Raw genomic sequence first — 54,854 nt, 5'->3', positions numbered from 1 at the left:
TAAGTGCATAGGCACTTTAATTATTTGATCTGTCTACTTGACACGGAGCAGCGCCTCACAAGGCTTTTTTGATTGATCTCATATCTGACTAGGCGTTAAAATTTCCATCATCATCTAAGAATGTATTTAATACTTCCTCGACCATGTCCCATTCGGCGTCATCTTCAATTGGTTCTAATTCGCCTTCACTACCGTCGTCTTGGTTTTGGTAAGCATAAGCTTGAATATCAACCTGTTCGTCGTTTTCAGCGCTTGCTGGGTACAGCAAGATATATGACTTACCATAATCGTCTGAATCAAATGTAAAGAGAACTTTGTAAAGCTCTTCGTTTCCTTGATCATCCACCAACGTAATAAAATCATCGTTTTGTGCTTGTTCACTCATTTAAAATTCCTCACAATTCTTGCGTTAGTTTACCATGTCGGTCCAAATAGTTTTGCAAAATCAGGCTGGCGGCCAGTTTGTCGATAACCTTCTTACGTTTTCGGCGTGACGTATCTGCCTCTTCTACTAGCATTCGCTGTGCTTCAACGGTTGTCAGTCGTTCATCCTGATAGTCAATTGGTAAGCCAAATTCCTTGGTTAACAATTCACCATAGTGCTGCGCGGCGACCACCCGGGGACCTTCCGTATTATTCATATTTTTGGGTAGTCCTAAGACAAACCCGCCAACTTGATGTTGCTGAACTAGTTCAGCAACACGTTCAATCCCGAACACCTCGTTGTCTTCATCAATTCGAATAATCTCAAGTGCCTGTGCAGTCCAACCTAATGGATCACTCAGTGCGATCCCAACCGTTTTCGACCCAACGTCCAAACCCATTAATCGCATTAACTACTCCTCGTTCGTCTTTAAATATGATCGTACTAATTCTTCAATAATCTCATCACGTTCATGCTTACGAATCAAATTACGGGCATCGTTTAAACGCGGAATATAGGCTGGGTCACCAGATAACAAGTACCCTACAATCTGATTAATCGGATTGTATCCCTTCTCTTCCAAAGCTTGATACACAGTATTCAACGTATCGTGAACATCCTTTTGATTATTATCACTAAAATCAAAAAACATTGTTTTATCAGTTGCCAATTAGTACACCCCCAGTATTACAATTCTATCCAACTTAATTTTACTAGAAGCGCGCTCAAAGTACAATCAATCTAACCGTGATGTAATTGATTCGTAACAGTCAACCAAGCTTAATTATTGGTTAAGGTAGTCCAATGCTAACTGAAGCGCCTTTTCTATCCCAGCTGGGTTCTTACCACCGGCCTGAGCAAGATTAGGCCGGCCACCACCGCCACCACCGATCGCGGGGGCAATCGCCTTGATGAGGTCTCCAGCTTTAACGCCTGCCTTCACCTTGTCATCACTCACCGCAACCAATAAGTTGACCTTATCACCGGCAGTAGTTGCAAGTACCAGTACATCTGACAAGGCTTTTTGACGCCAAGAATCTGCCAACTGTCGTAATTGTTGCATTCCAGGTACCTTGACAGCGGAAGCAATCAGGGTTCCTTGCTTTGTCTCTTGAACATGACCAAAGACATCGCTCGCTTGTTGTGCCGTTAATTTACTCTGTAGCGCTTCATTTTGCTGTTCCAACGTCTTGATTTGCTCTAATAACAATTCAACTTTATGTGGTACTTCTTTTTCTTGTGGCGCTTTAAGTAAGCCCGCGGTCTGTGCAAGTAATTGTTCCTTACCATGCAACAGATCAAAAGCATCACTTGCTGTCACGGCTTCGATCCGCCGAACACCGGCGCCTACACCACCTTCGGAAACAATTTTGAAGAGGCCAATTTCATTTGTATTCTTGACGTGATCACCACCACAAAATTCAGTGTTGAAATCACCAATTTTAACGACTCGGACTCGATCACCGTATTTTTCACTGAAAAGGGCAATCGCTCCCATTTCCTTAGCTGAATTAAGGTCGGTTTCCACCGTTTCAATTTGGATTTCACGCCAAATTTGTTCGTTAACCATCTGTTCAACCTTTTTAAGGTCTTTGTCGGTTACAGATCCAAAGTGGTTAAAATCAAATCGCAAGTAGTGTTGTTCCACCAGTGATCCTGCTTGCTGGGTATGACCACCCAACACATTACGGAGTGCTTGATCCAGTAAATGAGTGGCCGTGTGATTCTTTTCAATTTTTAAGTGACGCGCACGGTCAACCACTAATTTATAGCGAGCACCCTGTTTCAATGCCTTTTCCAATTTAATTGAGTGTAAATTCTGACCATTTGGTGCGTGTTGGACGTCCACAATACGTCCAACCACTTCGCCGTGATTATCAATCATTTCACCCGTGTCAGCAACTTGACCACCCATTTCGGCGTAAAATGGCGTTCGATCAAAGATCACTTCGGCTAATTCATCACCCGGCTGGGCATCGGTTGCAATTGCGGCCCCCTGAGCCAGTGCCAATACCTTGGCATCATCCACCACCAAGTTTTGGTACCCAACATACTCGCTATCTTCTTTAAAGTCGGTCCAGAGATCGCTTTGAACCCCCATCGACTTCGCCGAACTACGCGCATTACGCGCACGGGTTTGTTGTTTCTTCATTTTAGCTTGGAAACCATCTTCATCGACTGTGAGGCCGGCATCAGCCGCATATTCACGTGTTAATTCAACGGGAAATCCGTAGGTATCGTAAAGTTTAAAGGCCGTTGGTCCATCAAGCTGTCCGCTCTTAGCTTCCTTAGCAGTAGCAATGACTTGATTTAATAAGGCTAATCCATCATTCAAAGTGGCATTAAACCGTTCCTCTTCAGACTTAATGACTGAAGCAATATAGTCCGCATTCTTGCCAACTTCTGGATAGTATGACGCCATAATTTTACCTACCGTCGGGACCATTTCATATAAGAAAGCATGGTTAATTCCAAGCTTTTTACCATTCACAACTGCCCGTCGAATGAGTCGACGAATGACATAGCCACGTCCCACGTTCGACGGTAACGCACCATCCCCAATGGCAAATGTGATTGCCCGGATATGATCTGCAATCACCTTAAACGAAACATCATCCGCATCATTTTGTCCATATTGTTTACGATCACTAAAGGATTCAGTTTGTTTAATCAGTGGTAAGAACAGATCAGTTTCAAAGTTCGTTTTGGCGTGTTGAAAAATCGAAACCATTCGTTCTAATCCCATCCCCGTATCAATGTTCTTATGGGGCAACGGTTCGTAGGTATCTTCTGGCGTGTGGTTAAACTGCGAGAAGACGATGTTCCAAACTTCAAGGTACCGTTCATTTTCACCACCAGGATAATTTTCTGGATCGTCTTCGCTAATATTGTTCATCTCTTGTCCACGATCGTAAAAAATTTCTGAATCGGGTCCTGAAGGTCCCTGACCGATATCCCAAAAGTTATCTTCATCTTCGTAAATATGACTGTCTTGTACACCTAATGATTCCCAAATTTTACGTGTCTCTTGATCCTTTGGATAAACCGTAATGTACAATTTTTCAGGATCCAGACCAAACCACTGATCGCTAGTGAGTAATTCCCAGGCCCACGGAATAACTTCTTTCTTAAAGTAATCACCGACAGAAAAGTTCCCCAGCATTTCAAACAGTGTATGGTGCCGTGCGGTCTTTCCAACGTTTTCAATATCATTAGTACGGATACTCTTTTGCGAACTCGTCAGACGGGGGTTCTCAGGAACGACTGACCCATCAAAATACTTCTTCATCGTTGCCACACCCGAGTTAATCCATAATAGTGTCGGATCATCGACGGGGACCAATGACGCACTTGGTTCAATCTTATGACCATGTTCCGCAAAGAAATCTAAAAACATCTGGCGAATTTCACTACTTGTTAATTCTTTCATCGTTTTCCCTTACTTTCCTTAATAAAGTAATAAAATCCACCATTGCTAGCAAAGACGCCTTACGACGCGGTACCACTTTGCTTGCAACGATGGATTTCGTTTACCTCTTAATCTCGATAATGCTGAGCCGCATGTATTGATGTGTTTTTTGAACACCTTCAGGGAGCATTAACCTATGAGTCTCGTTTTTCACAGCGACCAAAACGTTTCTGAAAGTCATCATAAGTCAACATGTCCTGAACAAACCATAGGTATTATAGCCGAAGCCCGAAATCAAGTCAACGGTTGGTCTTCTTCTTAGCTCGGCGCGCTTGGCGCATCTCGTGTCGTTTTGCTAGTTTCCGATCTTGGTGTTCCTTTTCAGAAATCGCTCCTTTGATCTTCTTCTTGTAACCTGGTTTAACCTTCTTCTTCGTCTTTTTGACGAAGCCCTTCAATGTCGGATCAAGTTCTGATTGCTTTTGTTTCCGGTGATCACGTCGATTACGATGATAAGTATCAACGATTTCACCATTTTTAATTTCCTTTGGCTTGAACTCAATTCCCATTTTTTCAAGTTGAGAAACCTGAACATCGTTATCCGGTTCGTAAAGGGTAACTGCCGTCCCCTTCATCTGATTTCGACCTGTCCGTCCAACTCGGTGGATAAAGAACTCCAGGTCTGTAGGAATATCATCGTTAATGACAACGGACACACCCTCGATATCAATCCCCCGGGCCGCTAAGTCGGTGGCCACTACAAATTGAAAATCAAGATTATGTACCTGACGCATGACCCGTTTGCGTTCCCGTGGCGCCATTCCTCCATGGATCATCGCAACTTTTAAGTTGTGTTTTTGCAGGTAATCGACAATCTCTTCTACCCGAGTTTTGGTATTTGCAAAAACTAACGCCAAGTAGGGCTCACCCATTGTCAATAATTGATAAATTAGATGATTTTTACTTTTTCCCTTAGTTGATAACAACCAGTTATCAACATTAGGACTAATCACCGAAGTTACTGGAATTTCTTCGACGACTGGGTTTTGCATGTACTTCTTCAAAAATGGCCGTAGTTTTTCGGGAATCGTCGCTGAAAAGACCAGCATCTGGACATCACTCGGCAAACTACCGGCGATCCGATCAACCTGATCCAAGAAGCCCATATCCAGCGTCATATCAGCCTCGTCGACCACGAAATGCTGTGCTGAGTGAACATCTAGTGCCTGTTCCTTGATTAGATCCATAATGCGCCCCGGCGTCCCAATCACGATACTAGGTTGTTGCCGTTTTAATTGTTCAATTTGGCGCTTTTTATCCGTTCCGCCAACATAGTTATGCACAATAATTTGTTCAGGTGCTGTCTTCACCAACTGTTTGGTTGCCTCATAAATTTGGTACGCGAGTTCCCGACTAGGCGTCGCAATGACGACTTGAACATGATGTTGTTGCGGATTAATCCCATTCACTAGGGGTAGTAAGAAAGCATGGGTTTTACCACTTCCCGTTTGAGATTGGCCAACAACACTCTTTCCTTCCTGAACAAGTGGAATTATTTTTTCCTGCACGGGTGTTGGTTCGGTAAACTGAATCGCCTTCAGTGCCTCCCCAATAAACGGTTGAAACTTAAAACTTTCAAAGGTTGCCGTCATTCATTTTCTCCTTTTTCTGCTTGGGTCAATTGATCTAGTTCTTGAATAATTTGTTGAATTTCTGCTTCATCCTTAGCCTTAGCCCCACTCGCTAATGGATGCCCACCACCATCATGGTGCTTAGCGACTTCATTAATCGGCACTGTCTTAGAGCGCAAACGAACACGATAAGTCCCATCATCTTGTTGTACAAAGATGGCCCATAGGTCGACATCTTTAATTCGACCTGGTAGCGGTACGACACCTGAGGTTCCTGCTTCCTTCAATTCAAACTGATCCAAAACATCCTTTGTCAGTTTTAAATAGGCCGCACCATGGTCTAAAATCGTCAAATGTTCGTAGACATACGCGGATAACCGGGCAACCGGCAAACTAAGCTCATCTTCATGGCGGCCAATCGCAGCACCGTTCGCTCCCAATGCCATTAGCGCTGCAGCAACGTTTAGCGTATGTGGCGTTGTTGCTGGGTACAAGTAACGGCCAGTATCACCAATAATTCCGGCTAATAATGCATGTGCTGCTGGTTGTGGCAACGTCAGTTGATCTTCAAAGCGTTGATAAAAATCATAAACTAATTCCGACGAACTTGACGCCTCAGGAACCACCCACATAATGTCACCATATGGTTCGTCATTGGGATGATGATCAATTTTAATGAGTTTAGCGCCCTGATCAAAACGACGGTCATCAATTCGCGGCGCATTGGCTGTATCCACTACAATCACAAGTGCATCATCAAACTCTGCATTGTCGATTTCATCCATGGTGCCGATCCAATCGAATCCCGGAATATGCTTACCAACAGCATAAATGGTTTTATATGGAAATGACGCTTTTAGAATTTCTGCTAAACCAGTTTGAGAGCCGATCGCATCTGGATCAGGTCGTTGGTGCCGGTGAATAATAATCTTAGAATACTTTTTAATCTGGGTAAAAATTTCATCTAACTCGTTCATTGGTATTAAGTGTCCCTTCTTCATTAAAGTAGAACCGGTACTAAATCGTTCCTAAGTATACAGGTTATTCAAAAGACTTTCAAACGTTGATCTAATTGGTATTATCACGATTTATCATTACGCCAAAGAGGTAATGTCAGATTTTCAAATTCCAATGCCACTAGATTAGTGACCGTGATGCCAAGTAATCGAATGGGCTGCTCACCACGATTAAGTTGTTCTTGAAGCGTCAACGCGGCTTGGTACAATACCTCTGGATCGTTTTCAAAGTACTCCACCTGCGTTAACCGCTTCGTCAGAGTCGTGAAATCTTGATAACGGACCTTCAGGACCACAGTTTGACCATGCTTTTGATGTTTCGTAAGCGTCTGTGCGACCAATCGTGCTAAATACCTCAATTGCTGATCAATTTCACTATCGGCAATCAAAACATGATTATAGGTTCGTTCCTTACCAATTGACTTTCGATCTCGCTGATATGCCACCGGTCGATCATCAATCCCACGAACGCGGCGATATAGCTGGTACCCCAATTTGCCAAATGCCTGCATTAACCCATTTTCACTCTGATCATAAAGATCTTGTCCGTTCATAATATTCAATTCGTGCATTTTCGGCACTGTCTTTTTCCCAACGCCCCGAAATTTCTCAATTGGTAACCGCATTAAAAAATCGTGGACATCATCTGGCATCACGATTGTAACCCCCACCGGCTTGCAATAATCTGATGCTAATTTTGCCAGAAACTTATTGTACGAAATTCCGGTAGAACACGTTAATTGAACCTCATCATAAATTTGGGCCTGTAATTCATGGGCCAACTGCACCGCACTACTAATTCCAAGTTTATTATCCGTCACATCTAGGTACGCTTCATCGAGTGCCACCGATTCAATCTTGTCCGTGTATCGATGAAAAATCGCGTGAATCTGATCAGAAACCTGACGATAGTGAGCAAAATCCGGTGTTTTAAATACAGCATTGGGGGCCAGTTTGAGTGCCTCCTGTGCGCTCATCGCCGAATGGACCCCTGCTTGACGTGCGACATAATTAGCTGTTGCAACCACACCATGCCCACCGTTCAAACGTGGATCGTGGGCAATCACTAACGGTTGGCGGCGCCATTGTGGGTGATCTCGCATTTCCACGGAAGCATAAAAAGCATCCATATCGATATGCACAATTTGTCGAGATGCATCCACTTTCAAAGCCGATTGCATAAACGCCTTCATCTTTTCACCTCTATTTCACCAGAATAAAAAACACACTGACTAGTTTCTTACGAAACCAACCGGTGTGTCGTTAACAAATTATTACTTAGCAGCTTCTTCGCTGTCATCAGCCACTTCGCTAGCTGCTGCTTCTTGTGAATCAGCAGTCGTTGCGTCACTGGCAACTTCTTTAGGTTCAGCCTTTGCTTCTTCGATGTCTTCAGTAGTGGTCTCACTAGTTGAAGCTTCCGCCTTAGCATCAGGACGAACAACTGTCGCGATTGCTGACAAATCAAATGTCAGATAAATTCCTTCGCAATCAAGAACAACAGTCCGATTGCTAGTATTAACTTCATCAACCGTCCCATGCAAGCGACCAATTGTAATCACTTCGTCGCCCTTCTTTAATTGGCTCACCATATCCTGGTGTTGCTTTCTTTGTCTTTGTTGTGGCCGGATCATTAAGAAGTACATAACAGCGACCATCGCAACGATAATCAAAATTCCTGAATAGTTCATTTAGATTGACACCCTTTCGAATTTACTATACTACACCATATCAAAAAATGACTTAAATTACCACTAACTTAGAAATTTCCCGCATTTTCTTTGTTAAAACCGTACTTTTCAAATACCATTTCACGAAATTCAAGCACTTGGTCATCCAAAATGGCTTGCCGCATATCATGCATCAAATGAATCAAGAAATACAAGTTATGATAACTCGTCAACCGAATGCCAAACGTTTCATTCACATGTAGTAAATGCCGAATGTAAGCTCGCGTATAGTTGCGGCAAACATAGCAATTACATTCATCATCGAGTGGTCCAAAATCATGGGTATATTGTGCGTTTTTCACAACAAGGCGTCCATGGGATGTCATGCAAGTTCCATTCCGCCCAATCCGAGTTGGCAAAACGCAATCAAACATATCGATTCCTCGCATCACACCGTCAATCAATGAATCCGCGGTTCCAACCCCCATTAGATAACGTGGTTTATTTTCTGGTAAAAATGGAGTCGTCATTTCTAGGACCCGATTCATTTCTTCCTTCGATTCACCAACCGATAATCCTCCAACAGAATAGCCGGGAAAATCCATGCTAACGAGGTCCCGAGCACTTTGTTGCCGTAACTTTTTAAACCCAGCGCCTTGCACAATTCCGAATAGCCCCTGCCAATCAGGATTCTGATGAGCCTTCAATCCCCGCTCAGCCCATCGGCTAGTTCGCTCCACAGAAGCCTTGATGTAGTCGTAAGTCTCAAAATAAGGCGGACATTCATCAAAACTCATCATAATATCTGGTCCGAGTGCATTTTCGATTTGAATGGCTTTTTCAGGCGACAAAAACATGGTTTGTCCACTAACTGGATCCTTAAATGTGACCCCGTTTTCCTTGATGTTTCGGTGCTTAGCTAGCGAGAAAACTTGGAATCCACCAGAGTCTGTTAAGATCCCCTTGTCCCAATTCATAAACTTGTGTAACCCACCAGCCTCTTCAACAAGTTTTTCACCAGGTTGAAGCCAGAGATGATACGTATTAGCCAAAATGACTCCCGCACCCATCTCATCTAACTCTTCTGGCGCAATACTTTTAACGGTGGCTTGCGTGCCGACCGGCATAAACATGGGTGTCTTAAACGTGCCATGAGGCGTAATTAATTCGCCGGCTCGCGCCCCCGTATGCTTGTCCTTTTTAATCAGCCGATACTTAATTGCTGGTTCCATATCTTCCTACCCTTCGCTTTACTTAATAAACATTGCATCTCCGAAACTAAAGAAACGATACTTTTCTTCAATCGCATGTTGGTACGCGTTCAAAATCGTATCACGGCCGGTAAACGAAGCAACCAGCATCACCAGCGTTGATTTTGGTAAATGGAAGTTTGTAATAAACGCGTCCACGACCTTCCAATCATAACCTGGCTTAATAAAGATATCGGTCCAACCAGAATCAGGTTTAATTTCACCGTCAAACTTTGATCCAATTGTCTCTAGTGTCCGGATTGAAGTCGTCCCAGTCGCAATAATCCGCCCCCCATTTGCTCGAACATCGTTAAGCGTTTGAGCCGACTGCGCATCTAGCCGATAAAATTCACTATGCATTTTATGATCTTCGATGTTTTTTTCGTCGACCGGACGAAAAGTTCCAAGTCCGACATGCAAGGTTAAATATACTAACTTAACGCCCTTTTCTTCGACCTTCTGAAGTAGTTCCTTGGTCCAATGGAGGCCGGCTGTTGGCGCAGCTGCCGATCCATTTTCTTTCGCATATACGGTTTGGTAACGTTCTGGATCATCAAGTTTTTCCTTAATGTAGGGTGGCAATGGTGTTTCTCCTAATTTCTCTAACACTTCTAGAAAAATACCGTCATAATGAAATTCGATCATACGTCCACCGTGTTCCAGTTCTTCAGTCACGGTAGCAGTCAGCTCACCGTCGCCAAACTTGATTTCCGTTCCTGGCTTAATTCGCTTAGCCGGTTTAACCAGTGTTTCCCACACATCACCTTCAGTGTTATTCAGCAACAACACTTCAACATGGCCACCCGTATCAGGCTTTACGCCGTACAAGCGGGCTGGGAGAACCCGAGAATTATTCATTACAACTGCATCCCCAGCATGTAACTGATCCAAAATATCATAGAAATGCTGATCCTGCATCTGACCAGTTTTATGATCCAAAACAAGTAAACGAGAAGCATCACGTTTCTTTATGGGGGTCTGCGCAATTAATTCATGTGGTAAATCGTAATCAAAGTCATCAACAGTTAATTCAGTCATCATTTTTCTCCTCTGAGTTCATAATAGTCTAATCCAAGGTGTTCATATGCAGCGGGTGTCGCAACCCGCCCCCGTGGTGTTCGATTTAAAAAACCAATCTGCAGCAGGTAGGGTTCATACATTTCAGCGATCGTATTCGCCTCTTCACCAATATTGGCCGCCAATGTATTAAGTCCCACCGGACCTCCCTGATAAAAATTGATAATGGTCATTAATAACTTATTATCGACTTCATCTAGGCCGCGACTATCCACCCGTAGCAGGTCTAACGCGGAAGCCACAATTGCTTGATCAATGGCCTCATGACCGCCAACCTGGGCAAAATCACGTACACGCTTCAATAATCGATTGGCAATTCGAGGTGTTCCCCGTGACCGGAGTGCCAGCTCATGAGCGCCCGCTGGCTCAATTGCCGCGTTAAATATCCGCGATGAACGCTTAACAATTTGCTCTAATTCCGTTGTTTGATAATAGTCCATATGCTCTACAATTCCAAAACGATCGCGTAACGGCGCCGATAACACCCCCGCCCGAGTCGTTGCACCGATCAAGGTAAACGGCGGTAATGGGAAATGAATGGGATGGGCTGTGGGCCCCTGACCGACCACAATATCTACAAAAAAGTCTTCCATTGCTGAATAGAGCATTTCTTCGACAATTTTTGGTAAGCGGTGAATTTCATCAATAAACAGCACGTCCCCGGGTTCCAACTCGTTCAATAATGCAACCAAATCACCTGGCTTTTCAATCGCCGGTCCACTAGTCGTTTTAATATGAACATGCATTTCGTTGGCAATCACCATCGCTAACGTCGTCTTTCCCAATCCTGGCGGCCCATACAGTAACACATGATCCAGTGCTTCTTGTCGTTCACCAGCAGCCTTAATATACACAGACAATTCATGCTTAATTTTTTGCTGACCAACGTATTCACTCAGTAAATGGGGCCGTAGTGACAGCTCAAGCGACGCTTCTTGCTCGTCGCTTGCCCGTGATGACATCACTTGATCATCATCCATGTGACCGCCTCCTCTCAATTATTTTGTGAGTAATGTCAATCCATGCCGAAGATACTCGTCGGTAGTGGTTGTCGGTAACTCCCGTAACTTTTTGGCAATCTTTTCGACTTCTTTACTCCGATACCCCAGCGCCTCTAAAGCGGCAAGGGCATCTTGTAAGGCCGGCTGATCAGTTGTTTGCGTTGCGTTGGTTTCATGGAATAAATCTGGTTGACTCAACTGCCCAATTTTATCCTTCAAATCCAATATAATTTGGCCGGCTGTTTTCTTGCCAATGCCTGGGAACTTCGTCAAATAAGCAACGTCATCCCCGGCAATTGCGTCAACCAAACCACTGTGATCGGTATTCGCTAAAATAGCAAGGGCACTTTTCGGGCCAATTCCAGAAACATTAATCAATTTTTCAAATAGTGCTTTTTCTTCTTGGTCGTAAAAACCATACAGTGCCATATCATTATCTCGAACTGCTTGGTACACAAAAATGCGCACCTTTTTTTGATCATCTTCTTGGTAACGATATGGATTAGCCGTCATTAACTTATACCCAACACCGTGCACATCTAGTACAACAAATGCTGGTGTCACAATCGTCACGAAGCCTTCAAAATACTCAAACATGGTTTTTCCTACCTTTTTTCAATATCCGTACAATTGTATCATATCTCGTTCCGACTGACCCGTTCGACCACCGGTTTCGCTAATTAAAATTCGTGTTCATCAAATTCAGCCGCATAGGGATCGTGGCTATCTTGAATCCGTTTAAACATTTTTTCTAGTTCCGTATTATCAAAATGAATCAGCACTGGCCGACCATGGGGGCAATTAAAGGGATTTTCGCACTCTGGCAGCCGTTTTAACAAAGCTTTGGCCTGTTGATCGTCCAGATGGTGATTCGCCTTAATAGCACGCTTACAACTCATCATAATGGCCGTCTTCTCCCGAAACTGTGCCACTGTCAGCCGCCCATCCTTAATAATCCAGTCAATCATCTCTCGAATTGTCGCTTCTTCTTGCCCCTGCTTGATCCAGGTGGGGTGCGAATGGACCACAAAACTATTTTGTCCAAAGGACTCTAAGTACAGGCCAACCTGTTTTAAAGTATCTAAATGATCACTAATCGTTAAGACATCTACCGTCGAATAATCCAATACAAGTGGAATAAGTAAGTTTTGCTGATCATCACTCACTTCACCAATCTTTTGGCGGTAATATTCGTAATTAATACGTTCCTGTGCTGCATGTTGATCAACAATGTATAGGCCATCACTAGCTTGCGCCAACAAGAATGTTCCATGCATCTGCCCCAAATATTGCAACTGTGGAAACCGTTCTTTTTCAGACGTGCTGGTCGGTTCGAGTTCTAATTCAGTATTAGTGCCCGCTGAAGCTTCATTGACCTGAGCTGGGCTGGCTACCACTTCTTGTGGGTAACGAGCCGTAAAGGCCTGCATTGCCGGACCGTTCAGTTCAGCACGGTGTTTAATCACAATCGGCGTGACTTCAGCAACTGCCTCATCGCCCACGGACGCCGACACTGGTGCTTGTTCATCACTATTGACGTGTTCTGACGGCGCTCCATCATTAACCGGATAGGTAATAGAAGCTTCGTTTAAATTCTTTTGTAGCGCGCTAAAATCAATGGCCGGTGCTTGATGAAAGTCTTCAAGGACATCTGGAATGAGATTTTGTTTCGCCATCTGTTGTTGGATGGCCATCGTAATGAGCCCCTCCAACTGGCTTTCCTTACTGATTCGAACTTCTTTTTTCGCTGGGTGCACGTTGACATCAATCAACACTGGGTCTAGTTCAATCAACAGTACACTCATTGGGAACCGACCAATCATCAGCTTTGAGCCATATCCCTGAATAATTGCCTTAGTAAGTTGGAAATTACGAATATAGCGTTGGTTAATAATGATCGAAATATATTGCCGAGAGGAACGAGTCACCTCGGGTAGCGATGTGAAGCCGCGAACAGAAAAGTCCGGATCCTGCGTTTCAATTGGTATCATTTTTTGTGCATTCGTATTGCCATAAATTGCAGCAATCACCTGTTGGAGGTTACCATTCCCCACCGTTCGAAGTAATTCACGCTCATTATGGGTTAACGAAAATGCGACCTCAGCGTGAGCTAATGCCAAGCGATCGACAATATCGGTAATTTGAGCTAACTCCGTCTGTGGTGATTTTAAATATTTTAACCGTGCCGGAGTATTAAAAAATAAGTCGGTGACGGTAATATCAGTTCCCGGCCGGGCCGTTGCGGGCTTCATCGTGATGGTTTCACCGCCGCGAATATGAATTTCCGTTCCCTGCTCACTGCCGGTTGCCGTTGTCATAATCACGTCTGCAACGGACGCGATACTTGGCAAAGCTTCACCCCGAAATCCGAGCGTTTTAATGCGAAAGAGGTCCTTGGGACTTTGTATTTTACTGGTCGCGTGCCGTTTAAACGCAATTGCCACATCTGCCTGATCAATTCCGTCGCCGTCGTCAATAATCCGGATTTGACCTAAACCTGCTTCGGTAACAATGATGTCGATTTGTCGACTATGGGCATCCAACGCGTTTTCAACCAATTCTTTGACGATTGAAGCTGGCCGCTCAATCACTTCACCAGCGGCAATTTGATCCGCGAGTACGTCACTTAGTTCATGGATTTGACTCACTGTGTCCTCCCTCCTAGCACTTGACTACTGTAGTTTCTGTTGCCATTCATACATTTTATTCATAACATCCATTGGGGTCATGGCCATCAAATTCAAATGTTTTAACTGCTCTAACACCTTGTTAGTCTTCGGATCAACATCGACAGGGTCAAATAAAGCCAGTTGATCGGCTTCGTGGGCATCTACCTCATAGTCTTGGGCGGGTTCCTCAGAAGATTCTGGTAGCTGCCCAACTACTGGTTGTGCAGCAACGGTTGTTGGCTTTTCTTGTGGCAGTGTAACCGCCTTTTCCTCTAGTCCCTGCAAAATATCGTTAGCACGCATCAAAAGACTGGCAGGCATACCAGCAAGTTTGGCCACATGAATCCCGTATGATTGATCTGCCGGTCCGTCTTCAACTTTGTGTAAAAATACCAGTTCTCCGTTTTTCTCCACGGCGCCCACATGAACATTCTTTAATGCCGATAATGTCTGATCTAAATCCGTTAATTCGTGGTAATGGGTTGAGAAAAGGGTTTTGGCATGTACTTTCTCGTGGACAAACTCAATAATTGCTTGCGCCAAAGCCATTCCATCATATGTGGCTGTCCCCCGACCAATTTCATCAAATAAAATCAGGCTATTTTCACTCGCATGACTCAGCGCGTTATTCGCTTCCTGCATTTCAACCATAAACGTACTTTGACCAGAAATTAGATCATCGGCGGCCCCAATTCGCGTGAAAATCTGATCAAAAATTGGTAATTGTGCCTTCTTGGCAGGTACAAAGCATCCCATCTGTGCCATCACCACCGTTAATGCTAATTGCCGCATATAGGTGCTCTTACCAGACATGTTGGGACCGGTGATCAGTAAAATCGTGGTTTGATCGTTCATGACAACATCATTAGGAACATAAGTTTGATGACCCATAAATTTTTCGACAACTGGGTGTCGTCCCTCTTCGATTTCCAAATCGTGACCACGGGTGAAACTAGGTCGCACAAAATGATAAGTTTCACTTACTACTGCAAAGCTTTGTAAAACGTCTAACTGTGCCACCTGCTTGGCTAATTGTTGTAGGCGTTCAATTGAGGCCTTCACCTGTTCTCGAATCTGGGTAAACAGCGAATATTCAAGAGCCGTAGACTTATCCTGTGCCTCAAGAATTAACGATTCCTTTTCCTTTAATTCCGGTGTTGAAAACCGTTCCGCATTCGTTAACGTCTGTTTACGTTCATAACGGTCATCGGGGAGTTTACCTAAGTTCGCCTTGGTAACCTCGATATAATAGCCAAACACATGGTTAAACCCGATTTTTAGGTTGTTGATCCCAGTAGTCTGCCGCTCTTGAGCCTCCAACTGGGCAATCCATTGCTTCCCATTCTTCATCGCATCACGGTACTCATCTAGTTGCGTATTATAATGATCCTTAATCACACCACCATCGGTGACCGAAATGGGGGACTCTTCGTCAATTGACCGATCTAATAAGTCTACAATATCATCTAACGGATCCAACGTTGTCAATAACTGGTCAAACACTGGTGAATTAAGCGACTCGAGGACGTACCGAATTTTGGGGATCTGTTGTAACGAAGTTTTTAACTGGATCAGATCACGACCATTCACACTTCCGTAAGCGACACGACCGGCTAACCGTTCAAGATCGTATACTTTCGTCAATTCATCTTGTAGGTTACTCCGTTCAAAGTAATGATCCAATAAGACCTGAACCTTATCTTGGCGTTGCTCAATTTCAGTTTCATTCAGTAACGGTCGATCCAGCCATTGTTTGAGTAGCCGACTTCCCATTGCGGTTTTAGTCTCATCGAGCAACCAAACGAGGGTTCCCTGCTTCTTACCACTACGAATATTGGTCGTTAATTCTAGATTATACTTAGAATAATGATCCATCTTCAAAAAGTATGATGGTTCATATGCCACTGCCCGTTGAAGATGAGCCAGCGTTCGCTTTTGGGTGGTCGTCAAATACGACACTAGTGATCCCACAACCTGTTTTTCCAGTTGACTGGTTAAATCTTGTGACAAATAGCTAACTTCTGCGGACTCAACAATCTCGTTTTGATGTGATACAAGAATTGACTGGGCAGCAAATCGATCCGTCAATTGTGCCGCCACAGAATCGTCGACTACAATTTCCTTGGTTCGTAAATTAATCATTTCGTTGAGCAACGAATCACTTGTGTCAAGCACGCTCGTTTTTAATTCACCGGTTGATAAATCCGCATACGCAAATCCATACTGGGTGCCTTGCTGAATTAATGCTGTCAAATAATTGTTATCTCGTGCTTGATCACCGGATAAATCCATCTGGGTTCCAGGGGTCACTAAGCGCGTCACTTCACGCTTAACCATCCCCTTCGCCAACTTGGGGTCTTCCATCTGTTCACAGATAGCAACTTTATACCCCTGATCAATTAAAATATCAACGTAGTTTTGAACCGCATGATGGGGCACCCCGCACATCGGAATAGGATGAACTGAATTTTTGTTTCGTTGTGTGAGCGTCAACTCTAGTAATTGTGATCCCTTAATCGCATCATCATTAAATAACTCATAAAAATCACCTAATCGATAAAATAAAAATGCGTCCGGATACTGATCTTTAACCGCCTGATATTGTTTCATCATTGGCGTTTCACTTGTCTTTGTTGACACTGATTTCACCTCATTAAATTAATAGTATAATTCTACCACGTTTCATTGCTTTTTATCGTCGATTCTATCTGCAGATCAACAACAAATAAGGATTGAAGGAAGTCATCAACTCCCTCCAATCCTTATTTAGCGTAATCTACTGAACGAACTTCTCGAATAACAGTTACCTTGATATGGCCTGGATATTCCAGGTCTTTTTCAATTTCCTGTTTAATATCATGTGAGAGCTCCGTTGCCTGCAAGTCTGAAATCATCTTTGGCTTAACGATCACACGGACTTCTCGTCCAGCCTGAATGGCATAACTATGATCCACACCACGATGCTTGTTCGCAATACTCTCCAATTGCTTTAATCGTTGAATATAGTTCTCAAGTGATTCACTTCTGGCACCTGGACGGGCACCCGAAATAGCATCCGATGTTGCAACAAGGACAGCGATTACAGATTCCGGTTCAACATCCCCATGATGAGACGCGATTGTATTAATCACAACCGGATTTTCTTTATACTTCGTAGTCAGTTCAACACCTAATTCAACGTGTGAACCTTCCACTTCATGATCAACTGCTTTACCGATATCGTGTAATAATCCCGCGCGCTTTGCTAATGTAACATCCTCACCAAGTTCAGCAGCCAAGATTCCTGCTAACTTGGCAACTTCAATCGAATGATCCAACACATTTTGCCCGTAACTCGTCCGATACTTCATCCGTCCGATAATTTTAATCAAATCTGGATGAATCGAATGAATTCCTAGATCAAAGACAGTTTGCTCCCCAGTTTCCCGTAATTGTTGATCCATTTCCTTTTGTGCTTTTTCAACGGCTTCTTCAATCCGTGCCGGATGAATCCGACCATCTTGAATCAACTTTTCAAGCGCAATTTTGGCAATTTCACGACGAACAGGATCAAAGCCGCTAAGTACTACTGCTTCAGGGGTATCATCAATAATCAAATCAATCCCAGTCAACGTTTCAAGCGTTCGAATATTTCGGCCTTCCCGACCGATAATCCGACCCTTCATATCATCATTGGGCAAAGTTACCACCGATACAGTCGTTTCAGAAACCATATCCGCGGCACTTCGCTGAATTGCACTGACAATCAAGTTCTTAGCCTTTTTATCCGCTACTGCAGCAGCTTCTTGTTCACTATCCCGAATCATGATTTCGCGTTCGTGTTTCAACTGTTTCTTCATTGCATCAAGAATTTCAGTTCGCGCGTCCTCTTGAGACATCTCCGCCACTCTTTCAAGTTCAGCCTGGCGTTGGTCAATCAATTCTGTTACTTGTTGTTGATCTTTTTGAATCTGCTCTTCTTGCTTGCCTAACTTATTTTCTCGCGCGCTCAGAACATTTTCGCGTTTTTCAAGGGCATTATCTTTGCGATCAAGTGTCGTTTCACGTTGTAATAATCGGTCTTCTTGCTTTTGAACTTCCGCACGTCGACCCTTTAGCTCTTCTTCAACGCTTTCACGATACTGATGACTTTCTTCTTTGGCTTCTAAAACAGCTTCTTTTTTTGCAGTCTCAGCTTCCTTTTTCGCATCAGAGATAATTCCTTCGGCACTATTGTGGGCCTGATCAAGTTGGCGTTCATAAGACGTTTTCTTGGCCATGTATCCCACAATGACTCCGACAACAATAGCGATCGCGGCGAGAATTATGCTTAGTGCATTCATTTTTTCACCTCCGCATCAACTATTAAATTGCTGTTGGTCAAATAATCTATTTAATTTAACGTGTTAATTGATTATTTACACTGTGTTAATTCTAATATTGCACGGTAAACATGTCAACTAATTGTCAAGTTTATGCGTACAAAAAAGATGGCATTTCAAATGCATGCCATCTTTTCAAAATTAATTACTCTTGAGAATCATCTAAATTTAATTCACTGGGATCAGTATTCTCTGTATCAACACTATCGTCAGCTTCCATTCCATACGCAACTCGAACTTTGTGCATAAGCTCTTCCATCTTGTCGGGATGATCAGCTAAGTATTGTTTAGCATTTTCTCGTCCCTGTCCAATCCGGTCATCACCATATGAATACCAGGCACCACTCTTATTAACCAAGTCTTTCTCAACGGCCATATCAAGTAATTCACCAGTTTTGGAAATTCCTTGCCCGTACATGATATCAAGTTCAGCACGCCGGAACGGTGGCGCAACTTTATTCTTGACGACTTTAATCTTTGTCCGGTTACCAATCACATTGGTCCCATCCTTAATCTGTTCAGCACGTCGAATTTCCAACCGAATTGTTGAGTAGAATTTAAGGGCCCGTCCACCGGGTGTTGTTTCGGGATTACCAAACATGACACCGACTTTTTCACGGATTTGGTTAATAAAAATAGCAATTGTCTTCGTTTTATTAATTGAGCCAGACAATTTCCGTAAGGCCTGTGACATCAAACGGGCTTGCAATCCAACATGCGCATCACCCATTTCGCCTTCAATTTCAGCGCGAGGCACTAAGGCCGCCACTGAATCGATTACCACGATGTCAACCGCACCACTGGAAATCAAGGCATCAGCAATTTCCAATCCCTCTTCCCCAGTATCTGGTTGCGATAATAGCAGCGCGTCGATATTAACCCCTAGCGCTTCCGCATACTGTGGATCAAGCGCATTTTCGGCATCGATATAGGCCGCAGTGCCACCTTGTTTCTGAACTTCAGCAACGGCATGCAGTGCAACCGTTGTTTTACCAGAACTTTCAGGACCATACATTTCAACGATTCGTCCCCGCGGGTAACCACCCACGCCCAGTGCATCATCAAGTGCAATTGACCCACTAGAAACAGTAGCAATTTTCATATCGGCTTGATCGCCCATTCGCATGATTGATCCCTTACCGAAGTTTTTTTCAATTTTTCTTAGGGCAGCATCTAAGGCTGCCTGTCTTGCATCAGCCAATTGTGTTCCTCCTTAAAATGGAAACTCATTCTTAATTAATAATATCAGTTCTATCCCAAAAAGCAAGCAAAAAACGAACAAAAGTTCGCTTTATTTTAGTCGTCGATACAATTCATAAAACATCTGCCACACACTTTTTTCTCGCACTGTTTGTCGATCAGCGTTGGAGACGTGCAGTTCGAATGCTTGTGTTGCTTGTCCGGTTTGAGCAATCGCCATCCACACTGTTCCTGGCAATTGACCTTCTAGTGAATCCGGACCTGCTACTCCTGTAAATGACACCCCAATGTCCGCTTTCATAAGCGCACGGCTTTTTTCCGCCATTTGTCGCGCAACTGGTTCGCTCACTACCCCATATTGTGCAATGACGTGATGCTCAATCCCCAGCAGTTGTTCCTTAACCTCATCGGCATATGTCACAAAACCCCCATGAAATACACTTGAGGCACCACTGATATTACATAACGTTGACTGAAACAAACCGGCTGTCAAACTTTCAGCAGCTGTAATCATTAGATGCTGCTGCTTTAACCGGGTCACAACCTGCTGGACGATAGATTGTTCAGCTCGGTTACCCAAGTAATACTCACTAAGTGTGGTTTGAATTTTGTTTTCCAGTTTTGTAAGCTGCGCTACAATTGCTGGACTATCCGTCGATGCAGTCAGCCGTACCTTAATGGCATGGTCCTGAGCATATGATGCAATTGAAAGCCGTGTATCAGGCACTACCATTGCCGTAATCCGGTTCATCAACTCCGACTCAGAAATTCCATAAAAAAACATATCGTGATTAACCAAATGCTGATCAAGCGCATACTTCTTTATTAGTAGTGGCCGGAGGGACTGTTCGAACATGGCCGTCATTTCATGAGGCGGTCCTGGTAAAATAACCACCGCCGCTTCAGGTGACGCTTGGTAAAAATCACCGATCGCCAAGCCATTGATGTTTGCAAGAATTTCTCCTCCCTGAAGATACTCAGCTTGTTTCTCATTACCAGCTACCATCCGTTTTTGCCGTGCTTGAAAATATGTTGTAATTCGTTGCATCTGAGCTGGATCAATTACTAACTTCGTTCCGAGTGCCTGAGCAACAGCCTGCTTCGTTTGATCATCCGCCGTCGGTCCCACACCACCGCAAACAATCACGAGTTCGTTTCGGTGAACCGCCGTATTAACCGCTGCTTCAATTCGGGGCATGTAGTCGCCTATCGTCGTTTGATAATGGGACTCAATACCAAGCTGCGCAAGTTGTTGTGCTAAGTAGGTAGCATTGGTATTTTGAATTTGTCCGAGTAAAATCTCCGTTCCGACCGTAATAATTTCCGCCTGCATTTTCATCCTCCTACATACTAAGTACGCATTTACTATTCATTTTAACGCTTAAAAATAAAAAAAGTTGAAAGTATATTCGACTTTCAACTTAACTATGGTTTATTTTAATCCGTCAGAAAATACTGATCGACCTTTAACAAAATAATCAATTCCTGAATATACTGTAAAGAACAAGCATACATACAGCATAATTTGCCCGAACGGAACATGGATCAATTCAAAGAAAACATTATTCAACAATAAGAAGATGATCGCAATAAATTGACTCACCGTTTTAATCTTACCGGGCATTTTGGCTGCCATTACTTCACCGTTAGTTTCAACAATTAATAACCGTAATCCAGTAACGGCCAACTCACGCCAAATAATAATAACGGAAACCCAAGCTGGCACAACATGCATCGATGTTAGAACGATAAATGCAGTCATTACCAGAATTTTGTCCGCCAACGGATCGGCAAACTTACCAAAATTGGTAACTAAATGATTCTTACGTGCAATAATACCATCCAAATTATCAGTAATGCAGGCTGCCACAAAAATGATCGCCGCAATCAGTTGGGTAACAGGAATTGTTACACCACCAAACGTAACGGCCCCCCAATGCAGTGGCAAGACCAGTAGTAACAGAAAGAATGGTACAATCACTAACCTTAAAGCAGTCAGTTTATTTGGTAAATTCACGAAAAAAGCCCCCTAAAAATTTTTAACACTAGTTGGACGAAGCGCTAGATGATGATGCCGTCGATGATCCATTTAAGTTTAAAGTTACCTTACGTACATTTGGATACTGACCATTCTTTGTCACATCAATCTTCTTGCCGTTCAATGTAATTGTTGTATACTTTGCATTTCCTAATGAAATGACAACTTTTTTTGCGGAACCCGCAACATTGACAGTCTGCGCACTATTAGCGGTTAATGTCTGACTAAATTGGCTCGTGCCATCCGTTGTCACCGAAATCCATGACCGTTGCGTTGGATCAAGCTTCAACTTTAACTTACCTGATTGACTGGCAGTCGTCACATCGAACACTGCAGCACTAGAACTTTGTGTTGTCGCAGTGACCTTGAGTTTACTGCTCTTCTTAGTCGTTGTTTTAGAAGAAGACGATGAGCTAGTCTTCTTACTACTGCTCTTTTGACTTGATTCACCTGAAACGGATACTGAACTACTATCGATATCGTTGTTATTAGAGCTCGATTTATGACCGTGCAGAGCCGTCATCCAAATAGCACCTAAAATAACAATAATAATCACAGCAATTACAACTGTTGGCAAATACTGACGGACCCGATCCAGTGAATCAACGCTCTTTTTCTGTCCAGCCCGTGTTTCGATCGCCTGTGACATGTGTTCAGAATATTCGCTGGATTTACTCTGAGGCAATAAATCATTATATTCCTTCAGTAACTCATCGCCGTTCAGTCCAACCGTATCAGCGTACTGCTTAATAAACGCCCGCACATAAAAATCCCCAGGTAGTTCATCAAACTTTTCATCTTCAATCGCAATTAAATACCGTCTCTGAATCTTAGTTGCTTGTTGCAAATCATCAAGCGTGTAACCCATTGAAACCCGCGCATCGCGCAATTTTTTCCCTATTTCAACTCGTGTATTTTCTTCTGACATGAACACTTTTTCTCCAATACTTTTGATCTTGTGTACGACGTCGATAGTATAGCATATTTCAGCGCTAAATTACTTAAACTTTACTTAATTCGAATGTCGTGGAACAATCTGATAAACAGAAATGCCCTGCGACTGGATAAACTCACGAGCAATGACGTATAAATCTTCAATCGTAATTGATTCCAGTACTGTAATTTCATCCAATAAATTAGTGGCCCCAAATAGTTTGCCAGCATACCGGTTCGCAATTGCTTCCGGTGAATCCAACAACGCAATCATGCGTCCCAATACAGCACGTTTAATATTATTAAACTGAGACGCGGCCGCTTCAATTTGTTGCTGAGCACTCTCTAAAATTCCAATAATTTCATCAGCAAATCGTTCAATGTGGTCAGTATCACTACTAAAGTAGGCAAAGTGGAATCCCCGCTGCATTTCAAAATTATAACTAAATGAATCATCAATAATACCGTTATTATACAATCTCAGGTAATTATCAACCGTATCATCAAACAAAATATCCAGCAATAATTCAACACCGAGGCGGTACTTAAGCCCCGCTTGACCAGCCGAAATTGGTTCTAATCCCCGGACACCCACCATTACCTTCGGCCGGGTCACATCCATTTCTAACGTCCGGAATGGAATAACATCCTGACCAGTTTCGTCGTTTAGTTCAAATTGAACCTCTGGTATCGTCACTTGATCAAAATGTTTCTGCTTCTGATTATCAGCAATCCACTCCATGGTCTCAGCAGGATCAACATTTCCAACAATAAAAAGGTTCATGTTGGCTGGTTGATAAAAGCTATCATAGGTCGAATATAGTGTGTCCGCAGTAATTTGGTCAATTGATTCCACCGTTCCCGCAATATCAATGTGCATTGGATCGTGTGGATAAAGATTTCCCAGCATTCCAAAGTAGAGGCGCCAATTAGGATCATCATCGTACATCTTAATTTCTTGTCCGATAATCCCCTTTTCTTTTTGAACCGTTTGTGATGAAAAATAGGGTTGCTCCACAAAATCCAGCAGCACATCCAAGCTTTCATGCACGTGCTGGGTCGTTGAAAATAAATAGCTCGTTTGGGTAAAGCTGGTGAAAGCATTTGAGTCAGCTCCCAATTCACCGAACAAATCAAAAGCGTCGTGATCAATTTTTTCAAACATTTTGTGTTCAAGAAAATGAGCGACACCGTCGGGAACAGTGATTAGCTCCTGCCCATTCACGGGTATAAACGTCCGATCGATTGAGCCAAAATCAACGGTTAAAATCGCATAAGTTTTATGGAAATTACGTTTAGGTAATACCTGCACTAGCAGGCCATTATCTAATTTTTGATCATAAATTGTTTCATCATACTTTGCATAATGATGCTCGTTCATTTCGTTAAATCTCCATTTAAATAGTAAATTGCCTGTAACTCAAGCAGTGATGCCACGTGCATCACTTGAGTTGCCGTAACATCCTCAATTTTTTGAACAACATCGTCAGCTGGGCGATCTAATAACGTTGAAATTAGTTGGCGCTCAGCAATATTGCCCGCAACATCCAAGCTGGCTTGAAATTGATTGATCAGGCTATCTTTCACTTCTCTAAGTAATTCCGCAGTGAATTCTCCCGCTTTAACAGCTTCAACCTGTTGCCCAATCAACACCCGGGCACGCTCATAATTAGTATTTTGAATACCGGTCTGAATTGATAACATGCCACTGAAACTATGGTACCGACTTGACGCATAGTACGCTAAGCTTTCTTTTTCACGCACATTTACAAATAATTTTGATAGCGGCGTGCCACCCAAAATCCCATTCATAACAACTGCTGCATAGTAATCTGGCTCGTTAAAATAAACTGGCAACTGATAAGCTAAATTCAACTTGGACTGGTTGATTGCCTGAATTTCATCCTTTTGAGTCACGTCCGGTCGTGCATCTTGATGATACATCATATCATGATCCGCCACTGGTCGCGGTGTGAAGTTGAATTCCTTAAACCGATCCACAACATGGCGCTCATCCACATCCCCTAAAACTACAATATTAATGCGATCTGAGGTAATCATTTGGCGATAGACTGGCACTAAATTTTCAGCATTCAATTGATCCAAATCCGCTAAACGGCCGAAGCTTGGAATCTGCATGATCGAATCATCATCAAAGTATAATTTTCGAAGCTGAGTTTCAGCATAGTACTGTTTATCATCATCAAGCGACTGAATCGCGCTTCTTAAATTAGCTCGCTGAAGATTAAACGTGGGTTCATCGAACGATTCATTATCAATCAATGGATTAAATAGCATCTCATGAATTAAATCAATGACGTTATCCAGTAACCCATCGTATGAATAGCGATCATTAATAAATCGCGCCTTCAATCGAACGGAATGCAACGTTCCTATACGCCCAACTCCAGTTCCAACGTCGGCACCGTACAATTGTGATAATTGTCGGGCAAGCGCCGTTTGCGTGGGATACTTATGCGTGCTGGTTTCTAGTAAGTCTCCCAGTAAACTTCTCGCCGTCGTATTTGCAGATGTTTGTGGGGTTCCAAAATTCACCACGATTTGATTACTCTTAAACTGTGACGTTTTAATAATGTGTAGTTCAACACCATCTGTTAGTTGAAAATACAAAGCAAATCCTCCATCTACCCTTAAAGTCATTTATGCTATCCCGTCTGTGGGAACGGATGTTACACCACCGAAAACTCATAATATAAGTCCCCAGTGGCTATTTGAACCGAAGTATCACATGTTAAATAATGATACGTTAAATCAATAAAAAATACAAACCTAATTTAAAAAATGAAAGTTTGATTAAAAAAATAGCCTGTTCTGAATTGTAACTACGTCGGGGTTTTGCTATCATGTTAGTTAACAAAAAGGAGAGAATAATTGTGAAGGTTATCAAATTCGGTGGCAGCTCATTAGCAAGTAGCCAACAGTTAAGAAAAGTGATTGAAATCGTTGAAGACGATCCCACTCGTCGGTGTGTTGTAGTATCAGCGCCTGGTAAACGTAATCCGGCTGATACCAAGGTCACAGACCTCTTGATTCGCTATGCCGATCAAGTGATCGCGGGAAGTGACTATACTAACGTTCAACAAGAAATTATTGCACGTTATCAAGAAATTGCACTGGGTTTTAATCTAACCCCCGAGGAATTTGCGCCAATTAAACGGGCCATTTTAAACCTCCCACTTAAAAAGTATCAGAATAATACATATCTAATGGCCGCATTCAAAGCACACGGTGAACGATTAAATGCCCAGCTAATTGCCCGGGTTTTCAATATCGTGGGAATTGCCGCCCAGTATTTAGATCCTAAGGATGCTGGAATGGTGGTCACAGATGTGCCTGATGATGCGCAAATTTTGCAGGAAAGCTATGCCAACATGCGTAAATGGCAAAATAATGCGCAGGTACTGGTTGTGCCAGGATTCTTTGCCTACAACGCCAACGGTGAAATTTGCACCTTCTCGCGCGGTGGTTCGGACATTACTGGTGCCGTGATGGCACGGGGCCTCAACGCCGACTTATACGAAAACTTTACCGACGTTGATGCAATCTACTCGGTTAACCCGAATATCGTTGCCCACCCACATGCGATCGCTCATATGACGTTTCGAGAAATGCGTGAACTATCATACGCCGGCTTTTCAGTATTTCATGATGAAGCTCTCATCCCCGCAATTCAAGGCGATATCGCCGTTAATGTGCGAAACACAAATCATCCTCAGGCACCGGGAACCATCATTTCAGCCCGCATAAAACCAAATAAAGACTACCCAGTCCGGGGAATTACAGCATCGAAACGTTTTTGTGGTCTTTACATCAGTAAATACTTGCTGAACAAAGAGGTGGGTTTCACTCGCAAAGTGCTTGATGTCCTCTATAAGTTCAATATCAGTTATGAGCACATGCCTTCCGGAATTGATGATATTACCATTATCATGTCGGAAGATAACCTGACACCCGAGTTGGAACAATCATTAATGGCCGAAATGCAAACTGCCATTCAACCGGATGAGATGCACATGATCCATGATTACGCAATTGTGATGGTCGTTGGTGAAGGCATGCATGATACAATTGGCATCATGGCAAAGGCAACTAAGGCCCTCGCTCAAGCTGGAATTCGACTCCAAATGATCAACCAAGGTGCCTCTGAAATTTCTATTATGTTTGGAGTGGCGCAGGATGAAGCAAATCAAGCCGTTGCCGCTTTATACAACGAATTCTTTCAACATGATTAACTAATAATCTAGTTCGACATCAAAAGGACGCCTCGGTGAGGCGTCCTTTTTTTTGATCTCATAAAATTGGTGCAAGTAACCGCGATAGTGTTTGCTTAATTTTAACCAGATGGGTTTGCTGTTGAAAATACTCCGATGTCAAAAAGCGTGATTTTTGCTGATCATGTAAAAAAATCAATTCGGTCGCATGTGCAAATTCACGGTCATACAAAAACGCATTCGCCTCAAAGTTCAACTTAAACGAGCGAATATCCATATTAGCAGATCCTATTGAAACCATCTTGCCGTCAATGACTACCATCTTAGAATGCATAAATCCATTTTCATACGTGTACACTTTTCCACCGGCATTCATCAACTCTCGCGAATAATACTCGGTTGCCCGATAAACAAACGGGTGATCCGGCCGATCGGGAATAATGAGCCGCACATCAATTCCGGCCGTCGCCGCAATTGACAAAGCTTCTAAGACGCTGACATCTGGTACAAAATAGGGAGATTCGATATAAATTGACTTTGTCGCAATCGAAATCATCTTCACGTATCCCTGCTTAATTTTCTCCCGGTCATCGTCTGGGCCACTAGAGACAATTTGCATACTCGTCGATCCATTCGAATTCGTACGAGGAAAATAGCGCTGATCAAATTTAACATGGTCACGTTTAGTAGTCGCATTCCAATCTAAAAAGAATCTACTTTGGATAGACAACACTGCGTCACCAACCACTCTCAAATGCGTATCACGCCAATATCCAAACCGTTCCTTGCGACTCAAATACTGATCACCGACGTTAAACCCACCGATATAACCCGTTTTACCATCAATAATGACCAATTTTCGGTGATCCCGAAAATTAAGCCGCAGTGTAAACGGCAAAAATTTAGAAGTTAAAAACGGCTCCACTTGACCGCCCAGCTCTACCAAATGCTTAAACAGCTTCTGTTTTGAACCATGGGATCCTAAAGTATCGTAAATTACCCGTACATGAACCCCATGACGGGCCTTCTTTTCTAGAATTCGAACAAATTCCTGCCCAATTCGATCGTTATACCACGTAAAAAATTCGATATTAATATGATGTTTCGCCCGCCGAACATCTTCAAAAATACTCTCAAATAGCTTTTCACCATCCGTATAAATCCGAACCGCATTCCGTTTCGTTAAAACGGCATTGTCAGTCTCCAGGAACAACCGAACCAACTCACGGGCCGAATTAGTCACCTGATTTGCTGGTAACAGTTCATTATCGTCATCCTTTAATTTTTGATTAGCAACGATCTGATCAATTCCCAAGGGTTCTTGTGCTTTCAAATCAAAGATGCGGCGATGTGAGAGCTTGCGTCCCGCAAATAGATACAACAAAAAGCCTAGTACTGGTAATGCTAACAATACCAGTAACCAGGCCCATGTGGCGGAAATATCGCGTTTTTCTCGAAACACAATAACAAAGGATGTAATCGTGTTAATAATGACCACAAAATCAATTAAAATCCACAAATCAAGCATCTTAGTTGCCGCCCCCATCAATTAATAGATTCAGCATAACAATAGTTGCCAAGTTTGTCACGGTTTTATGGCTTGCCAAGATAATTACTTGCCTCACCAAACCACTTTTCATTAATCTGCTTTAGCTGCCCATTCTTTTGCATTTTGCCAAGAGCAGTGTCAATCTTCTTCTTCAGTGTTACATCACCCTTACGCATTCCGACCGCAAAATCTTCGGCCGGGATCTGTTTGCTGATGTACGTGGAATAAGCGGAACTATCACTTTGATGTTTAATATAATACTGCGCATATACCTTATCCATCAAAATCCCCTGGATTCGGTTAGCATTTAAATCAATAAACGCTTCGGGGAATGTATCATACAGCACCGCTTTATGTCCCTTAATATAATCCTTCAACATTTTCGGATTTTTATCAAGCACATCGGTCCCCGTTGATCCATTTTGGACCCCCAGTGTCTTACCCTTCATATCGGCAAAATTAGTGATATGACTCTGCTTTTTAGTAACTAAAATTTGTTGATTTTGTGCATAGGGACGACTAAACAACACCGTCTTTTTCCGTGCATCCGTAATCGTGTAGCCGTTCCAAATCAAATCAATAGTCCCATTATTTAATTCAGTTTCTTTCATCGACCAGTCAATGGTTTGAAAATCAACCTTAATACCATACTGTTTAAATACGGCCCGGGCCAAGTCAATATCATATCCCACAAGTTTACCATTTTTTTGCCGGAATCCCATTGGCACAAAACTATCATCCAGACCAACTGTGACCTTACCTCGCCGTTCAATCTTGCTCCACGTATCCGTTGTGTGGGCACGCTTCGTAACACTTTCACAACCAGAAAGTAGTACCGTTGGCACGAGGATCACAATTAAGAGAAGCCATGTTTGCCATTTTTTGATCATTTTCTCTCCTCCTAATTGCGCTTATTTTTGGTTCAACTTATCCAGCGAACTAACCTCTAAGATATCATCCGCAATATTTTTAGCAAATTCCATATCATGCGTCACAACAAGCTGTGTCATGCCATCTTGTTTTAATCCTAAGATTAATTTTTCAACTTCCCGACGTAAATTTGGATCAAGCGCCGAGGTTGGTTCATCGTAGCACAGAATCTTCGGATGCATTGCCAACGCCCGTGCAATCGCGACACGTTGCTTTTGTCCACCAGACAATTGGAAGGGATAGAGATCGCCTTTTCCCTTGAGTCCGAGTTCAGCCAGCAAATTCTCAGCTTCCGCCTTGGCTTCATTCTTGTCCTTTTTTAAAACCATAGTTGGTGCCAACGTAATGTTATCAAATACAGATAAGTGCGGAAAAAGATTAAAATCTTGAAACACAACACCGATAACACTGTCTGACGTATCCGTTCCTTGTGGGTTGAATGATTGACCATCAATTAAAAATTCGCCTGAATCTGCTTTTTCCAATCCAGTAATGCATCGTAGCAAGGTTGTTTTTCCAGCCCCTGAAGGCCCAACAATACTCAAAACTTCGCGATCCTTAACCGTCACATTCATGTTGTCCAAGATTACTCGGCCGCTGAAACTCTTTTTTAAATTCTTAATCTCTAACATATTCGGATCCTCCGTTTATTTATAGTATGAATATCGTTGTTCGACCTTGTGTAATAGATACGTGCAGATCCCGACCAGAATCAGATAAATTATTCCGACTAGTAGTAGCGGAACCAACGTCACATCACGAGAAGTAGCCACATTACCAGCTCGTAACAGGTCACCTAACCCAATGACGTAGACCAACGATGAATCCTTAACAAGGTTGATAACCTCGTTTCCCACTGATGGCAACACAATCTTAACCACTTGAGGAATCACAATTTTACGTATCGTTTGCCAATAGCTTAACCGTAATACGCGAGCACTTTCGTACTGGCCGTTATCAATTGACTGTAACCCACCACGGAAAATTTCCGCGAAGTAAGCACCATAGTTCAAAATAAATGCAAATACCGCCGCATCATAACGATGGAACACAACCCCGATAATTGGTAGTCCGTAGAAAACAAAAATCAATTGGAGCAATAGTGGTGTGCCACGCATCAACCAAACATAAAAATCTAACACCCAACGAATTGGTTTAATATTCGAAGTCAGTCCTAAACTGACGACAATCCCTAATGGCAACGATCCAATTAATGTCCAGAAAAATAGCTGAAGTGTTAAACTAGCGCCCTGAAATAATGAGGGTAAAATTTCGGATATATAACTTAATGACATGAGTTAACCTCCCAGTTAATGAATTAGTCTAATTAATAGCAAACAAAAAGCGTCCTTGAGTTATTCACTCAAGAGGACGCATTATCGTGGTTCCACCTCTGTTTGTCCCTACTTCACAGCAAAGACCTCATTGAGTTTATTAATAAAAAACGCCCCCACAACCACTAGGGCTGTGAGGGCGACATCCGCGGTTCCACCTCAACGTTGTTAAGTTCTCGCGAACTTAACCTTAATAAGTTTATTAACAAACTCAACGTGGTAACGGGACTCCCCGGATTCTCCTACTAATTTCAGAAAATCAACTCACAGATGTGATTCCAATAGCAACCGTGCTTTCTTCTCAGCATCGAAAACTCTCTTTAACCGTCTGACTATCGTACTATTCTGTTCACCGTTTTTTATTATCGGGTACTATCGTAATACAGCATAAATTAATTGTCAATCACTAATATTAAAATTTCATGAGCGTGGCTCAACATTGTAGTGGGCATATAGCAATGAAATGGGGAAATATAACACAACGAAGTACACTAAATTCAGTGCTAACGTTGGCGCTAGTGTGTACAACAGAAAACTGCTGAAACTGGCATGTGCAATTCCAATAATCATATAAGCCAAATAATTCGCAAATTCAAAAACCGCTAAATCAATAAAATAAATCATAATCGCGGTTAAAAACGTAGGTGAGAAATATTTGCCAATTGCCCGAGTCAATCCAATGATTAATGGAAATAAAACCATGAACAGACCCAAAATACCGGAATAGTATAAATCAAACGCGATTCCCGTCACCACAGCAAATCCAGTCAGTGGAATTTGAACCTCATTTTCAAAGAAATATCCCAGTACCAGCCATAACAGCACCAAATGACTGACCATCGAATATGGGTAGCTAAAAAACGCACCACTAAACACGTTGCTCAATGCCCCATCCAAGAAAAAGGCGATCAATAAACCAATTGGAAAAACATATTTCAATTTTGATAATCTATACATTCAAATTACCTCTATGAATCAAGTTCAGCAACCGTCACAATATTAATATTGTTAAAGTTGGTGGCTGGTTTAATATAAATCTTTTTAGCTAAGCCGTAGTCATCTTCACTAACCTTAGCGACCTTTCCAACGTAAAGTCCCTTCGGCGTTACACCGCCCATTCCGCTAGTAATGACTTTGGTGCCCTTAGTAACCTTCACTTTTGAAGTCACATGACCCATCAAGAGTAATCCAGTTGATTTTTGATACCCGGTAATAATACCATTCACCGTTTTACCACTCTTATTTGAAATCTGAATTGCAAACCGGTTTGAAGCCTCATTACTGTCACTCAACAATTCAACTTTACTATTGGTCTTATTAACTTCGGAGATTCGGCCAACTAAACCAGAGCCAGATAACACTGGCATGTTCTTAGTCACACCAGATGTTTCCCCTTTATTGATAATCAGTTGGTTTTGCCAAGATGATGGCGTCCGTGTCATAACCGAAGCTGTCACTGTTGTGTAATCAGTTAATGAATGGTTCAGCTTTAATTCTTTCTTCAACTGCTTATTTTCTTCAGTTAAAGTCTGGTTACGTACCTTAACTTGAGCGAGTTCCGTTACCTGTTTCTTTAATAATCTGTTTTCTTGATAAGCATTCGTCAATTCCGACAAAGAATTGACTCCTGATTGAAAGGCGTTCACTGGATAAGCGACAACCGTGCTGGTAAACCCAACAATATCGTTACCAAACTGTTGAATCAATGGCGGTGTAGACCGTCGATTCCGCAACGCGACGGAACCACCCATCAGTCCAAAACACAGTACCAAGATTACAACAATCATCACTAAACGCTGATTCGAAAAAAACTTGCGCATTATTATCCTCCAATGAAATTGTGGATTAAATCAACGGGGTTGGACAAAACATTAGTTTTGTGACCAACCCCGTCCCTGAAAACTCATTTAAATGTGAGCCTTACGGCTAATATCCACCCGGAATTACTTTTTCTTCATTACGTCGATACTCTTCAACGACTCACCAGTCCCGATTGCAACACAATCCAATGGTTCTGAAGCAATGAATACTGGCACTTTGGTTTCGTCGGCAATGACTTCTGGCAAATGCTTCAATAAAGCACCACCACCCGTAAGCACGATACCGTGATCAATCACATCAGCGGCGATTTCTGGTGAAGTCTCCTCCAAAGTTTCCTTGATGGCGGTAATAATTTCTGAGACAACATCTTGTAAGGCAGTTGACACATCGACGGCCGAAACTTCAACAGTCTTTGGTAACCCAGTTACCAAATCCCGTCCCCGAATTTCAGTACTGCCCATATCGTCAGCTTCATCAATTGAAGCAGAACCTGCATCCCACTTCAATTTTTCAGCAGTTCTTTCACCGATCATCAAATTCATGTGTTGGCGAACGTATGACATGATCGCTTCGTCCATCTTGTCACCAGCCATACGAATTGAACGACTCGAAACAATCCCACCAAGTGAAATTGTAGCGACATCAGTTGTACCACCACCAATATCAACAACCATACTACCGGTTGGATCCATCACTGGCAGCCCCGCACCAATTGCAGCAGCAAATGGTTCTTCAATCACATACGCATCACGGGCACCCGCAACGCGAGTAGCATCAATGACAGCACGCTTTTCAACTTCGGTAACCCCACTCGGGACACAAACCATCACGTATGGCTTACCACTGTTTTTACCAAGCGCTTTTTCGATATAGTATTTCATCATTGCAACCGTTGTATCATAGTCGGCAATGACACCGTCTTTCATCGGTCGAATTGCGACAATGCTTGATGGCGTACGGCCGATCATTTCACGCGCAGCTTCCCCAACCGAGATGACCTCTCCAGTTTTCGTATTTTTGGCAACAACTGACGGTTCGCGTAAAACAATTCCCTTACCATCAATGTACACAATCGTATTGGCAGTTCCTAAATCGATGCCAATGTTTTTAGTTCCGATTCCAAGCACGTTGTTTCTTCCCTTCATCATTTCAATCTGTTAAATTCTCACAATAATATTAGTATTATAACATAGTGTCACCACGCTGTGATATACCTTTCTTACACACAATACAGCAAATGAAACTTTTTCAAAATGATTGTCACGTAACTTAATGAATTATTTACATTTAATCCATTAATTGTGCTTCTCGCATGCTCAAATAATCGTTCTGCCCAATCACAAAACTATCCAGTAATGTAACCCCCAACAGCTGGCCGCACTGATTCAGCCGTTTGGTAAACGCAATATCATTTTCAGAGGGTTCCGTCACACCGCTGGGATGATTGTGCGCCACGACAATTGATTCCGCATGACAGTCAATGGCAATCGAAAAGATCTCCCGTGGATGCACGGGACAAGTTGTTAGGGTTCCACGAAAAACCACCTGTTGACGCAAGATACGATGTTTCACATCCAAACAAATTAAACATAAATTTTCTTGAAAATCGTCCTGAAATTCATCAATCAGAATCTGCCCAATTTGACGACTAGAAAAAATTTTTCCCAGTACTGGTCGGGAACTACGAGCGACTCGCCGGCCGAGTTCAATCCCAATCAGCATCAACTGTAATTCTTCAACACCCGAATTAACTAGATCTAGACGCTGCTGTTGACTAGCCCCTTTAAATTCACTCAATGATGGAAAAGCCGTTCGAAATTGCTGACTAAGTTCCGGTGCCTGTTTTGGATTTAATTTTTGAAAAAAAGATGTGATTAGTTCCTGATCACTCAATGCGGTGCCTACTTGCTCATTATTATTCATCGTTCATCCTCCCCATACACAATTAAAATACGGGAAAAACGAAGTTAATCCTTAAAATAATGTCGTACATCCGAAATAAAATACAACGATCCCGTAATAATCAGGATATCATCCCCGGATAACTGGTGCGCTAATTGCGTCACCCCATCTTGCCAAGTTGGTACCGTTTGAATTTGCCGTTTATCTGGCCGATCAGTAATTAATTGTTCAATCGATGCACCAGGTCGTTGTTTTTTGGGACCGGCAAATGTTGTCAATACCAGATGAATCCCTGGTATTGCACGAAGCTCATCGATCATTTCATGCGTCTGCTTATCGGCCAACATCGCTACCAATAAATAGACATCTCTTTGGCTAAAGTTGTGCTCAATAGTGGCCCGTAACGCCTTCATTGCTGGTAAATTATGGGCACCATCTAAAATAATAGCCGGCGTTTCATTGACCAATTCCATCCGACCAGGCCAGCGCGTCGTCTTTACCCCCTGTCGAATGGCACTCCAGTCCACTGGAATTGACTGACGGTTCCAAAATGCAATGACAGTCGCTACGGCGACGCCTGCATTTTGGACCTGATAATCGCCAAACAAACTAATTTGAAGCTTTTCTCGGCCAACCTGCGCATCACTAAATTCAAGCTGAGTCATTAGTCCCTGATGCTCAAGTAAGGTTACTTGATAATCGACCTCGGGTTGAATAAGTGTGGCATTTTTGTGTTGAGCATCCGCAGAGATAACGGTTAGTGCCTCATTGGGCAATTGGCCGATCACAACTGGTACATTGGGCTTGATAATACCGGCCTTTTGGGTCGCAATCTCTGTCAAAGTGTTGCCCAGAATATTCATATGATCATAACCCACTGTTGTAATGGCTGACACCGCAGGAACAATGATATTGGTTGAATCATACAAACCACCAATTCCCACTTCAACAATCACCACGTCGGGATGAACATCTCGAAAGTATAAAAACATAATTGCGGTCACAATTTCAAACTCAGTTGGGCCGCCTTCCGGCAAAACTTGGTCCAAATGATCCACGACCGTTTTGACCCGCTGCGTATATGTCACCAAGTTTTGATCATCGATCGGCTGGTTGTCCAAACTAATCCGTTCATTAAATCTGGTAATGAATGGTGACGTAAACGTGCCCACATGATTACCGGCCGCCATCAGTATTGATCGTAAAAAGGCCACGGTGGAGCCCTTCCCATTCGTACCAGTAACATGAATCATGGTCAGTGTCTTTTGGGGGTCCCCCAGTTCCTGCATCAATCGGCGCATTCTTTTCAATGTCGGAATTTTTTTAAATTGTGTGCGCCCGTGAATAAATTGCAGCGCTTGTTCGTAATTTTGAATCTCCATATGTGCTCTTCAAATCCTCTCAATTCAGCAAAAGGACGGAACCGAACCCTCACCAGAGAATTTTGTTCCGTCCTTTAACACTGACGCTACTTTATGCGTTTTGAATCGAATCAAGTCGTTCTTGGGTAGCACTCAATTTCTGTTCCCATTCGGCTTGTTTTGCGCGTTCTGCAGCAACCACTTCTTCAGGAGCATTGGCCACAAAGCGTTCGTTTCCAAGCTTCTTGGTTGAGCGTTGCACTTCTTGTTTCAACTTGTCAATTTCTTTAGCCAACTTAGCCTTTTCTTCGTCCAAATCAACTAATTCAGCCATTGGAATATAGACCTCGGCGCCCGTAATAATTCCTGTTAAGGCTAATTTTGGTGCCGTAATTGCCGTTCCAATCGTCAATTCTTGTGGATGACAGAACCGATCGATATATTCCTTGTTATCACTAAACATGGACCCGAGCGCTTCATTATCAACTTTAATCAGCATATCCACCGGCGTTGCCATTGGTGCCCCAGCTTCATTGCGGATATTTCGTACCGCCTTAATGAGTTCGATTAAATGTCCCATTTGTTCCGATGCACTGGCATCTTCTAATTCAGAATGAGCAACCGGATATGGTGCGGTCACGAGTGATTCCCCATCGTGCGGCATACTTAACCATAGTTTTTCGGTAACAAATGGCATGATTGGATGCATCAATTTTAAGGTCTGATCAAGAACATAAGCCAAAATATTACGAGTATCGCTTTGTTGTTGCGCGTCACCACTATTCAGCTTTTCCTTCGACATTTCGATATACCAGTCACAGAAATCATTCCAAATAAAGTTATATAGCGCACGACCAGCTTCACCGAACTCAAATTTCTCGAATAAGCGCGTAACTTCCTTCACCGTATTATTTAATTGGTTAAGGATATAGCGATCCGCCAAATCCCACTTACTTTGATCTGGTAACTCAGGTTTTTCCATTTCACCCAAGTTCATGATTACGTAACGACTTGCGTTCCAAATCTTATTAATGAAATTCCAAGCCGCATCCATTTTGGTGTAACTAAAGCGCACATCTTGTCCAGGTGTTGAGCCAGTGGCCAGGAACCAACGCAATGCATCAGCACCATATTTTTGAATCACATCCATTGGGTCAATTCCGTTCCCTAATGACTTGCTCATCTTCCGGCCTTGTTCATCACGAATTAAACCGTGAATCAACACATTCTTAAATGGTCGCCGTCCCGTAAATTCGGTACTTTGGAACATCATCCGGGCAACCCAGAAGAAGATAATATCATAACCAGTTACTAAGGTATCCGTTGGGAAATAGCGTTGAAAATCAGCACTATCCGTGTCCGGCCAACCCATCGTTGAAAATGGCCATAGTGCACTTGAGAACCAAGTATCAAGAACATCACTATCCTGTTCCCAATTTTCAGCGTCTTCAGGAGCTTCCATGCCAACATAGATTTCACCAGTTTCTTTGTGATACCACGCTGGAATTTGGTGTCCCCACCAGAGTTGTCGTGAAATAACCCAATCATGGATATTTTCCATCCAAGATGTAAAGGTATTTTCAAAACGTGGCGGCACAAAGTCAACTCGATCATCAGAATCCTGGTTTTTAAGTGATGCCTCTGCCAACGGCTTCATCTTCACAAACCACTGGGTCGACAAACGGGCTTCAACTTGAACCCCAGTCCGTTCCGAGTGACCAACCGAATGCACGATTGGTTCAATTTTTAGCATGTACCCTTCTTCTTGTAGATCATGAACAATGGCTTCACGTGCTTCAAACCGGTCCATACCTTCGTATTTACCAGCATTGGCATTCATGGTGGCATCTTCGTTCATCGTGTTAATGCGCTTCAAATTATGCCGATTACCGACTTTAAAGTCATTAGGATCATGAGCAGGGGTAATTTTAACCATTCCGGTTCCAAAATCTGGTGTAACGTATTCGTCAGCGATAATTTCCGCTTCACGGTTAACTAACGGCACCATGACTTTCTTACCAACTAACGCCTTGTAGCGTTCGTCACTTGGGTGCACAGCAATTGCCACATCCCCAAACATCGTTTCAGGACGAGTAGTCGCGATTTCAATATAGTCCTTGCCATTGTATGTGGTACCATCGGTGAAAGGATACTTAACATGGTAAAAGGCACCTTTATCGTCTTCATGAATAACTTCAATATCAGACAATGCAGTCCGTGCCTGTGGGTCCCAGTTAATGATATACTCACCGCGATAAATGAGTCCTTTATTGTATAGATCAACGAACACCTTCCGTACAGCCTTATTTAGGCCTTCATCAAGGGTAAAGCGTTCCCGATCGTAGTCCAATGATAATCCGAGCTTAGCCCATTGCTGGTGGATAATATCTGCATATTCATCCTTCCAATCCCATACCTGTTGAACAAACTTCTCACGACCAAGATCGTAGCGTGAAATTCCTTGATCACGGAGCCGTGCTTCAACTTTAGCCTGGGTGGCAATCCCAGCATGATCCATTCCGGGTAACCAGAGCGTATCAAATCCTTGCATCCGCTTTTGGCGAATAATCATGTCTTGCAAGGTCGTATCCCAAGCATGTCCTAAATGGAGTTTTCCAGTGACATTCGGTGGCGGAATCACGATTGAATACTTATGTGCTTTCTTATCACCATTTGGTTTAAATAGTCCTTGATCAAGCCATTCTTGGTAACGACCTGATTCAACGGCTTGTGGATCATATTTGGTCGACATGTCTGTTTCTTTTGCCATGGAACCACTCCTTTTCGCTGAATATTTAATGTGCATCAATACAAAATAAAAAACCCATCCTAACTGAATAGGACGAGTTTCTCGCGGTACCACCTAAATTGGGAATTATCCCCACTTAAATCACGTTAACGGATGTTATCCGGGCCACTCAACACTGCTAAGTGACCAGCTCGCAAGCTACCTTCAATGCATGTCAGCCAAGGATCTTTCACTAACGTCCTCTCTCTGGAGACTGCCACACACCTACTCTCTTGTTCGATGCTTATTGACGTATATCATAGACAATAATTGAATGCGAGTCAAGCACTCAAATTAATTTTTTCAATGCATTAATGGCGGCTAAATAGTTAGGCTCATCAGTTTGTTCTTCAACGATTTGCCGATAAACAATTTGGCCCTGTGCGTTTACAAGAAAAATCGACCGTGCAAGGACGCCAGCATTGGGGCTGAGTAGCTTCATTTCGTAGCCAAACGACTCCTCGCTGTCAGACATCATTTCCATCTTTTCGACATCCTCAGCTGCACACCATGCTGCTTGCTCTTTGATTGTATTGGTTGAAACGGTAATAAAACGAACATTCGGATACTGATCCACCGTTTTATTAAATTTCTTAGTTTGAATGCTGCAAACTCGGGTATTAATATCTGGTACAACACTAATTAATAGCGGTTGACCAATCAACTCCCGCGTTTTCACCTTCTGATCTTCGGCATTAAACAACTTAAAATGTGGTAAATCCTGGCCCACTTCTGGCGGATTACCGACTAATGTTTCAACTTGACCCTGGCGTGTTATTTCCACAGTCACGCACTCCTTCCTAACGCTTTTGCCCATAAAATATCTGGGGTTGTAATAAAACTACAACACTTTGTTAACCTTTGCAAGCCGTTAGACTACGAATTGATAATTGATCACTTAGAGTAATTCGGCAAAGGCATCCGCTTCCTGGTTCAAAAACTCTTCCCCTGCGTGAACTTCGACAATTTTAACGCCGTCGAGAGCCCGTTGCATCAATCCCTCAACATCTAACCGAGATTCATACACACGTGCCCGTTCAAGGTTGGGCTTTGTTTTAGGACTAGGTGGCGCAAAAATTGTACAGCAGTCTTCAAAAGGTAAAATTGATAATTGGTACGTATCAATATCTTCGGCAATTTTAATAATTTCTGTCTTATCTAGTGAAACCACCGGCCGTAAAATCGGTAGTGTGGTGACATCATTAATTGCCAACATGCTTTCCATCGTTTGCGACGCAACTTGTCCGAGGGATTCCCCATTAAAAATCGCAAGACCATGCCGTTTTAATGCCAAGGCCGCCGTCAATCGTAACATCATGCGCCGTTGAACCGTCATCAAGTAACCTTCAGGAACCTTCTCCTTAACAGTTTCTTGAATCTCCGTAAATGGTACCTGTAAGAATTGAATCGTACCACTATACCGGGCTAACTTACCCGTCAACTCTTGCGCTTTAGCTAACGCCTGTTCGCTTGTGTATGGTGGGCTAAAGAAATGGACCATTTCCATGGAAACACCCCGTTTCATCCCCAAATAACCAGCAACGGGAGAATCAATCCCCCCAGAAAGCATTAGCATGCCCTTGCCAGAAGTTCCGACTGGTAACCCACCGGCTCCTTGAATCGTTTGACTAGAAAGAAAAATACCATTCGCCCGAATTTCAACGCGCACAACCAAATCTGGCTGATGAACATCGACACTTAGTTCAGGAAATGCCTCAAGTAAATATTCACCAAGGCGCGTATTCATTTCGTTAGTATCAATCGGAAACTGATGATCTGATCTTCGAGTATTCACCTTAAAAGTTTTCGTAGTTCCGAGTTGTTCCTTAACCATTTGAGCCGCCATTTCGGCTGTTGCTTCAAACGTTCGATCCACCTTGACGGATGGCGAGAAGTTTTGGATACCAAATACCAACTTCAGCCGGTCAACAACTTGATCACTATCAGCCCCATTCAAGCTCACATGGAGTCGGTCACGATTGGCTTGAATCTTAACCTCTGGTAAATCATGTAATACCTTCCGAACGTTTGATCCTAAACGATCAATAAAAGATTTTCGATTCTTTCCCTTAGTCGATAACTCACCGTACCGCACCATAATTTCACTATATTGCATAGTAGCCTCCCTTCTAATTACATAATCTTCTTAAATTCTTGATAAAGTGTATCAAACACATCGTTAAATTCAGCAGCTTCTTCAAACGTATTTTGATCACCAAGGCTCACCCGAACTGCGCTGGTGGAGACAGCTTCGGGCACTCCCATTGCCGTAAGGGTGCTTGACGCCAAGTGTTTTTTTGACGAACATGCACTGGTGGTGGAAATATAAATGCCATGCTGCTCAAAGGCGTGGACAATCGTTTCTCCACGTACCCCTTCGATTGCAAAACATAGAATATGGGGGGCAAACAAGGCACTATCCTTTGAAAAGATTGTGACGTTTTCAAACTGTTCGATATGGTGTAAAATCGTTTGTTTGATTTGCCGTTCCACTTTAATACTTTGCGCTTCTTTATCTAGCAAGACCCGCAGTGCTTTAGCCATTGCCGCGATAGCGGGTAAGTTTTCAGTCCCGCTTCTTAGGTTTCGTTCTTGCCCACCACCAGTTAACAGCGGTGCAATCTTTCGACCTTGTTTTTTATAAATAAATCCCATCCCGCGTGGTGCGTGGAACTTGTGACCAGAAAACGTCACAAAATCGACCCGTCCATTAAAAATCAGCGATTGAATTCCCTTGCCAATTCCCTGTACAGCATCGATATGGTAGTGAACCTTTGGATAATCCTTCAGTACCTCTGCAACTTCTTTTAGAGGTTGAATCGTCCCAATTTCATTATTCACCGCCATGACGGACACCAGAATCGTGTCAGCCCGGAGCGCCGCTTTGAGATCCTCGACCGAGATACGCCCATTTTCGTCAACAGGTAAGTACGTCACATCAAATCCCAGCTGTTCCAGTTGTTCCATTGAATTATGAATTGCTGGATGCTCCACGGCGGTCGTTATGAGGTGTTTGCCAAACGACCGTTTTTCGATCGCGGTTCCCTTGACCACCCAGTTATCACCCTCAGTACCGCCACTAGTGAATAGAATTTCACTAGGAAGTACCCCAAGTAAACTCGCAATTTGTGCCCGTGATTGCTCCAACAAGTGCCAAGCCGATTCACCAAAATTATGCAAGCTTGACGGGTTACCCCAAATTTTCTCGCTGACGGTTTGGTACGTCTGTAGCACCTCGGGTAGCACCTGCGTTGTGGCACTATTATCAAAATAAATCACAATTATCCCTCTTTAATATGGCATATTCCCCACAGATGAGTGGTTCCCATGCAAGATAGTGTTGCCAGTGCGGATAGCGGCACTAGCAACGAGTTCGACTCAATTTAAACAGCTCCCTATTATAACAGACAGGGTACTGTGTGAACAGTATTTGCATTACAAAAAAGGTGGACACCAAAGTGCCCACCTCTTTGAACAGATAAATCGCGATATTACAACTTGTTGTAGTATTCAACGATAAGTGATTCATCAATTTCTGCATCCATATCTTCACGTTCTGGAATACGTACCAATGAACCTTCAAGCTTGTCAGCGTCGAATTCAACGTATGAAGGACGACCAACAACAGCTTCAACAGCGTTCTTGATGATTACCAAGTCTTTTGACTTTTCACGGACGCCAATTACTTGACCAACAGTAACTTCGTATGAAGGAATATCCACACGCTTACCATCGACAGTAATGTGACCATGGTTAACCAATTGACGAGCTTGACGACGAGTAGTAGCCAAACCTAAACGGTAAACCATGTTATCCAAACGACGTTCGAGCAAAGCCATAAAGTTGGTACCATGAGTACCTTCTTTAATCTTGCCGGCACGAATGAACAAGTTGGCAAATTGACGTTCTGTCATGCCGTATGTCATACGGAGCTTTTGCTTTTCTTGTAATTGCAAACCGTATTCTGACAATTTGCTACGACGATCGCGACCATGGTCACCAGGAGCGTATGGACGACGAGCCAATTCTTTACCAGTACCTGAAAGTGAAACGCCAAGACGACGTGATAAACGCCAGCTTGGTCCTGTATAACGAGACATATATAGTTCCTCCAAAAAATTAATATGGAGTAAAATAATCCGATTGTAAGCTTGGTATTCGTGCAGGTCAATTTGCAACGTTCGCCTTTGCAGCCTCGGTTACTAGTTGAACCAAATGGCATCTCCCTGTTGACGAGCTTACCCACTTACTGCTGCATTATTTTACACAAAGAGTAGTATAACGCGTTTTATGAAGCTACGTCAAGGTGCGTCATCAAAACGGTCGCGAATTCTTTTAACTCTTGTTCGTCCTTAGCTGAAAAACGATCATAGTTAGTTGAGTCAATATCAAGTACACCAATTTTTTGACCATTTGCAGTAATTAGTGGAACGACGATTTCAGCATTGGACTCACTATCACAGGCGATATGTCCTGGAAAGTCATGAACATTAGCAATTCGTTGCACCTGCCCTGTTTGAAGTGCCGTACCGCAAACCCCATTTCCGTTTTTGATGTGCATGCACGCAACTTTCCCCTGGAAAGGTCCCAAGACAAGCTCATCATTTGAGTCGTTATATAAATAAAAGCCCGCCCAACTGATTTTATCCCAGCTTTGCATCAAGAGTGCCGCCGCATTTGATAAATTAGCGACGTCATTTGATTCATTGAATAACAGAGCATCCAATTGTTGTCCCATTAGTGATGTCATCTTAAAAGCTCCTTAATTACCAACCGATTTAACGTGTTGCCATGATTGGTCTATGTTATAATTTTGAATAAGATGATTTTATATTTAATGTAGCTAAATTGCAATTGTAAAGTTTGGTACATAAGGGTGGGATTTCGAAATGTTGCAGGTTTTAATCGGTATTGTTGTCATTGCGTTAGTGGTTGCTGGTGGTCTTTATCTTTTTCAGCGACGGGCAATTAATCGTGTGAATGAGCTTCAAGCACAAAAACAGGCACTAGTGGCTAAGCACATCGAAGGAAAAATTAGTGATGGTGACCAGTTGAGTCTCACTGGTGATTCATTGGAACAGTTTGAAAAATTAAAACACGATTTTGAGCAGGTTCAGCAGCAACTGTTCCCCAAAATCGATGCACTGATCGAAGCGATTCGGAGCGATGCACGGGGCATCAATTTTATTCTAACGAACCAAAAGCTTGCTGAACTCACCGACCTCGTTCAGCAAGCAACTGATCAGATTCACACTGATCAACAATCATTGCAGGAACTCCAAAAGATTGATCAAACACATCGTCACGCTGTTTCTGAATTAGAAAAAAAATATCAACAAATTCGTAAAAAACTGCTCTCTGAAAACTTTCGCTTCGGAAATAGTATTGATCAGTTAGAGGACCGTCTTTCTAAATTAGAGGACGCTTTTGATCAATTTAGCCAACTCACAATTGAGGGTGATCACTCTAATGCACATGACGTTTTACTTGAATTACGCGCGCAAACTTCAGAACTTGATAAAATCATCGCTGCTGTACCAGATCTATATCAAAAACTGGATCTCACATACCCGGAGCAACTAAAAGAACTCGCAAGGGGCTATCAAAAATTAGCCCAGCAAGACTACCAATTTGTGGATGCCGACATTGCGATGGAAATTGACAACATTAACAAGCAACGTAAAGAAACGCTTGGTAAACTGGCGCAGCTTGAAATTGATGCCGTTCAAAAGGCCAATACCAGCATTGAACGCCAAGTTGATCATCTGTACGATGTCATGCAAAAAGAAATTGATGCCCGTCCCGAAGTCACCAAACTCATGCCGGAAATTTCTAAGTTTATTATCCATGCTCAGAATCAAAACCATGAACTGCTGATTGAACTTGATCGCCTCAGCCAAAACTATACATTGGATCACGCGGAGCTTGAAACTACACGGGGATTGGGCGAACAAATTAAGGCCATCGAGAAGGATTATCAAGATGATATGAGCGCCATTCATAAACACACCGCCATCGACAGTCAAATCTTGGAACGTCAAAAAGCGGCCAATGAAAAACTGGTTCAGATTGAACTGCAACAGACCGAAGTCAACGACAGTGTTGCCGGGTTACAAGAAGACGAACAAAAAGCTAAGGAAACCTTAGCCCACTTTGCAACTGAAATTCACGCCATCAAGCGACAGGTTGAACTCCTTAATCTTCCCGGTCTCCCCAAAGAATACCTAGACTATTTCTTCGTTGTCAGTGATGAAATCACCAAGTTAGATGAAGATATTAACCGAATCAAGATTAATATGGAAGAAATCACCAAGCAGCTATTAATCGTTCAAGCTGATCTTGAAACTTTGCAGGAAAAAACAGATGACATTCGTGACAGTTCTCAACTCACCGAACGGCTATTACAATATGCAAACCGATTCCGTGAAAACCATCCTGACGTCGATGAAGCCGCACAAAAATCACAGCAGCTATTTGATCAAGATTTTGACTATTCCGCGAGCCTTGAAACAATTGCGACTGTCCTCGACAAAGTCGAACCAGGCTCATACAAACGGCTTGAATCGAGTTATTATGATAGTATCGAACAAAATAAGTAATTCTTGGTTCTCCGCTTACAGTAGTGGAGAACTTTTTTTACAACCAATGCCGATATATCGGCATTACCGCATCAACCGTTGCTTCAATAGCCGCTAACTGTTGATTGGCGTCCAATGCCATTAATTCCGCCTGTGACCATATCCGTCCGACCAAAAATTCACTTTTAGGATGTTGTTCAAATTGCGTTAACGTCACCGCTAGATGCTCGGTGTCGTTGACCACGTGATCTGCGGTAGTGTGATCGTTACTCAACTGCAATTGTGGCCTTCTTTGAATCTCCGACTGGCTCCGTACAACACGGCTGATCAGTGTCTCATCGTTTTGCTTACCTTCTTGCAACACAACTAGCCAGACAAACAATGCGTGTGGCCACAGTCCAATTTCGAGGTGTGGGTCCTTTTTATATCCCCGTTTTTGTGGTCCAAAGGCGATCCATGTATCAACTGGTGGGTTAACTGTTCGTCGCATGTGTTTGGCAACGTGCGGATACAACATTACCTGCTGCCGTTCAAATATTGGTTCTAGGCGTGTGGCCAGGGACAAGAATTTAGGATCAATAATGGTCTTAATTTTGGTCATTCGCCCGGCTAACGTGTCATCTTTAAAGACTTCAAAGTCCTCATCTGTAAACACTGCAAAACAACCCCTTTACTCAATTTAACTTCGTATAAATGTTATAATATCGTCAGTGAAAAAGAAAGGACTACTACCAATGTCTGCAAATTCTAAAATTCCTGAAGACAAGCATCTTCAAAGTGCACTATATGGCACCCCGAAAGTTAATCCTGACGAGCAACGCCGCTACTTAGGAACCTTTCGCGAGCGTGTTTGTCTCACCGTCAGCATCGAAGAGCTAACGCAAGACGAATGGACGCAAGGCTTTGCCAAGGAAATTGCTACCGAGCAAGCTGAAATTATCTTCTTCAATGGCAATATCGATCAAAGTAAATTAAGATCCTATATTCTAACAGCCACCAAATCGGGGGTTAATTTTACGATTAAAACTAATCCAGAGTATCGTACCAATCCGGACAACCTGGCCATCGTCGTTGCTTCTAAAAAAGCCATCTATGTCCAAACGGTAGATATCGCTAAAAAGCACCAACCAGATCAAGCTGGCGATCAATCAGCAGCGCCTAAAAAAAAGTCATTTTGGTCTCGTCTTTTTAAATCATAAGTCATTCAAAGGAGTCTTCACATGCAACAACCTTTAGCCTATAGAATGCGGCCTACCAAACTTGAAGACATCGTTGGCCAACAGCATCTCGTTGGTCCTGGAAAAATCATTTCCCGGATGGTGACCGCTAAAATGTTATCTTCCATGATTCTTTACGGGCCACCGGGAACCGGGAAAACCAGCATTGCCAGTGCCATTGCCGGCTCAACCAAGTATGCCTTTCGTATGCTAAACGCCGCCACCGACTCCAAAAAGGACCTTCAAATCGTGGCGGAAGAAGCCAAGATGAGTGGAACCGTAATCCTACTTCTAGATGAAATTCACCGACTCGATAAAACCAAACAGGATTTTTTGTTGCCCCATCTCGAAAGCGGCCGAATTGTCCTAATTGGTGCCACAACTGAAAATCCATACATCTCAATTAATCCCGCCATTCGTAGTCGAACCCAAATCTTTCAAGTATATCCCCTTACCGAAGCTGAAATGACCGCTGCCGTGCAACGAGCACTCAAAGATTCCAAAAACGGCTTGGGTAAATTGGATATCGATTTAAAACCCGAAGCACTGTTACAACTTGTCCGAGCAACCAACGGCGATCTTCGAAGTGCGTTGAATGGTCTAGAATTAGCCGCAAAATCTACACCGCAAAACGAAGCCGGTCAGATCGTGCTCACGCTCCCCATCATCGAGGAAAGTGTTCAACATAAAGCTCTTTCCGCAGACAAGGACGGGGATGCCCATTACGATGTTATCTCCGCTTTCCAAAAATCAATTCGAGGTAGCGATGTAGATGCTGCACTTCACTACCTCGCACGACTCGTGGAAGCTGGTGATTTACCGATTATTGCGCGCCGATTAATGGTAATTGCGTACGAAGATATCGGTTTAGCTAATATGCCCGCCGCCAACCGCGCTGTCACAGCCGTCATGGCCGCTGAAAAATTAGGTTTCCCAGAAGCCCGTATTCCATTGGCAGATGCCGTTATCGAATTATGTCTCTCGCCAAAATCAGATTCTGGCATTTCGGCCGTGGATGCCGCAATTGCTCGCATTAAAAAAGGTAACTTTGGCGATGTTCCTGCCCACCTCAAAGACGCTCACTACAAAGGGGCCGAGAAGCTCGGGCATGGCGTCGACTACCAGTTCCCACATAATTTTGAAAATGACTGGGTCCAACAACAATATTTACCAGACAAAATTAAGCATGACCAGTACTACCTGCCCAAAACGAATGGTCGATTTGAAGCGGCACTGGCCAACCAATACCAACAATTGCTTAACGCGCAGGGGATTAAAAAGAAAAAGTAGTCAAATTGATTGCGCTATCATAAACAACATGCTAACATGTATATAGAAACTCTAAAGTGTACGCGTTGTTCATACTACAGTTTTGCCTTACAGTCTTACGACATCGGGACTAGTGTTCGTTATATGGATAACATGCCTTATCGCTTGGTAGTTAGAGATATAACAACCGTGACCCACCTGTTTTTAACACAGGTCAACACTGACGAACGATTAACGGCACCGTTGAGTTTCTTTTAATAGAATATTAGCTTAAGTTACGACTTAATTGTCGTAACTTATTTTTTTGCACTCAAAAAGCGTATCTGCATACGCAGATACGCCCTTAATGTCTAATTATTTACGATTTTTTACATTCTTGACAAAGTGGTTGTCCAAGTCAGTCCGAACAACTAACACGTCACAAACTGCAGTTCTAGTAACATACTCTGTAATCGAACCAATTAATAGTCGTTCTACTGCGTTTAACCCAGTAGCACCGATCATGATTAAATCAGCTTTCATTTCCTTAGGTACGTCATGAGCAATAATTGTCTTTGGTGCACCATATTCGATCGTGTAGCTGACATTCGTCACACCTTCGGCCTTGGCATCATCAATGTACTTATCCAGCGTTTTCTTGGCCGTCTCCGTAACTTGTTCAACCATTGAGGTATCAAAACTAGAGATATTTTGAAATGCCCGGGTATCCACAACATGGAGTAACCGTAATTCCGTTTCAGAACCGTTACGCTTAGCCACCGCAATGGCCTTTTTAAAAGCTAACTCCGCTTCCTTGGATCCATCAACTGGAACGAGGATATGTTGATATTGTTGTAACATAAATATTACCCCCCTACTTTGTTTGTATCTTCATTTTACGTTATTTATGAACAAAACACAAAGCAAATCCCTAATAAAGGCAACATTGTTTTCGCTTTCATCACTTATGATTTAAAAACCATACAAAAGTGAACGAAAGAAACGTCCCAGAAAAACAACCGACACTCAAGATTGCCACGGTGAAGCCCGTCGAACCCACAAATGCGGCCGTGAGTGCCAACGCACCAACCACCAACATTTCAATTCCCCAAATCAATACTGCCCACTGAAATTTAACGCTTTTTCGCGGATCAAAAATCAAAAATGGTTTGTGCCTGTGGGTAACCAAGTAGTACCCAATATAAAGTGCAATTATTGCAAATAAAGTCGTTAAAGCTTGAATTGCCATTCATTTTTCCTCTTGTTCTTATGAGTTTCACTTAACAGCTGTCAATTATAACAAATTTTTCCCAGCAACAAAACTCTCACACTCATGATAATTTGAGCTGCTGTTGTCGAATAACACTTAGCAGCTTGGGATGTTGACACACAATTCCTAAGCTTTCAGCGATTCGGAGCGTTTGTTGTCCGGCAGTCACATCCCCCATGGTTAATTGAGTCACCGCCAATTGATAGAAAGCCTGATCGATGCCAAATAGCGTTTCAAAGTGCCGACAAAGTGCTACCGCTTTTTTTCCGTGTTGCAGACTCACCGCCAATTGATCCAATTGCCGATTCAGCTGAGTCAATTTCAAATTTAACGCAATTAACTGCCGTGCGGTTGCCCCTACTAATTGTCCCGTAGTCATCTTTGTTGCTTTTTGGGCTAGCTGTTCCGCGGTTGACGTATCCCCATTTTTTAAATATGCGATGCCGGCCGCAACCGTTGCCATTACTTGATAGATATCAGTTTCGTTGGCAGCAAACTGCTTTAAAGCGAGATTAAAATTAAATAGCGCTTCTGTCGGATCACTTTGTTGCATGAGTTGAAGCATCCCCAAAAAGTAATAGTAACGTTGCTTATCGTGACCGGTCCGCAACTGTTTAATTCGAATTGTGTTCAATAAGTTAGCCGTGAGTTGTGCGTCATCCGCCAAAACGGCATTATCGATCCGCTCAAAAATGTCGGTCAAACCATTATTAGTGGTTTCCAACACATCCGCAACGTCAACGCCGAGCCGCTCACAGATTTGAAATAAGATGGGCATGCTTGGCAATTGATTATTCTTTTCAATTAAGCTGACCGTTGCTTGCGTACAGATTCCCTGGGCCAACTCGGTTTGTGATAATCCGAGTTTTTTCCGTAATAACCTAACTTGCTCGCCGCGAATTTTCAAGTTTTATCGCCTCGCCTCTTAAATGATTTGCCACAAAAAATTCTCCGCCTGATACATGATGCCATTGGTAACGTGCGCCAAGTGGGTTTTAACCAGACTAGTATCATCGGTAATAATTCCATCGACCCCCGCGGCCACCATCCGTTTAGCGGCTACCGGCCGATCCACCGTCCAAGCGTAAACTTTAACATGATGATCATGCAAATAATTCACGTACGCCCGATTAACGGCACGGTAGTCAATCGAGTAAAAATCAACCCCGGTCGTTTTTAAACGGCTAATAATAAATGGTCGAATCAGTCCCAGTTGTTGGTGCTTTACATGCTGTCCGAGCTCTTCAATAATTGCATCATCCACAGAATGTACGGCGAACTGATCTGTCTGCCATGCGTGTCGATAACGCCGCACAAACTCCCGGGCCGATTGACGAGAATTAACCCCCGCTTGCGGCTTAATCTCAACAATCAGTTTTACATGCAGACGCCGTGCAGCTTTTAAATAGGCATCAAACGACGTCAATTTTGTTTCTTGCCCATGTTCCCTAACGTGCACCTGCATTAGCCGAGACAATCGGTGATCTTTTACTAGGATATTACGGTGCGCCAGATGTGCTAAGTTGGGGTCATGCAGACAAACAAACCGGTGATCCTTAGTCTCTTGAATATCCATTTCCATTCGCTTGGCGCGGTTGCTTGTTTTTTTTAAACTTTGCAGTGTATTCTGCACCCCATTATGACCATCAACTCCCCGATGAGCGATCAAAGGAATCGTCGACGAACGTGGGAAGCTAGGCTGAACGACCATCCAGCAAATGGTACATCCTAAACAAATCACCGCCAAACTTCCGGTAAAACAGGGTTTAAGAGTCCCTACCTGATCAATCCTTAAATAGCGGACTAACAGCCAACTGGTCGTATTTGCCGCAAACAGTGTCCCAGCAGCAACTAAGATCACCGCACCACTACGATTATTGAGAAAAATTCCCCCAGTTGCAATTAACCCCAAGCCTAGACTTTCCATCAGCCAGATACTAAATGAACGCCGGCGAGAAAGACTGGCGCGTGCCAATTTAGTCGGCTGAAGCCAGTGCAAGGTCATCGGTTGGACACTCCACCAACTTCCTAGTAGAACCAGATACGTTAATACTGCAATTATACCTAGCAATAAGCGATGCAGATAAATAAACTGCAATCCCAGTTCAGGAACTGGCAGGGCCATCAATAAATAGCTCGTAAGCCCTAAACCGCCCAATGGTAAGATCAATATCCAATTGATGATAATTAACACGATCAATTTTACAACCGATTGTCGTGTTCGTAATTCCAGCCGCCGTGCTAGCCACCACGTGACCACCCCGAGACAGCCTCCGAGCCAGAGCCATTTAACTAACAGACTTAAATCGGTCGTCCAAAGCCAGTTGTTTGTCATAATGGCGAGCCATAAAATTACCGTTAATTCATGCCTTTTCACTAAAATCACCCGTTGTATCAAAAAGGCACCTGCCTTATCTAGCACGTGCCTTTTGCATTAGTTGGTTTGATTATACTTCTTTTCACCAACATGTTCAGTACCTAATTCTTCAAAATCATATTTAATTTGCTGATTACGCTTGTACTCGGCAAATCCATACTGAATAATTTCATCAATCAAATCCGAGTAACTGATGCCTGAAACTTCCCACATCTGCGGATATAAACTAATGTTGGTAAAGCCTGGTAATGTATTGGGTTCGCTTAGATATGGTACACCATCCTGATCGACTAAAAAGTCAATTCGTGATAGTCCCTTCATTCCGAGCGCAACGTAAGCCCGTAACGCCATATCAGTAATTTCTTTTGTTAATTCATCCGATAGGACAACCGGTAATTCAAACACCACACCGCTCGCATCAACAAACTTATTTTGATAGTCGTAAAATGCATCCGATTCGGGTACCCGTACGGCCCCGAGCTTCGATGCCCGTGGTGCTTCGTTCCCTAAAATTGAGATTTCAATTTCTTGTGGTTTCACAACCGCCTGCTCAACTAAAATCTTAAAATCATAGTTAAAGGCATCTGCTAGCCCTGATTCATATGAAGCCGCATCCGTTGCCTTATGAATACCAACTGAAGAACCTTGGTTAGCCGGTTTAATGAAGACGGTGTCGCCCAATTCCGCACTAATTTTAGCCCACGTCATCTCGTCCTTGTTTTCAGGCGTGACTAGGAGATACTTCGTGTTGCGAACCCCCGCCTGATTGAGGATGCGTTTCGTCATATCCTTATCAAACGATGCTGCAGACGCTAAAATTCCTGATCCGATATATGGCTTTTTAAGTAGCTTGAAAAGTCCTTGAACCGTACCATCTTCGCCCAAGTTACCATGAATGACTGGGTAAAAAATATCAACATCCTGAATTTCTCCCAAGGCCATGATTGGTGCCAATGGGTTGCTCATGTCAATCTTTGGATATTCATCGGCAACCACTTGGTCTTCATCTTCACCATTAAAAATTCGTTGTGATGCTTGATGACCTAACAAAATACCATCTTTGGTAAACATGAATAGACTAACATCATATTTCGTCTTATCCATGGCGTCATAAATATTATGTGCTGAACGCTTTGACACATCGTGTTCAGAAGAGTTGCCTCCAAACAGCAATGCAACATGAATCTTCTTTTCTTGCATTTTATCTCACACCTATTCTCCGATTTATAGAACCCTAAGTATAGCATGTCAGTAAGATGTTTGAAAATGCTTTACTTAGAAAATTCATTATTTTCTAATTTATAAAATTCTGACCACCAGCGATGTACTTAATAATTTCATCATCAAACCCACCACTAATTAGGATCGCTTGCATCAGCCGCATATGATTAAATACGACAGTCCACTGTCCTTCCGTTTGAGGCTGATAATCGCTCATGATTTGAGATCGCCAAGCTTTTAGTTGCAACAGAAAATAACTGCTATAAAGATGGTTCTTCTTGGTTAATCGTGATAAATACGCCGTTAATCGCTGAGATTCACCAAAAATTAATGGCGTTTCAAGCCGCTTATACCGTTCAATCAAGACCGTCATCAAAAAAATCTTATCTGAGCGCGCAAGATCGTCTCGTTGTGATAACTCGTCGAGTACGTTACCAATGTGGGTATACGCATGGGCCCAGCCATTACGCTTGACAAAGCCACGGGTATCCGTTTCTAGCACAATATAAACAGCCATTTGATCGACTAACCGGTTTAACATCTCACTATTCAGGAAAAAATAGCCCGCTCGATCGCCGTACAAAAGTGTCGAGAGTAATAAAACAGCAAAAGAGCGTTGAAAAATACCATTATTTTTCCGCTCTTCAATGTGATCAAACATAATCTCATCCGATAGTAAATAATTAAACGTCTGGGTCATTTGATCCTTGGTCAGAATTTGATCCTCTAACAAGTCGTTGAACAAGAAGTAAACCCCTTGATCCCGGACCGCTGAATTAGTGGATCCAATATGACTTAGCAATTCAAACAACTGTTGGTTTGTAATTGCGGTCAATTCATTTTTATTCAGTTGTTCGCGTAACTCCTGCAGTAACTCTAAAACGTCACTTTCATCTGCTGGTTGCTCAATTTTCGTTGAACGCTGGCGTTTCACGGGGTCGATGATCTTACCAACTTCATCGCCTAGTGACTGGAAGATCTCCCCTTGATTCACCTTAGAGCGTAACTCTGAAAGTTGCTGTCTTAATTGTTGAATTTGCGTCATTCGGATTCCTTCCTTACTCTATTAATTAATAGCTCAATCTTATCACAACCGGATACAATTGAGGATCGAAAGAATCTCGTTTTACCAAATTAATCTCGCCGTAATTTCATTTTGCTACTAAAGAAAAATGACAACAACAGCATCACAACCAGCCAGACTAACACGAAGAGACTAATGTTAAGTGGATTCATCATCCCCGTTTTGTCTGAATAACCGATAATAGCTTTCAATACATTAGCGACCGCTTCTTGATTCTTCAGCATTGCTTTGACCAGTTGCACGAGGAGAATGAGCCCCACAATCGGAACACCAATGATTACAGTTGCTTTTCCACGCTTGCTAAGAAGCGCAAGGCCGTATCCAACCGCCAACGCTGTGGCAAATAAGCTCAACATATTCATGAAATCAAAGGCCAACGCAGCGCCCCATTCTGCTCCCTTAGGCGTGCCGAATAAGCCAGCATATAATAAAGACCCATGATCCACCAACGCATCAATTCCTTGAACAATGACTATGGGCAAAGACAGTAACAAAATTCCCTTCACGCGTGCCAACCAAGCAGTTCTTCGCGATATTCCATTTTGGATGGTCAATTTAAAATTATTGTAATTGAAGAACAAACAGTCCGCAATGGTGTAGAAGATGGCGACCGCCAGCAACTCACTGACAAAATTACTCCACGTCATTCCAGACATATTACTGCTGACAATGAGCGAGATGAGCGTTGGCACAATCACGACGATGGCAAAAAAACAGATATAGGTAGTCCCTAAATGAAACAGTGAATTTTTAAAATTATAAATGGCTAATCGATTACTTTTAGTGTTCATTTTGCTGATGCCTCCCGTTCGTCAGGTATACAAATAGTTTTTGTAAGTCTAAATGTTCAATCGTTACTGAATCTGGAATAATTCTTGTATCATCGAGGGTACCAAATACATAGTTGGTTGTAATTTGGCCAAGACTCTCTTCCCCAACCACATTGAGTCCTTCAGTGTAGGCTAACACAGCCGGCCGTGGCCCAGTGATCGCATACGATCGAGCGATAAGTTCCTCGACGTCTTCATCTGCCAAAAGTTGGCCGTCGTCGATCATGAAAACATGTTCCACTAAATTAGCAATTTCTTCGATCAAATGTGTCGAAATCACAAATGTACGTGGCCGTTTTTCATATGCTGCCAATAATTCTTGATAAAATAGCTCCCGATGATTTGCATCTAATCCGAGTACCGGTTCGTCCAAGAAAATATAATCCGCAGGAACACACAACGCAATAATGAGTTTAACAATGGAATGGTATCC

At 42.9% G+C, this 54,854-nt stretch carries 49 protein-coding genes and 2 other annotated features (1 of these 51 only partly in view); of the genes, 4 read left to right on the top strand and 45 right to left on the bottom strand.

Annotated elements, in window-relative coordinates:
- Nucleotides 1-88: 88 nt before the first annotated feature.
- From FC26_RS11740 to yfmF, 21 genes are all read right to left on the bottom strand, one after another.
- A complete protein-coding gene (locus tag FC26_RS11740; RefSeq protein ID WP_057781013.1) occupies nucleotides 89-385 on the bottom strand; it encodes a DUF1292 domain-containing protein in 297 nt (98 codons plus the stop codon).
- Nucleotides 386-395: 10 nt separating this feature from the next.
- Nucleotides 396-833 carry a Holliday junction resolvase RuvX gene (gene ruvX, locus FC26_RS11735; RefSeq protein ID WP_057781010.1) on the bottom strand — a complete coding sequence of 146 codons (438 nt, stop codon included), beginning with the start codon at nucleotides 831-833 and terminating at the stop codon, nucleotides 396-398.
- Nucleotides 834-836: 3 nt separating this feature from the next.
- The gene (locus FC26_RS11730; protein WP_083483853.1) at nucleotides 837-1,076 is read right to left on the bottom strand and encodes an IreB family regulatory phosphoprotein; all 240 of its coding nucleotides are present in this window, start codon (nucleotides 1,074-1,076) and stop codon (nucleotides 837-839) included.
- A 132-nt stretch (nucleotides 1,077-1,208) separates the two neighbouring features.
- Nucleotides 1,209-3,854, bottom strand: a complete 2,646-nt coding sequence (gene alaS, locus FC26_RS11725; protein ID WP_057781005.1) for an alanine--tRNA ligase — start codon at nucleotides 3,852-3,854, stop codon at nucleotides 1,209-1,211.
- Nucleotides 3,855-4,132: 278 nt separating this feature from the next.
- The gene (locus tag FC26_RS11720) at nucleotides 4,133-5,485 is read right to left on the bottom strand and encodes a DEAD/DEAH box helicase (protein ID WP_057781001.1); all 1,353 of its coding nucleotides are present in this window, start codon (nucleotides 5,483-5,485) and stop codon (nucleotides 4,133-4,135) included.
- Entirely contained in the window at nucleotides 5,482-6,441 is a 960-nt protein-coding gene (locus FC26_RS11715) for a DHH family phosphoesterase (protein WP_057780998.1), read from the bottom strand. The genes FC26_RS11720 and FC26_RS11715 overlap by 4 nt, the downstream gene beginning before the upstream one ends.
- 104 nt (nucleotides 6,442-6,545) lie before the next feature.
- A complete protein-coding gene (gene dinB, locus FC26_RS11710; protein ID WP_057780995.1) occupies nucleotides 6,546-7,673 on the bottom strand; it encodes a DNA polymerase IV in 1,128 nt (375 codons plus the stop codon).
- An 81-nt stretch (nucleotides 7,674-7,754) separates the two neighbouring features.
- The gene (yajC, locus tag FC26_RS11705) at nucleotides 7,755-8,171 is read right to left on the bottom strand and encodes a preprotein translocase subunit YajC (protein WP_057780992.1); all 417 of its coding nucleotides are present in this window, start codon (nucleotides 8,169-8,171) and stop codon (nucleotides 7,755-7,757) included.
- A 68-nt stretch (nucleotides 8,172-8,239) separates the two neighbouring features.
- Nucleotides 8,240-9,382 carry a tRNA guanosine(34) transglycosylase Tgt gene (gene tgt / locus FC26_RS11700; protein ID WP_057780987.1) on the bottom strand — a complete coding sequence of 381 codons (1,143 nt, stop codon included), beginning with the start codon at nucleotides 9,380-9,382 and terminating at the stop codon, nucleotides 8,240-8,242.
- 18 nt (nucleotides 9,383-9,400) lie between these two features.
- Nucleotides 9,401-10,438: a tRNA preQ1(34) S-adenosylmethionine ribosyltransferase-isomerase QueA gene (gene queA / locus FC26_RS11695; protein ID WP_057780984.1), complete on the bottom strand. Its 1,038-nt coding sequence runs from the start codon at nucleotides 10,436-10,438 to the stop codon at nucleotides 9,401-9,403.
- A complete protein-coding gene (ruvB, locus tag FC26_RS11690; protein ID WP_057780981.1) occupies nucleotides 10,438-11,457 on the bottom strand; it encodes a Holliday junction branch migration DNA helicase RuvB in 1,020 nt (339 codons plus the stop codon). The genes queA and ruvB overlap by 1 nt, the downstream gene beginning before the upstream one ends.
- Before the next feature lie 18 nt (nucleotides 11,458-11,475).
- Nucleotides 11,476-12,075, bottom strand: coding sequence for a Holliday junction branch migration protein RuvA (ruvA, locus tag FC26_RS11685; RefSeq protein ID WP_057780977.1), 600 nt, complete (start codon nucleotides 12,073-12,075; stop codon nucleotides 11,476-11,478).
- An 83-nt stretch (nucleotides 12,076-12,158) separates the two neighbouring features.
- Nucleotides 12,159-14,126, bottom strand: coding sequence for a DNA mismatch repair endonuclease MutL (gene mutL, locus FC26_RS11680; RefSeq protein WP_057780975.1), 1,968 nt, complete (start codon nucleotides 14,124-14,126; stop codon nucleotides 12,159-12,161).
- Nucleotides 14,127-14,150: 24 nt separating this feature from the next.
- Nucleotides 14,151-16,760, bottom strand: a complete 2,610-nt coding sequence (gene mutS / locus FC26_RS11675) for a DNA mismatch repair protein MutS (protein ID WP_083483852.1) — start codon at nucleotides 16,758-16,760, stop codon at nucleotides 14,151-14,153.
- Between the two features lie 149 nt (nucleotides 16,761-16,909).
- Nucleotides 16,910-18,469 (bottom strand): ribonuclease Y, encoded by a 1,560-nt coding sequence (gene rny / locus FC26_RS11670; protein ID WP_057780969.1) that lies wholly within the window; start codon nucleotides 18,467-18,469, stop codon nucleotides 16,910-16,912.
- Between the two features lie 184 nt (nucleotides 18,470-18,653).
- Nucleotides 18,654-19,709 (bottom strand): recombinase RecA, encoded by a 1,056-nt coding sequence (gene recA / locus FC26_RS11665; RefSeq protein ID WP_057780961.1) that lies wholly within the window; start codon nucleotides 19,707-19,709, stop codon nucleotides 18,654-18,656.
- Between the two features lie 90 nt (nucleotides 19,710-19,799).
- Nucleotides 19,800-21,041, bottom strand: coding sequence for a competence/damage-inducible protein A (locus FC26_RS11660; protein ID WP_057780959.1), 1,242 nt, complete (start codon nucleotides 21,039-21,041; stop codon nucleotides 19,800-19,802).
- 99 nt (nucleotides 21,042-21,140) lie between these two features.
- Nucleotides 21,141-21,725, bottom strand: coding sequence for a CDP-diacylglycerol--glycerol-3-phosphate 3-phosphatidyltransferase (gene pgsA, locus FC26_RS11655; protein WP_057780956.1), 585 nt, complete (start codon nucleotides 21,723-21,725; stop codon nucleotides 21,141-21,143).
- A 28-nt stretch (nucleotides 21,726-21,753) separates the two neighbouring features.
- Nucleotides 21,754-22,674: a helix-turn-helix domain-containing protein gene (locus tag FC26_RS11650; RefSeq protein WP_057780953.1), complete on the bottom strand. Its 921-nt coding sequence runs from the start codon at nucleotides 22,672-22,674 to the stop codon at nucleotides 21,754-21,756.
- An 84-nt stretch (nucleotides 22,675-22,758) separates the two neighbouring features.
- Nucleotides 22,759-24,060 carry an EF-P 5-aminopentanol modification-associated protein YfmH gene (gene yfmH / locus FC26_RS11645; protein ID WP_057780951.1) on the bottom strand — a complete coding sequence of 434 codons (1,302 nt, stop codon included), beginning with the start codon at nucleotides 24,058-24,060 and terminating at the stop codon, nucleotides 22,759-22,761.
- On the bottom strand, nucleotides 24,057-25,310 hold the full coding sequence (gene yfmF, locus FC26_RS11640; protein ID WP_057780949.1) for an EF-P 5-aminopentanol modification-associated protein YfmF: 1,254 nt from the start codon (nucleotides 25,308-25,310) through the stop codon (nucleotides 24,057-24,059). Before yfmF ends, yfmH begins: the two co-directional genes overlap by 4 nt.
- A gap of 263 nt (nucleotides 25,311-25,573) precedes the next feature.
- Between yfmF and FC26_RS11635 the strand changes: the two genes are divergently transcribed.
- On the top strand, nucleotides 25,574-26,932 hold the full coding sequence (locus FC26_RS11635; RefSeq protein WP_057780946.1) for an aspartate kinase: 1,359 nt from the start codon (nucleotides 25,574-25,576) through the stop codon (nucleotides 26,930-26,932).
- A 58-nt stretch (nucleotides 26,933-26,990) separates the two neighbouring features.
- On the opposite strand, the gene cls is transcribed toward FC26_RS11635, so the two are convergent.
- The 15 genes from cls to FC26_RS11560 all read right to left on the bottom strand — a co-directional run bounded on the left by cls (nucleotide 26,991) and on the right by FC26_RS11560 (nucleotide 43,346).
- Entirely contained in the window at nucleotides 26,991-28,439 is a 1,449-nt protein-coding gene (gene cls / locus FC26_RS11630) for a cardiolipin synthase (RefSeq protein ID WP_057780943.1), read from the bottom strand.
- Between the two features lie 65 nt (nucleotides 28,440-28,504).
- Entirely contained in the window at nucleotides 28,505-29,350 is an 846-nt protein-coding gene (locus tag FC26_RS11625; RefSeq protein WP_420835232.1) for an amino acid ABC transporter substrate-binding protein, read from the bottom strand.
- 21 nt (nucleotides 29,351-29,371) lie between these two features.
- On the bottom strand, nucleotides 29,372-30,022 hold the full coding sequence (locus tag FC26_RS11620) for an amino acid ABC transporter ATP-binding protein (RefSeq protein WP_057780940.1): 651 nt from the start codon (nucleotides 30,020-30,022) through the stop codon (nucleotides 29,372-29,374).
- Nucleotides 30,023-30,037: 15 nt separating this feature from the next.
- The gene (locus FC26_RS11615) at nucleotides 30,038-30,685 is read right to left on the bottom strand and encodes an amino acid ABC transporter permease (RefSeq protein ID WP_057780937.1); all 648 of its coding nucleotides are present in this window, start codon (nucleotides 30,683-30,685) and stop codon (nucleotides 30,038-30,040) included.
- Between the two features lie 171 nt (nucleotides 30,686-30,856).
- Nucleotides 30,857-31,086, bottom strand: a binding site (T-box leader).
- Between the two features lie 58 nt (nucleotides 31,087-31,144).
- Nucleotides 31,145-31,681, bottom strand: a complete 537-nt coding sequence (gene mreD, locus FC26_RS11610; protein WP_057780934.1) for a rod shape-determining protein MreD — start codon at nucleotides 31,679-31,681, stop codon at nucleotides 31,145-31,147.
- 11 nt (nucleotides 31,682-31,692) lie between these two features.
- Complete coding sequence (gene mreC / locus FC26_RS11605; RefSeq protein WP_057780927.1) at nucleotides 31,693-32,544, bottom strand: rod shape-determining protein MreC; 852 nt, start codon at nucleotides 32,542-32,544, stop codon at nucleotides 31,693-31,695.
- A gap of 123 nt (nucleotides 32,545-32,667) precedes the next feature.
- Complete coding sequence (locus tag FC26_RS11600) at nucleotides 32,668-33,672, bottom strand: rod shape-determining protein (protein ID WP_057780924.1); 1,005 nt, start codon at nucleotides 33,670-33,672, stop codon at nucleotides 32,668-32,670.
- A gap of 160 nt (nucleotides 33,673-33,832) precedes the next feature.
- The gene (locus FC26_RS11595; RefSeq protein WP_057780921.1) at nucleotides 33,833-34,468 is read right to left on the bottom strand and encodes a JAB domain-containing protein; all 636 of its coding nucleotides are present in this window, start codon (nucleotides 34,466-34,468) and stop codon (nucleotides 33,833-33,835) included.
- Between the two features lie 44 nt (nucleotides 34,469-34,512).
- Entirely contained in the window at nucleotides 34,513-35,829 is a 1,317-nt protein-coding gene (locus FC26_RS11590) for a bifunctional folylpolyglutamate synthase/dihydrofolate synthase (RefSeq protein WP_057780918.1), read from the bottom strand.
- 91 nt (nucleotides 35,830-35,920) lie between these two features.
- The gene (locus tag FC26_RS11585; protein WP_057780915.1) at nucleotides 35,921-38,578 is read right to left on the bottom strand and encodes a valine--tRNA ligase; all 2,658 of its coding nucleotides are present in this window, start codon (nucleotides 38,576-38,578) and stop codon (nucleotides 35,921-35,923) included.
- A 65-nt stretch (nucleotides 38,579-38,643) separates the two neighbouring features.
- Nucleotides 38,644-38,846: a binding site (T-box leader), on the bottom strand.
- Nucleotides 38,847-38,885: 39 nt separating this feature from the next.
- Nucleotides 38,886-39,380: a thiol peroxidase gene (locus FC26_RS11580; protein WP_057780912.1), complete on the bottom strand. Its 495-nt coding sequence runs from the start codon at nucleotides 39,378-39,380 to the stop codon at nucleotides 38,886-38,888.
- 114 nt (nucleotides 39,381-39,494) lie between these two features.
- Complete coding sequence (thiI, locus tag FC26_RS11575; RefSeq protein WP_057780910.1) at nucleotides 39,495-40,712, bottom strand: tRNA uracil 4-sulfurtransferase ThiI; 1,218 nt, start codon at nucleotides 40,710-40,712, stop codon at nucleotides 39,495-39,497.
- Nucleotides 40,713-40,729: 17 nt separating this feature from the next.
- Nucleotides 40,730-41,875: a cysteine desulfurase family protein gene (locus FC26_RS11570; RefSeq protein WP_057780907.1), complete on the bottom strand. Its 1,146-nt coding sequence runs from the start codon at nucleotides 41,873-41,875 to the stop codon at nucleotides 40,730-40,732.
- A 212-nt stretch (nucleotides 41,876-42,087) separates the two neighbouring features.
- Nucleotides 42,088-42,696, bottom strand: coding sequence for a 30S ribosomal protein S4 (gene rpsD, locus FC26_RS11565; protein WP_057780904.1), 609 nt, complete (start codon nucleotides 42,694-42,696; stop codon nucleotides 42,088-42,090).
- Between the two features lie 188 nt (nucleotides 42,697-42,884).
- Nucleotides 42,885-43,346, bottom strand: a complete 462-nt coding sequence (locus FC26_RS11560; RefSeq protein ID WP_057780901.1) for a GAF domain-containing protein — start codon at nucleotides 43,344-43,346, stop codon at nucleotides 42,885-42,887.
- A gap of 139 nt (nucleotides 43,347-43,485) precedes the next feature.
- Between FC26_RS11560 and ezrA the strand changes: the two genes are divergently transcribed.
- The gene (ezrA, locus tag FC26_RS11555) at nucleotides 43,486-45,195 is read left to right on the top strand and encodes a septation ring formation regulator EzrA (protein ID WP_057780898.1); all 1,710 of its coding nucleotides are present in this window, start codon (nucleotides 43,486-43,488) and stop codon (nucleotides 45,193-45,195) included.
- A 37-nt stretch (nucleotides 45,196-45,232) separates the two neighbouring features.
- Here ezrA and FC26_RS11550 read toward each other — a convergent pair whose 3' ends face one another.
- Complete coding sequence (locus tag FC26_RS11550) at nucleotides 45,233-45,829, bottom strand: DUF1054 family protein (protein ID WP_057780895.1); 597 nt, start codon at nucleotides 45,827-45,829, stop codon at nucleotides 45,233-45,235.
- A gap of 79 nt (nucleotides 45,830-45,908) precedes the next feature.
- Here FC26_RS11550 and FC26_RS11545 point away from each other — a divergent pair, with 79 nt between their 5' ends.
- Both FC26_RS11545 and FC26_RS11540 read left to right on the top strand, forming a co-directional pair.
- On the top strand, nucleotides 45,909-46,373 hold the full coding sequence (locus tag FC26_RS11545; protein ID WP_057780893.1) for a YueI family protein: 465 nt from the start codon (nucleotides 45,909-45,911) through the stop codon (nucleotides 46,371-46,373).
- 21 nt (nucleotides 46,374-46,394) lie between these two features.
- On the top strand, nucleotides 46,395-47,681 hold the full coding sequence (locus tag FC26_RS11540) for a replication-associated recombination protein A (RefSeq protein ID WP_057780891.1): 1,287 nt from the start codon (nucleotides 46,395-46,397) through the stop codon (nucleotides 47,679-47,681).
- A gap of 333 nt (nucleotides 47,682-48,014) precedes the next feature.
- Here FC26_RS11540 and FC26_RS11535 read toward each other — a convergent pair whose 3' ends face one another.
- From FC26_RS11535 to FC26_RS11500, 8 genes are all read right to left on the bottom strand, one after another.
- Nucleotides 48,015-48,500, bottom strand: a complete 486-nt coding sequence (locus FC26_RS11535) for a universal stress protein (protein WP_057780888.1) — start codon at nucleotides 48,498-48,500, stop codon at nucleotides 48,015-48,017.
- A gap of 100 nt (nucleotides 48,501-48,600) precedes the next feature.
- Nucleotides 48,601-48,888, bottom strand: coding sequence for a hypothetical protein (locus tag FC26_RS11530; RefSeq protein WP_057780884.1), 288 nt, complete (start codon nucleotides 48,886-48,888; stop codon nucleotides 48,601-48,603).
- A gap of 82 nt (nucleotides 48,889-48,970) precedes the next feature.
- Entirely contained in the window at nucleotides 48,971-49,816 is an 846-nt protein-coding gene (locus tag FC26_RS11525; protein WP_057780881.1) for a helix-turn-helix domain-containing protein, read from the bottom strand.
- Between the two features lie 18 nt (nucleotides 49,817-49,834).
- Nucleotides 49,835-51,286: a glycerophosphodiester phosphodiesterase family protein gene (locus FC26_RS11520; RefSeq protein ID WP_157061208.1), complete on the bottom strand. Its 1,452-nt coding sequence runs from the start codon at nucleotides 51,284-51,286 to the stop codon at nucleotides 49,835-49,837.
- 57 nt (nucleotides 51,287-51,343) lie between these two features.
- Nucleotides 51,344-52,486, bottom strand: a complete 1,143-nt coding sequence (locus tag FC26_RS11515; protein ID WP_057780875.1) for a D-alanine--D-alanine ligase family protein — start codon at nucleotides 52,484-52,486, stop codon at nucleotides 51,344-51,346.
- A gap of 94 nt (nucleotides 52,487-52,580) precedes the next feature.
- Complete coding sequence (locus tag FC26_RS11510) at nucleotides 52,581-53,552, bottom strand: DUF2785 domain-containing protein (RefSeq protein ID WP_057780872.1); 972 nt, start codon at nucleotides 53,550-53,552, stop codon at nucleotides 52,581-52,583.
- A gap of 89 nt (nucleotides 53,553-53,641) precedes the next feature.
- Nucleotides 53,642-54,382 (bottom strand): hypothetical protein, encoded by a 741-nt coding sequence (locus tag FC26_RS11505; RefSeq protein ID WP_057780869.1) that lies wholly within the window; start codon nucleotides 54,380-54,382, stop codon nucleotides 53,642-53,644.
- Nucleotides 54,372-54,854, bottom strand: the 3' portion of a protein-coding gene (locus FC26_RS11500) for an ATP-binding cassette domain-containing protein (protein ID WP_057780866.1). The gene runs 393 nt beyond the window's last position; only the last 483 of its 876 coding nucleotides appear in the window; the start codon falls outside the window, past its right edge; it ends in the stop codon at nucleotides 54,372-54,374. The genes FC26_RS11505 and FC26_RS11500 overlap by 11 nt, the downstream gene beginning before the upstream one ends.

This window comes from Paucilactobacillus vaccinostercus DSM 20634 (genome assembly GCF_001436295.1).
Taxonomy (GTDB): Bacteria; Bacillota; Bacilli; order Lactobacillales; family Lactobacillaceae; genus Paucilactobacillus; species Paucilactobacillus vaccinostercus.
The sequence above is the reverse complement of the archived record's forward strand: the minus strand, read 5'-3'. Positions and strand labels throughout refer to the sequence as shown.

What these genes read in the sequence shown, in the direction of transcription:
- FC26_RS11740 (WP_057781013.1), bottom strand. Translation starts at nt 385, where the DNA reads ATGAGTGAACAAGCACAAAACGATGATTTTATTACGTTGGTGGATGAT.
- ruvX (WP_057781010.1), bottom strand. Translation starts at nt 833, where the DNA reads ATGCGATTAATGGGTTTGGACGTTGGGTCGAAAACGGTTGGGATCGCA.
- FC26_RS11730 (WP_083483853.1), bottom strand. Translation starts at nt 1,076, where the DNA reads ATGTTTTTTGATTTTAGTGATAATAATCAAAAGGATGTTCACGATACG.
- alaS (WP_057781005.1), bottom strand. Translation starts at nt 3,854, where the DNA reads ATGAAAGAATTAACAAGTAGTGAAATTCGCCAGATGTTTTTAGATTTC.
- FC26_RS11720 (WP_057781001.1), bottom strand. Translation starts at nt 5,485, where the DNA reads ATGACGGCAACCTTTGAAAGTTTTAAGTTTCAACCGTTTATTGGGGAG.
- FC26_RS11715 (WP_057780998.1), bottom strand. Translation starts at nt 6,441, where the DNA reads ATGAACGAGTTAGATGAAATTTTTACCCAGATTAAAAAGTATTCTAAG.
- dinB (WP_057780995.1), bottom strand. Translation starts at nt 7,673, where the DNA reads ATGAAGGCGTTTATGCAATCGGCTTTGAAAGTGGATGCATCTCGACAA.
- yajC (WP_057780992.1), bottom strand. Translation starts at nt 8,171, where the DNA reads ATGAACTATTCAGGAATTTTGATTATCGTTGCGATGGTCGCTGTTATG.
- tgt (WP_057780987.1), bottom strand. Translation starts at nt 9,382, where the DNA reads ATGGAACCAGCAATTAAGTATCGGCTGATTAAAAAGGACAAGCATACG.
- queA (WP_057780984.1), bottom strand. Translation starts at nt 10,438, where the DNA reads ATGACTGAATTAACTGTTGATGACTTTGATTACGATTTACCACATGAA.
- ruvB (WP_057780981.1), bottom strand. Translation starts at nt 11,457, where the DNA reads ATGGATGATGATCAAGTGATGTCATCACGGGCAAGCGACGAGCAAGAA.
- ruvA (WP_057780977.1), bottom strand. Translation starts at nt 12,075, where the DNA reads ATGTTTGAGTATTTTGAAGGCTTCGTGACGATTGTGACACCAGCATTT.
- mutS (WP_083483852.1), bottom strand. Translation starts at nt 16,760, where the DNA reads ATGATGAAACAATATCAGGCGGTTAAAGATCAGTATCCGGACGCATTT.
- rny (WP_057780969.1), bottom strand. Translation starts at nt 18,469, where the DNA reads ATGAATGCACTAAGCATAATTCTCGCCGCGATCGCTATTGTTGTCGGA.
- FC26_RS11660 (WP_057780959.1), bottom strand. Translation starts at nt 21,041, where the DNA reads ATGCAGGCGGAAATTATTACGGTCGGAACGGAGATTTTACTCGGACAA.
- FC26_RS11650 (WP_057780953.1), bottom strand. Translation starts at nt 22,674, where the DNA reads ATGTCAGAAGAAAATACACGAGTTGAAATAGGGAAAAAATTGCGCGAT.
- yfmH (WP_057780951.1), bottom strand. Translation starts at nt 24,060, where the DNA reads ATGAACGAGCATCATTATGCAAAGTATGATGAAACAATTTATGATCAA.
- cls (WP_057780943.1), bottom strand. Translation starts at nt 28,439, where the DNA reads ATGCTTGATTTGTGGATTTTAATTGATTTTGTGGTCATTATTAACACG.
- FC26_RS11625 (WP_420835232.1), bottom strand. Translation starts at nt 29,350, where the DNA reads ATGATCAAAAAATGGCAAACATGGCTTCTCTTAATTGTGATCCTCGTG.
- FC26_RS11620 (WP_057780940.1), bottom strand. Translation starts at nt 30,022, where the DNA reads ATGTTAGAGATTAAGAATTTAAAAAAGAGTTTCAGCGGCCGAGTAATC.
- FC26_RS11615 (WP_057780937.1), bottom strand. Translation starts at nt 30,685, where the DNA reads ATGTCATTAAGTTATATATCCGAAATTTTACCCTCATTATTTCAGGGC.
- mreD (WP_057780934.1), bottom strand. Translation starts at nt 31,681, where the DNA reads ATGTATAGATTATCAAAATTGAAATATGTTTTTCCAATTGGTTTATTG.
- mreC (WP_057780927.1), bottom strand. Translation starts at nt 32,544, where the DNA reads ATGCGCAAGTTTTTTTCGAATCAGCGTTTAGTGATGATTGTTGTAATC.
- FC26_RS11595 (WP_057780921.1), bottom strand. Translation starts at nt 34,468, where the DNA reads ATGAATAATAATGAGCAAGTAGGCACCGCATTGAGTGATCAGGAACTA.
- FC26_RS11590 (WP_057780918.1), bottom strand. Translation starts at nt 35,829, where the DNA reads ATGGAGATTCAAAATTACGAACAAGCGCTGCAATTTATTCACGGGCGC.
- FC26_RS11585 (WP_057780915.1), bottom strand. Translation starts at nt 38,578, where the DNA reads ATGGCAAAAGAAACAGACATGTCGACCAAATATGATCCACAAGCCGTT.
- thiI (WP_057780910.1), bottom strand. Translation starts at nt 40,712, where the DNA reads ATGCAATATAGTGAAATTATGGTGCGGTACGGTGAGTTATCGACTAAG.
- rpsD (WP_057780904.1), bottom strand. Translation starts at nt 42,696, where the DNA reads ATGTCTCGTTATACAGGACCAAGCTGGCGTTTATCACGTCGTCTTGGC.
- FC26_RS11560 (WP_057780901.1), bottom strand. Translation starts at nt 43,346, where the DNA reads ATGACATCACTAATGGGACAACAATTGGATGCTCTGTTATTCAATGAA.
- ezrA (WP_057780898.1), top strand. Translation starts at nt 43,486, where the DNA reads ATGTTGCAGGTTTTAATCGGTATTGTTGTCATTGCGTTAGTGGTTGCT.
- FC26_RS11545 (WP_057780893.1), top strand. Translation starts at nt 45,909, where the DNA reads ATGTCTGCAAATTCTAAAATTCCTGAAGACAAGCATCTTCAAAGTGCA.
- FC26_RS11540 (WP_057780891.1), top strand. Translation starts at nt 46,395, where the DNA reads ATGCAACAACCTTTAGCCTATAGAATGCGGCCTACCAAACTTGAAGAC.
- FC26_RS11535 (WP_057780888.1), bottom strand. Translation starts at nt 48,500, where the DNA reads ATGTTACAACAATATCAACATATCCTCGTTCCAGTTGATGGATCCAAG.
- FC26_RS11530 (WP_057780884.1), bottom strand. Translation starts at nt 48,888, where the DNA reads ATGGCAATTCAAGCTTTAACGACTTTATTTGCAATAATTGCACTTTAT.
- FC26_RS11515 (WP_057780875.1), bottom strand. Translation starts at nt 52,486, where the DNA reads ATGCAAGAAAAGAAGATTCATGTTGCATTGCTGTTTGGAGGCAACTCT.
- FC26_RS11510 (WP_057780872.1), bottom strand. Translation starts at nt 53,552, where the DNA reads ATGACGCAAATTCAACAATTAAGACAGCAACTTTCAGAGTTACGCTCT.
- FC26_RS11505 (WP_057780869.1), bottom strand. Translation starts at nt 54,382, where the DNA reads ATGAACACTAAAAGTAATCGATTAGCCATTTATAATTTTAAAAATTCA.